We start from the raw sequence: 56,601 nt of genomic DNA on the forward strand, positions 1-56,601 counted from the left end.
GCCGCGCCGGTGCCCGCCGTGCGGGCCCTGTATGACGCGGCGCCATGGAAAGGTGTGGACGAGGTGCGCTGGTCCGGCCCCAAGGGACCGGTGATCGATCTGCACTGGGCCGTGCTGCCCGCCACGCCCGCCTGCCTGAGGGGCGACTAGGAGGCGGCCAGGGCGGAGCGCCCGCCTGGCCGCAAGTCCGTGCCGTTGGCCAGCAGCGGCTCGAAATCGATGGGCGCCAGCGGCCGGGCGAACAGGTAGCCCTGGCCATAGTCGCAGCCTGCGGCGGCCAGCAGTTCATACTGCTCGCGCGATTCGATGCCCTCGGCCACCACGCGCAAGCCCAGTTTGTGGGCCAGCAGGATCACCGCCTCGCAAAGGGCCAGGTCGGGACCGTCCGGGCTGAGATTGGCCACGAAGGACTGGTCGATCTTCAGGAAATCGATGTTGAACTTGCGCAGATAGGACAGCGAGGAATAGCCGGTCCCGAAGTCGTCGAGCGCGACCTGCATCCCGACATCGCGGAACGCGTCCAGCTGGCGTTGAACGCGTTCGTCTCCGGAGTCGATCAGCAGTCCCTCGGTGATCTCGACGATGACCTGGCGCGGCGACAGCCCCAGCGTATTGAGGTGGCTGCGCCAGAATACGTGATCCAGCCCCTCGTGGCGCAACTGGGCCGGGGAGATGTTGACGCTGACCTGCATGTCCAGCCCGTACTGCCGGCGCCATTCCGCGACCTGACGGGTGGCCTCGCAGAAGACCCAGTCGCCGATGGAGCGGATGATGCCGGTCTCCTCGGCCAGGGGAATGAATTCGTTGGGCGACACCAGCCCCCGCACCGGATGGTGCCAGCGCAGGAGGGTTTCGGCCTTGGCGATGCGGCCGCTGGCCAGATCGACGATGGGCTGGAAATCCAGCGAGAACTGGCTCTGGTCCAGTGCCAGGTGCAGATCGTTGACCAGCCGCATGCGGGTCTGGGCCTGTTCCTGCATCGACAGCGTGAAATAGCAACTGCGGTTGCGGCCTTCGGCCTTGGCCGCGTACATGGCCTGGTCGGCGTTGTTCAGCAGGGATTCCGCGTCGGCGGCGTCATCCGGGTAGAAAGTGATGCCGATGCTGGTGGAGATGAAGACGGTCTCGACGCCCAGGCGGAAAGGCTCGGCCAGCCGGCGCAGGATGTTGCGGGTCAGGCGCTCGACGTCCCGCGGCTCGCGGATGTCGTCCAGCAGGACCGTGAACTCGTCGCCACCCAGCCGGGCCACGGTGTCGCTCTGGCGCACGCAGCCGCTCAGGCGCCGGGCGGCTTCCTTGAGCAGTTCGTCGCCCATGGCGTGGCCCAGGGTGTCGTTGATTTCCTTGAAGCGGTCCAGGTCCAGGAACAGCAGACCGGTGCGGCCGCCGGTGCGCCGGGACTTGCGGATGCTCTGTTCCAGGCGGTCGTGGAACATCTGCCGGTTGGGCAAGTCGGTCAGGCGGTCAAAGTTCGCCTGCTTCCAGATGATGGCCTCGGCCTGCTTGATCTCGGCGATGTTGGAGAAGATCATCACCCGGCGATGGACTTCGCCGTCCATGCCATAGGATGTGTTGATGCTGAGCCATTCGGGATAGAGCTCGCCGTTGGCGTGCTGCCCCCAGTGCTCGCCCTGCCAACTGCCGGTCTCCATCACCGTGCGCCACATGGTCCGGTAGAACTCGCGGTCGTGGCAGGGGGAATTCAGGCAGCGGACGTGCCGGCCGATGACTTCGGATTCGGGGCGCCCCCGCAATTTCACGAACGCCGGGTTGACGTCCAGGATGAAGCCCTTGGGATCGAGCACCAGCATGCCCTCGCTGGTGCTGCGGTAAACCAGGGAAGCCAGTTCGGCCTGTCGGTCCGAATCCGGCAGGTCCGACCGGCGCGGGCGCATGACATACAGGTGGCTGTGACCGGTGGGCGCCGGAATGTGCGTGACGGCCCCCGTCAATATCAAGGGCTGGCGCTGGCGGTCCAGGCCCTGGCCGCGCCATGGCAGGGTGTTGCGTGTGCCGGGCTGGCGCAGCCGCTGATTGATTGCGCCGACTTCGGGCAGCAAGGTCCCGATGTCCAGGCCGATGGCCGTGCCCTTGCGGTAGCCGAACAGACGCTCGGCGCTACGGTTCATGTAGACGATGACGCCATACGTGTCGGTCGCCAGGAAGGCGTCCTGGGAATAGTCTCCCAGCCTGATCAGTGCCAGGATATGAGAGCGGTCGGCGTGTTCGGACGGTAGCAATGCGGCAGCGTCAGGACCGGGTTCCTGGACATAAAAGGGGATTCTGGATTTGAGCAGGGTGAACATCACACGGGCGTGAGTGGATGTAGGTCAGTCGTCACGATGGGATCCGCTGAAAAAACCTGCAACTTGTCAACTTTTAACACGTCGGTATGGCTGGTCACCATGCGTATTATCCATGAGACCGGCCGCGTGCGCGCCCCGCACCTTCCATGCGGCAGGGTCTTTCAGGACCGCGCCGCCCACCCGGCGCGCGGGCCGTGCGTCTCCGGACAAGGCCCGGCCGCAGTCGATCAGGGGGCCTCGCCGAAATACTCTTTGAACCGGTGACCCAGTTTGCGCGCCTTGGTACGCAAGTACTGTTCGTTGTAGGGATTGCGATTGACCTGCAGCGGGATGCGCTCGGCGACCGTGATGCCCAGGTCCGCCAGCACCCGCTCCTTGCGCGGATTGTTGGTCATCAGGCGCACGCTGCGGATGCCGAAATGCGCCAGCATGGGCCGGCACAGATCGTAGCGGCGCATGTCGGCGGGAAAGCCCAGGCGTTCATTGGCCTCGACCGTGTCGGCGCCTTCGTCCTGCAACTGGTAGGCGCGGATCTTGTTCAGCAGCCCGATGCCGCGACCTTCCTGGCGCAGATACAGGACGATGCCCCTGCCTTCTTCGGCGATGCGTTGCAGGGCGGCTTCCAGTTGGGCGCCGCAATCACAGCGCTGACTGAACAGCGCATCGCCCGTCAGGCATTCGGAATGGATGCGCGCCAGCACGGGCGCGTCCCCGAAAGGCTCGCCCAGCGTCAATGCCACATGTTCCTTGCCCGTGGCGGGTTCGGCGAAGGCGTGAATCCGGAAGACGGCCCAGGGTGTGGGCAACTGGCTGGAAGCGATATACCGCAGGATGTCGCCATCCGCGTCGGGCGCGGAACCGGAAGGGGTGGACATGGGGAATGCGTCGTGGAGGGAATGGAACGGACTATAGAGTAACACCACGCGAAAACTGCCCGTCGCCCGGGCCGCAAGAAAAAAGCCGGGCCCGCGCGAACGCGGAGCCCGGTAATCGCCCGGCGGACCGGACACGGGAACGGTCAGGCCTTGACGCCGAGATAGCGTTCGATGATCTCACCGTTCTCGTGCAGGTCCTTGGGCGTACCCTCGTACACCACATGACCATTGTTGACAATATAGGCGCGGTCGGCCAGCGACAGCGCGGCGCGCACGTTCTGCTCCACGATCACGATGGTCTGGCCGGCGTCCGCCAACTGGCGGCACACGGACATCAGGTCGCGCACGATCAGCGGGGCCAGACCCTCGAAGGGTTCGTCCAGCAGGATGATGTCGGCGTTGCGGATCATGGCCCGCGCGATCGCCAGCATCTGCTGCTCGCCCCCGGACAACTGCTTGCCCCGGTTGCGCTTGCGCTCGGACAGGCGCGGGAACGTCGCATAGATCTCGTCCAGGGAACGCGGCTTGGGCGCCGTCATGGCCGCCAGTTGCAGGTTTTCCTGAACCGAGATCGAGCCGAACACACGACGCTCTTCGGGCACCAGCTGGATGCCCAGCGCCGCGCGACCATAGGGCGGCAGATGCTGGATTTCCACGCCCCGGTGGCGGATCGCCCCGGACTTGACATCGACCATGCCCATCAGGGACTTCAGCGTGGTGCTCTTGCCGGCTCCATTGCGCCCCAGCAGGGCCACGACCTCGTGTTCCTCGATCCGCATCGAGACATCGAAGAGAATATGCGAATCACCGTAATAGCTGTTGATCTTGTCGACTTCAAGCAGACTCATCGTCCATCCCTCCAAGGTAGGCGGCCTGGACCGACGGATCCCTGCGGATCTCGTCCGGCGTGCCTTCGGTCAGTTTGCGGCCTTCGTACAGGACCGTGATGCGCTCGGCCAGCTCGAACATGGCGTCCATGTCGTGCTCCACGATCACCATGCTGCGGCCCTGGCGGATCGATTTGAGCAGGGACACCACCAGGACGCGCTCCTCGGGGCCGAGGCCGGCCAGGGGTTCGTCGAACAGCAGCACGTTGGCTCCCGTGGCCAGCGCCAGGCCGATTTCCAGGCGCCGCTTCTCGCCATAGGACATCTCGGAGACCTGCGTGTCGGCATGGTGGCTGAGATCCACCAGCGCGATGGCCGCATTGACCTGGGAGTCCAGGTGGTCGGAATGCAGGTTGCTCAGCAGATCGGCCCGATAGCGCCCGCGCAGCCGCGCCAGGACCGGGATCATGACGTTCTGGCGGACGGTCAGATGTTCGAAGAGCTGGTTGATCTGGTAGCTCTTGCTCATGCCCAGCTGGCAGACCGAGGTCACGCCGATGCCGGTGATTTCCTGGCCGCGGAAAAAGACCTTGCCCGTCGTCGTCGGCAGTTCGCCCGCCAGCATGGCGAAGAAGGTCGACTTGCCGGCGCCGTTGGGGCCGATCACGCCGTGCAGCTCGCCTTCGCGCAAGGTGAAGTCGATGTCCGAGTTGGCCTTCAGGCCGCCGTAGTGCTTGCTGACGCCACGCGCTTCAAGCACCGGCGCGCCGGGACGTGTCGTGGCCAGCGGCGGCACGATGTCGAGGGCCCCGGCCACACGCGTGCCGGCCCCGTCGTCCACGTTGGCGGGCAAGCGCTGGCGGCGGCGGAACAGACTGATCAGCGCGCCCGCCACCCCGTGGCGGAACAGCGTCACCAGCACGACGAATACGATGCCCAGGATCAGTTTCCAGTACGGCCCCAGGCTGCCGACCTGTTGCAGGCCTTCGTAGAGGTAGAGCCAGATGGTCGCCCCCAGCAGCGGGCCCAGCAGCGTGCCGGCCCCGCCCATCACGGTCTGGATGACCAGTTGCGCGGAGGTGTCCAGCGCGAAGGCGTCGGGCGGCATATAAGACTGGAACAGGCCCAGCAGACCGCCGGCCAGACCGCCATAGGCGGCGGCGACCACGAAAACGATCAGCTTGTAGGATTGGATCGAGTGGCCCAGCGCCATGGCGCGCTTGGGGTTGCCCTGGATGGCCTTGAGCACGGCGCCGAACGGCGAGCGCACGATCCGCCGGGCGATCAGGTAGCCCAGGAAGAAAAGCGCCGCCACGAACCAGTACATCGGCCAGCCGCTGGAAATGTGGATGTCGATGAACCCCAGGGAAAGTTGCGGGGGCGGCACGCCGGCGATGCCGTTCTCGCCGCCGGTGTAGTCCTTGAAGACCGAGTTCTCCAGAAAGTAGAACATCTCGCCGAAAGCCAGCGTGCTCATGGCGAAATAGATGCCGGTGCGTCGCAGGGTGAGATAGCCGATGATCAATCCCATGACGGCGGCCGCCACCGTGCCGATGGCAAGCGCCAGCAGCATGTTGGGCACCACCCCGTCGGTCAGCAGGTACGCCGTGACGAAACCGCCCGTGCCGTAGAAGGCCGCCTGGCCGAAAGACAGCAGGCCGGTGTAGCCGAACAGCAGATCGAAGCCCAGCCCGAACAGGCCCCAGATCAGGATGCGGGTGAGCAGGTCCGGGCTCATGCCCAGGGCCGGCAAGATGAAAGGTGCCACCAGCAGGCCCGCCCCCACCAGCATTTCCGGAAGCTGTCTGCGCATGGCGCCTCCCGTGTTGTGCGCGGTGGCCGGTTGCCGCGTCGCGGTCCCGGCCGTCGCCGTTGTCGATTGAGCCGAGTTCATTCCCGTCCCTCCTGTCCCATGAGGCCCTGCGGGCGGAAGATCAGCACCAGCGCCATGGCGATGAAAAGCATGACGTCGGAGTACTGCGGATTGATCATGGCGGTCAGGCTGAGGATTTCACCAGCGATGATGCCGCCGATGATCGCCCCCGGGAACGACCCCACCCCGCCGATCACCACCACCACGAAGGACTCGACCAGATAGCGGAATCCCATGTCCGGCGTCAATGCGACGATGGGCGAATTGATCACCCCGGCAAACCCGGCGGCCATGGCACCGATGCCGAAGACGATCAGGAAGGTGCGTTTGACGTTGATGCCCAGTGCGTTGACCATCTGGGCGTCTTCGATGCCGGCGCGCACGATGAGGCCCAGACTGGTGCGGTAAAGCACGAAATACAGCAACAGCAGCGTGACCGCCGCGATGCCCAGGGTTTCCAGGCGGTACAGCGGGTAGATCAGGGTGCCCAGGCGGGCGATCCCCTGCCCCCACTCGGGCGGCGTGACCGACAGGCTGACACCGCCGTACAGGCCGCGCACGATTTCCACCAGAATGATGCTGATGCCGAAAGTGACCAGGATCTGGTCCTCCGGCGGCCGGCTGTAGTATTTGCGCATCAGGCCGCGTTCCATGATCAGCCCGCACGCCAGCGCGACGGCCGATCCCCCGGCGACCGCCAGCACGAAAGAATCCGTCAGTCCATAGACCGTATATCCCGCATAACCCCCGACGACGAACAGGGCGCCGTGAGCGAAATTGATGACACCGAGCGTGCCGTAGATGATCGTCAGGCCGGTACTGATGAGCGCCAGCAACAGGCCGGTGGCCAGCCCGTTGAATAGCTGCGAAAGAAACAAAGACATGCTCGGCATCGAGTTGCCTCCTGTGAGAGTCCCGGAACACGTTTCCGGCCATCCCCCGACAGCGGGGAAATGGCCGGAAACCCGTGTTTAGACGTAATCGCCCATCTTGCAGCCCAGCAGGCCGACCGGCGGCAGCACAGCCTTGCCGCTGACGACCTGGACGACCTCGAAGAAGTCTTCCGGGTTCTTCATGTCGGCGGGTTTCTTGCCGCGCAGGATCGGGAAGTCGACGATGCCCTGATGGTCCTCGGCGCGGAACGTGACCTTGCCCACCGGGCTGTCGCGCATTTCACCGGCTTCCAGGGCCTTGACGACGTCGACCGGGTAGAAACTCTTGGCGCGTTCCACCGCGTCGGCCCACAAGACCAGGGCCAGGTAGGCGTACATGGCCGAATCCCGCGGTTTGCTGCCGAATTTCTTTTCGTAAGCCGCGACGAAGTCCTTGGCGACGGGGTTCTTGTCCTCCATGGTCCACCAGAAGCCCTGGGCGGCGTAGACGCCTTGCATGATCTCGGCGCCCACTTCCTTTTCCAGGTAGGCGGACATGTAGGGGATCACGATCTTCATCTTGTCGAGCAGGCCGAACTGCTTGGCCTGCTTGATGGCGTTTGCGGCGTCCGCGCCATAGGCCACGACGACCAGCACGTCGGCGTCGGTGTTGGCGATGTTGATCAGGTAGGAGCTGTAGTCCTTGGCGCCCAGCGGGTGAACCTGATTGGTGATCGTCTTCCAGCCCTCTTTCTCGGTGAACTCCTTCATCGACTGGGTGGTGGTGTGACCGTAGGTATAGTCGGGCGTCAGATAGGCGGCCTTGCGGTTCTTGCCGAGTTCCTTGGCGACCACCGGGGCGATGGCCTTGCAGGCCATGTAGGCGAAATAGCACAGGCGGAAGCCGTAGCGCTGGCAGTCCACGCCGGTCGTCTCGTTGGAACCCGAAATGGCCGTGAAGTACGGAGTGTGCTCGCGGTTGCAGACCTTCTGCAGGGCGATGGCCACCGCGCTGCTGGTGCTGCCGGCGATCATCATGGCCTTGTCGTCATGGATGAAGCGGGTCGCCGCCTGCACGCCGGTATTGGGCTTGGTTTCGGCGTCGGCGGAGCCAAGCACCAGTTTCTTGCCCAGGATGCCCTTCTTGATGAGCGGGGAGATCTTCTGGACCTGCGGCGCCCCGGCGTTGATCTGCTCGGCGGCAAGCTCATAGCCGTTCTTCTGCTCGGCGCCCTGGGCCGAGTACGGACCGGTCAGGTCGACGGTCAGGCCGACGAACACGGAGTCGCCTTCGGCGCCGGCGGGCCAGGCCCCCAGGGGCTTCTTGTCCGCAGCCAGCGCGACCCGTGCGGTGCCGGGCATCAACATGCCGCCGGCCACGCCCGCCGCGCCGGCCTTCAGCACGGAACGGCGCTTGACCTGCGTCTGCATGGCTTGACCCAAAGTCTTTTTGTCCTTCATTGGTTTGTCTCCTGTCGAGTGGCCCCGGGCACCGGATGCGCCCGGCTGAAACACGATAATTCCAGCAAAAACCCCGCGATTTCTTTTTATGCGGAACAGCTTTGTTTTTATCCTTGCAGTCGATTCCGGACCGGATCTTGAGTGGGCCGGATTTCTGCGTGATGCTATTAGTAAGATTCGAAGCTTACGCAAAACTTACGCTGCCGGAAGTGGCATGGACACAGCCCGGTAAAGGCGGGAACGCCCCCCGCACCCCATGAATGCAAGGACACCGCATCCCATTGATTCCTTGCGAAAATCTTCTTTAGGATTGAATGATGCAATGCAATATGATCAGGGTTATTGCTTAAGGGAAAACCGCAGTTATGGCTTACCCTTAATATTGCGCCGCACCATGAAAAACGGGACTCGAAAGTCCCGTTCATTCAAATCGAAAATATCGGATCCGAAGAAATTCTCAGTCCAGCCGGATACGCGCGGCATAGGCCCGCAGCACCTCGATGCCCGGGTCCTTGCGTGGCCAGATCAGGCCCACGCCATCATCCTCGTGCCGCGGCAGCACATGGATGTGGGCATGCGGCACGGTTTGCCAGCCAGCCGGACGGTTGGCCTGCAGCAGCGTCAGGCCTGCGGGCTGGAATGCGGCCTGGACGGCGCGCGCCACGCGGTGAGCCAGTCGCATCAGTTCGGCCGCCAGATCCTCGTCCATGTCGAGCAGGGTGGCATAGGGCTCGCAGGTCGCCACCAGCACGTGACCGGGATTCAGTTGGCCGGCGTCCATGAAGGCGAACACGCGGGCGTCGCGGTGGACGATAGCGGCCGGGATCTCGCCGGCCAGAATGCGGGTGAAGACGGTTTCCATAGGAATGCGCGCTCCGGAAAGACCCGTGGATGAGGTCGGACATGAAAGAGTCCCTGCGGACTATTTTATGCCCGATGAACCGGAGCGGCGTGAGGCTTACTGGCCGAGGCCGGTCGAATCGCCGAACCGCGCCATGAACTCGGCCGGCGACAGCGTCCGGCCATTGGCCGTGACCTGGCCGTCGGCGTAGCGGTAGTCGGCCGTGACGACGTCCCCCTGGCGTTGCGCCAGGCCCTTTCGTTCCAGCCGCCCGGCATATTGGTCGAACAGCATGCTGACCAGCGCCACGGCCATGTCGGGGCCGCCTTCGCCGCGCTGCGTCTGGCGCACGATCTGCAGCAGCATGGGCTTGGACAGGCTCAGTTGCGCGGACAGTTGCCGGATGGCGCTTTCGATGAGTCCGCCCAGGTCCTGGGACGCGTCCTCGGCCGCCGGCCGGAATTCAGCCAGTGCCTTGAGTTCGCTCGTGCCCTGGGGAGTTTCCCAGCGCAAGGCGTCGAGCGACAGGCGCGGCCCGGCCGCCAGCACGGGCACCGTCAGGGCGCGCAGGCGCCGCTGATCCTCATCCGACAGGCCCTCGTCCGGACCGGCGCCCTCGTCCATCCGCTCCAGCGCGCCGGCCAGCGCCTGCAAGGCCGGCACGTCCAGGTGCTCGACCGACAGCGTCAGCGCGATCCGCCCCAGGTCCTGGCGCTCGACCTGCAGTTGGCCCAGGTCGTAGGCCAGCCGGCTGTCCAGCAGGCTGCCCGTGCGTGCCGTGTCCGAATTCAGGGACGGACCGATGAACGCGATGGGAGGCGCGTCGGGCACATCGATCCGGACCTGTCCGAACCGTGCCTGCTGCCGCGACTGCAGATCGGACTCGCCGCTGCGGGTGGTGGCGCCTTCGAAATCCAGGCCTTCGAACCGCACCCGGACGCCGGAGTCCGCGTCGAACGCGGCCAGCCGGTCGGCATGTCCCGAAACGGCCGTCCGGCCCGCCTCGGGGTCATAATCGATTTTCACCAAGGCGCCGCCGAAATCCAGCCGGTCATCGGCCAGCCGGACCGGCTCCAGGCGCCACCGGGCGGCGACCCCGCCGTCGAATCCGATCCTGGACCGCAAGGTCCAGGGCGCCATGCCGGCCGGCAGCGCATCGAACCAGGGTTGCCACGGGCCGCCCGGCAAGGGCTCGATCAGACTCCAGGCTGCCGCGGGACGCCATTCACCTTGTCGCACGGCCGCCCAGGGCCAGGGACCATGGGCCAGGGCGTCGTGCAGACCGAGGGTCTGGTCCCGGCCTGCGTCGTCGCGAAACTGGAAACCGTAGCGGATATCCGAGGAAAACACGCCGCGCCGGTAATCCTGGATGGTCAGGACGGGATGCGGACCGGCGGACGTCCACTGGGCGGCGATTTCCTGGTTGGCCTGCGCCACCCAGGCCTCGACACGGTCCTGGGCCAGGCGCCCGGCGTACCAAGAGGCCCCCGTGTAAGCGAGGGCCAGGGCGGCCGCCAGGCCGGCGGCTGTCTTCAGGGAGCGTGCGTTCATCGGGAGTCTTCTCCATCGGTGCGTCCGGAGACGCGATCGTACAGCCGGATCAATTGAGAGGCGTCTTCCGCCCCCAGGCCCTGGCGGCTGGCCAGGCGGTAGCTTTGGCCGGCGGCGGCGGCCACGGGCATGACGGTGCCTTGAGCGCGCGCCAGCGCCGCCACGGTATCCAGGTCTTTCAGCATGGTGTCCAGGGTGGCCTGGGCGGGTCCGGGCGCCTGGGTCATGCGCGGCACGAAAATCCGCAGCAGGGTGGAATCGGCCCAGCCGCCGGCCAGGGCCTCGTCCAGGCGGGCGGCATCGACGCCGGCGTCCCGCGCCAGCGCCACCGATTCGGCAATGGCGGCGATCGTGGCGGTCACGATGGTCTGATTGCAGAGCTTGGCCACCTGACCGCAGCCCGTCGGCCCCATGTGGGTGACCCGGCTGGCGTAGGCCATCAGCAGCGGCGCGGCCCGGGCGCAGGCATCGGCCGGGCCGCCCGCCATGATGGCCAGGGTGCCGGCCGCGGCCCCGCCGGTGCCACCGGACACCGGCGCATCCAGCCAGACGGCGCCGTTGGCCCGGGCCAGCCGCTCGGAGAATTCGCGCGTTTCAGCGGGCGGGATGGAAGAATGGTCGATCAGCAGCGCCAGCGAGCCGGCCTGCGCCAACCCGTCCGCGCCGAACACCACGTCGCGCACCGCCACCGCATCGAACAGGCACAGGGCGACCCAGGCGCACCGCTCGCCCAGTTCGCGCGGGCTCGCGCAGACCCGGGCGCCGGCCGCCTGGACATCCCGCAGCGGACCAGGAGAACGATTCCAGACGTGAACCTCGTGCCCGGCGCTCAGCAGACGACTCACCATGGGCACGCCCATGCGGCCCAGTCCGCAGAATCCGATCCGCATGATCAGTCCGCCCGCTTGCGGGACAGTTCGCGCGGCAGAGGAAAGGCGATCTGCTCGCGCACGCCGTCCAGGGGGCGCACGGAACGCGCGCCCAGTTCCTTGAGCCGGTCGATCACCTGTCGCACCAGGATCTCGGGCGCGGACGCCCCGGCCGTGACCCCGATGCGCCGGGCGTCGCGCAACCATTCGGGATCGATCATGTCGGGATGGTCCAGCAGATAAGCGGTCACGCCCTTGCGTTCGGCGACCTCGCGCAGGCGGTTGGAATTGGAGCTGTTCGGGCTGCCGACCACCAGCACCAGATCGCACTGCGGCGCCATGACGCGCACCGCGTCCTGGCGGTTCTGCGTGGCATAGCAGATATCGCTCTTCCTGGGCTCGGAAATACCGGGAAAGCGCGAGCGCAGGGCATCGGCCACCTGGGCGGCGTCGTCGATGGACAGCGTGGTCTGGGTCACGAAGGCGAGGTGATCCGGTTGCCGCACCTGGAGCGCCAGGACATCTTCGACCGATTCGACCAGATACATGCCGTCGTCGGCCTGCCCCAAAGTGCCCTCGACCTCCGGATGGCCTTTGTGGCCGATCATGATGACCTCGCGACCCTCCTTGCGCATGCGGGCGACCTCGACGTGGACCTTGGTCACCAGCGGGCAGGTGGCGTCGAAAATGCGCTGGCCGCGCCGCTGCGCCTCGTCGCGCACGGCGCGTGAAACACCGTGCGCGGAGAAGATCACGATTGCGCCCGAGGGAGCGTCCTCCAGTTCGTCGATGAAGATGGCCCCCTTGGCGCGCAGGTCATCGACCACGTAGCGGTTGTGCACGATCTCGTGACGCACGTAGATCGGCGCCCCGTGGATTTCCAGAGCGCGCTCGACGATTTCGATGGCCCGGTCCACACCGGCGCAGAAGCCGCGCGGCTGCGCCAGGACGATCTCGGCGCCCGTGTCGCCGGCTGGTGTGCGCGCGTCGATCACAGCACCCCCAAGATCTTGATCTCGACCTGCAGGTCGATGCCCGCCAGGGGGTGGTTGAAATCGAACAGGGCGGCGTCCTCCCGCAGGGTCTTGAGCACACCGGAATAGCGGCCGCCGTTGGGGGCCACGAATTCGACCATGTCGCCCGCCTCGAACTCGGTGTCCGGCGGTGCGTTGCGTGCCATCTCATCGCGTCCGACCCAGCGCAGCAGGTCCGGATTGCGTTCGCCATAGGCCTGCGCGGCCGGCAGGTCCGCCGTGAAGTGCTCGCCCTCGGGGCGGTCGAGCAACAGCGCCTCGATGCCCGGCGCCCACTGGCCGATGCCCATCTGCAGCGTGGCGGGCCGGTCCAGGAAGGTGTCGACGAAGACGGTGCCGGCTCCGGGACCGGTCAGAAGCTCGATGCGATAGTGCAGCGTGACATAAGAGTCAGGTCGGACGTGCTGCGCGGCTTGGGTTGAAGTCAAAATGCCACCGTGAAGGAATCAATGCGAATCTGATCATTTTAGGGCCTATCATGCCACACGACACCCGATCTCCCTGTTCCGAGCGCCCCCGGGAACGCTTGCTGCGTCATGGCGCCCAGGCGTTGACGTCCGCCGAACTGCTGGCGGTCCTGTTGCGCACCGGCACCCGCGGCCGCAGCGCGGTGGACATGGGGCGCCGGATGATCGAGCATTTCGGCGGACTGCGCCGCCTGCTGGCGGCGGAATCCTCGGCCTTGCTGGCCTTTCCGGGCATGGGCGCCGCCAAGACCTGCGAACTGCTGGCGGTCCAGGAACTCAGCCGCCGCGCGATCGAGGAGCCACTGCGCAACGGCCGCGCCCTGAGCCAGCCCGACCGGGTCAAGCGGTTCTGCGCCCTGCGCCTGGCGCACCTGCGGGTGGAACACTGCATCGCCCTGTTCCTGGACAGTCAGTTGCAACTGATCGAATGCATCGAAGTTGCGCGCGGCACGCTGTCGCACGCCTCGATCTACCCGCGCGAAGTCGTCAAGGCCGCGCTGGAACACCACGCCGCAGCCCTGATCCTGGCCCACAATCACCCCTCGGGCCTGGCCGAACCCAGCCCGGCCGACGTCACCCTGACGCGCCAGTTGAAGCAGGCGCTGGCCCTGGTCGATGTCCGTCTGCTGGACCACCTGATCGTCGGCGCCACCGAGGTCACATCGCTGGCGGAGAGGGGGCAGGTATGACTGGACCACCCGGACACACCGTAGTAGAATGGTGGGCTTACTTGGATACGTTGCCAGGATTTTGATGCGGATCGCCTCTTTTTTTGAGGAATCGCCGCGTCCGCCCGGCTGGCGGTCCCCCATCATCCACACACGGATTTCACCATGAAAGAAGGCATTCATCCCGAATACCGCGAGGTCGTGTTCCTCGACCTGCAGACCGGCAACAAGTTCATCTCGCGCTCCTCGCTGAATTCGCGCGAAACGACCGAGATCGACGGCAAGTCCTACCCGCTCTTCAAGTGCGACGTGACTTCGGAATCGCATCCCTTCTACACCGGCGCCCAGACCCGCATCGTCGAAACCGGCCGCGTGGAAAAATTCCGCGCCCGCTTCGCCCGCACCAGCGGCACGGTCAAGAAGTAATCGCCCCCACGCTGTTTTTCGCAGCGGGCCATCGCGCCAAAAGGCAGCCGACAGGCTGCCTTTTTCATTTAACATGGGCGCATCCATCCGCCCCCTTTTTCCTGGTGCTTCCCCGGTGCTGTCCCAAGACCTGCGATCGACGCCCGCCCGCCTGACGGCCACGGCCGCCGCCAAACTGCCCAGACCGTTCCTGCTGTGCGTGGGTCTGGTCTACATCCTGGCCGGCCTGTTCTATCGCGACCCCTGGAAAACCGACGACGTAACCGGCCTGGCGACCATGCTCACAGCCCTCTCGGGCCAGGATCACGCGTGGCTGCTGCCCCAGGTCGGCCATCTGGCCCAGGCCCAGGACGGCCCCCTCACCACTTGGGTCGGCGCCGCCTCCATCTGGGCGTTGCGTCCCTTGTTCGAACTTTTCTTCAGCCCCCTGGACGCGGCCATCATCGCCTCGCGCATGCCCAATTTGCTGTGGTTCGCCCTGCTCACGGGTTCGATCTGGTACGGCACCTATCTGCTGGGCCGGCGCACGGAAGCCCAGCCGCTGGCCCTGCCCTTCGGCGGCGAGCCCAACCCCCTCGATTACGGCCGCATGCTGGCCGACGCCGCCCTGCTGCTGATCGTGGCCACGGTCGGTATCGTCTGGCGCATGCACGAGACCTCGGAAGTCCCTGCCCTGATCGCCTGCCAGGCACTGGCTTTCTATGCCGTAGCCCGCATGCTGGACCACCCGGTGTCGGGCGCGGTCACCTTGGGCATCGCCATCGGACTGGCTTTTCTGGCACGCGGCTGGCTCGGCGGACTGCCGCTGATCCTGGCCGCGCCCATCGCCTTCCTGCCCGGCGCCGCCTTGGCGGCCGAGCGCAAATGGCTGGCCATCAGCGCCTTGATCGCCGCCGCGCTGATCCTGCTCTGGTGGATTCCCGCCCGGACTTTCGGCCCGTACTGGGCCGAAAGCTGGCTGCTCTGGTCGCGCAACGCCTTCGCCTGGCCCGGCGCGCGCGCCTGGGGCAGCATCCTGCGCGACCTGCCGTGGTTCCTCTGGCCGACCTGGCCGCTGGCCCTGCTGGCGCTGTGGCGCTGGCGCGGCTGGTTCGGCGCGCCGCACATCGGCATCCCACTGGGCTTCGCCGTCGGCGCGCTGCTGACGCTGCTGGCCAGCGCCGACCCCTTCGAGCCCGAATACGCCTCCCTGGCCGTGCCTTGCGCCGTCCTGGCGGCCTTCGCCCTGCCGACCCTGCGCCGCGGCGTGGTCAATACACTGGACTGGTTCGCGGTGATGTGCTTTTCACTGACGACCGCCACCGTTTGGCTGGGGTGGGTGGCCCTGCAGGCAGGCTGGCCCGCCCAGATCGCCGCCAACATCACCCGCCAGACCAGCGGCTTCGATCCCCACATCGCCTGGCCCGCCACGGCCTTCGCCGTCCTGGGCACCCTGGCATGGATCGCTCTGGTGCGCTGGCGCCTGCGCAGCCATCCGGCAGGACTCTGGCGCGGCACGGCGCTGTCGGCCGGCGGCCTGATCACCACTTGGCTGCTGCTGGCCACACTGTGGATGCCCGCGCTGGACTATGTGCGCAGCTACCGCGACGTCTCGGCCTCGCTGGCGGCCGCCCTGGCGCGCGATCGCCGCCCCGGCGAATGCATCCGCACCCAGGGGCTGGGCAGCGGACAGCGGGCTTCGTTCCTGGTGTTCAACGGGATCGAGTTCAGCTTCGACGGCAACTGCCCCCTGCTGCTGCAGCAGCTCAGCCCAAGCAGCCTGGAGTCGGGCGCGGCCAGGCTGGCCGACCATCCCGCGCTCTGGGAAGGCCGCCGCGAACCGGACCGCCATGAAATGTTCCGCCTGTTGCGCCTGAATCCCTAGCGCCTCCCCTCGACCAGCCCCCGCACCCCATGACCGACGCTCCGCGCGCCGCACCCTGGCGCACCATCCTGCGACAGGCCTGGCCGATCCTGGTCGGTTCCTGGGCCGGAATCGTCTTCGCCGTGCTGGACACCGCCATGGTGGGTCACGCCAGCGCCGCCGATCTCCAGGCGATGTCGCTGGGCGCATCGGTCTACATCACGGTCTTCGTCGGCCTGATGGGCGTGGTGCACGCCCTGATCCCGATCATCGCCCAGCACTTCGGCGCCGGACGCCTGCGCGAGGCCGGACGGGCCTGGGGACAGGGCATCTGGCTGGCCCTGATCCTGTCGTTCCTGGGTGGCGCCTGCCTGCTGTTCCCCGACGCCTGGCTCAGCCTGTCCGGCGACGTCGAACCTGAAGTCCGTCAACGGGTGGCGGGCTACCTGATCGCCCTGGCCCTGGCCCTGCCGTCCGCCCTGTTGTTCCGCACGATCTACGCCACTGCGACGGCTATCTCGCAAACCCGCGAAGTCATGGCGATCAACGTCGGCAGCATCGCCTTCAAGCTGCTGTTCAACGTCTGGTTCATCTTCGGCGGCCTGGGCCTGCCCGCGATGGGCGCCGTCGGCGCGGGCATCGCCACACTGGTGGTCGACTGGATGATGCTTGCGGCCGGGCTGTGGATGATCCGTCACCGGCGGGCCTTTCGCGCCCTGGCCCCGCGGCTGGAGCGCCCACGCTGGGCCGACCAGAAGGAACTGCTGCGCCTGGGGCTGCCCATGGGCGGATCCTACCTGATCGAGGTCTGCGCCTTCAGCTTCATGGCGCTGCTGATCGCCCGCGACGGCCTGTACGTCAGCGGCGCCCAGCAGATCCTGGCCAACCTGATCGCCCTGGCCTACATGCTGCCGATGTCCCTCAGCCTGGCCACCGCTTCGCTCACGGCCCAGGCCGTGGGCGCGCGCGATCCCGCGCTGGCCCGGCGCACGGGCCTGAACGGGATCGGACTGGCTGCCCTGGGCGCGCTGCTCACCGGCGTGATCCTGGTCACGGGCCGTGACGCCATCGTGCGCACCTACACGGACGAGATCCAGGTGGCCGTGATCGCCCTGGCGCTGCTGCAGATCGCGCCCTGGTTCCATTTCTGCGACGCCATGCATTGCATCGGCGCGTACATCCTGCGCGCCTACAAGATCGCCCTGGTTCCGTTGATTCTGCAGATCACCGCGCTGACCGGGCTGGGCCTGGTGGGCGGCTGGTGGCTGGGCTACGGCCCGGCGGCCGGGGCGCTCGCCCCGGTGGCGCGCCGGCTGATGCCGGGCGCCCCCGTCGGGGCCGCCACCATGTGGATCATGGCGATGTTCGGGCTGCTGTTGTCGGCCCTGCTGCTGTTCGCCTGGTATGGCCGCGTCCTGCGGCAACAGGCGCGCGACGCCTGACGATCAGACCAGCTGGCCGGATTCGGCCGCCTCTCCAGCCGCCGGCTCCGGCTCCGGCTCGTTCGACCCGGTGGTGGCGGTGGTCACCAGTTCCACCACCTTGCTGCGCGACAACACGCCGATGAACTCGCCCTGCTCGCCCGTCACCGCCAGCGGCTCGGGCGTACGCAGCAGCCGCGCCAGCACTTCGTCCAGTCCGGCCGAGGCCGGTACGGACGCCATGTCGCTGAGATGCCTGGAAATGTCGCGCGCGCCCGCCTGCGCGGCGTTCTGGGCGTCGGCCCGCATCAGCACCCCTGCCAGGCGCTTGCCGTCCAGGACCGCCGCGTAGTCATAGTCCCGTGCCGCCAGACGTTCCAGCGCGCGCGCCGGATTCGTGCGCATGGTCAGCGTCAACGGGCGCTCGTTGCAGGCATGGGACGCATTCAGGACCTTGCCCCGGTTGACGTCCTGCAGGAAGGATTCGATGTAGTCGTTGGCAGGCGACAGCAGAATATCCTCGGGCGTACCTTCCTGGATCAGTTCGCCGTCCTTCAGGATGGCGATCCGGTTGCCCAGGCGCAGCGCCTCGTCCAGGTCGTGGGTGATGAAGACGATGGTCTTGTTCAGCTTTGCCTGCAGGGCCAGCAACTGGTCCTGCATCTCATGGCGGATGAGCGGATCCAAAGCGGAAAACGCCTCGTCCATCAGCAGGATCTCGGCATCCGTGGCCAGCGCCCGGGCCAGTCCCACGCGCTGCTGCATGCCGCCGGACAGCTGATGCGGGTACTGGGCCTCGAAGCCGGACAGGCCGACCTGCTCCAGCCAGTGGCGCGCACGCTCGTCGCGTTCGGCGCGGCGCACGCCCTGGACCGCAAGCCCGTAGGCGGCGTTGTCCAGCACCGTACGGTGCGGCAACAGGCCGAAGCGCTGGAACACCATGCTCATCTTGCTCTGGCGGAAGCGCTCCAGTTCGCGCGGCTTCAGGCTGACCACATCCACCCCGTCGACCAGGATCTGTCCGGCGCTGGGCTCGATCAGCCGGTTGAAGTGCCGGATCAGCGTCGACTTGCCGGACCCCGACAGCCCCATGATCACATGGATGTGACCCTCCTCGATGGACAGGCTGATGTCGCGCAGGCCCAGGGTGTGGCCGCTGCGTTCCAGCAGGGCTTCCTTGGACAGGCCCTCGCGGGCGGCGGCCAGCCAGCGGTCCGGATGCGGGCCGAAGATCTTGTAAATGTTGCGGACTTCGATTTTGCTCATTTCAGTGCCTCCTGACCTGCCAGCGGCGACCGAAGCGCTGGGTGATGCGGTCGAAGATGATGGCGAGCACCACGATGCCCAGGCCGGCCAGCAGGCCGCGCCCGACCTGCAGCCGATTGATGCCCTGCAGGACCTCGTAGCCCAGTCCGCGCACACCGATCATGGAGGCGATCACCACCATGGCCAGCGCCATCATGGTGGTCTGGTTGATGCCCGCCATGATGTTGGGCAGCGCCAGCGGCAGTTGGACGCCGAAGAGCTGGCGGACGCGGCTGGCGCCAAAGGCGCGCGAGGCCTCCAGCACCTCGGCGTCCACCAGGCGGATGCCCAGATCGGTCAGCCGGATGACGGGCGGCACGGCGTAGATCACCGTGGCGAACAGCGCCGCCAGCTTGCCCAGATTGAACAGCATGACCACCGGGATCAGGTAGACGAAACTGGGCATGGTCTGCATGATGTCCAGGATCGGCAGCATGACGGTGCGCACCCAGCGGAAACTGGCCATGGCGATCCCCACGGGGATGCCGATGATCACCGAAAATGCCACCGCCACGATCATCAGCGACAGCGTCTGCATGGCGGCCTCCCAGAGGCCGATGGCCCCCACCAGGCACAGCAGCGCCCCCATGGCCAGGCTGAAGCGCCAGGCGCGGCTGCCCAGCCAGGCCAGCCCCATGATGACCGCCACGATCGCCCACCAGGGCGAATGCCGCAGCAGGTTGTCGGACCAGATCAGCAGATCCAGGAGCGGCTGTGTCAACGCCCGCAGCACGTCGGAATACTGCATCACCAGCCCATTGACGAAATCGTCGATGGGCCGCTGCAGGTCCCGGGCCGCAATCAGTTCAGGAAACATAGTGGCCTCCTTACAGGGCGGCCTTCACGCGCTCCGTGACGTCGGCGGGCAGCCAGGCGGTCCAGACATCCTGCTTGTTCTTCAGAAACCACATCGCCGTCGGCTGGGGCTCGGCCTCGTTCTTTTCCATGTAGGCCATGGTCTGGTTCATGACATCCAGAGGCACCTTGACCTTGGACAGGAACTGGGTCAGTTTCGGGGCGTCCTGGGTGAACTTGGTGGTGACCGCCGTGAACACCGGATTCTCGGGATAGTCGGAGGCCTGGGGCTTTTCACAATTCGGATTGGTCAGGCATTTCTGCTTGGCGGCGTCGTACGGCGGCAGTTCCAGTTTGACCAGATCCATGGAGCCCACCAGCGGGGTCGGATACCAATAATAGAAGACGATGTTTTCCTTTCGCTGGTAGGCCGCCGTCAGAGCCGCCTTCTGGGTCGCGCCGGTGCCGGGGGAGAACAGGGTGAAGGTATCGCCCAGGCCCAGCGCCTTGAACAGATTGGTGCTGACAACCTCGCAGCCCCAGCCTGCGGGACAACCGTAGAAGCGGCCCTTGGACGGCTCTTCAGGATCCTTGAAGGCATCCTTGAATTTCGGCAGGTCGGCGGCTTTCTTCAGTTCGGGCAGGCGCTCGGCCGTGTATTTGGGGATGAACCAGGCCTCGCCGCCCATGTAGATGTCGCCGATGCGCTTGACCTTGCCGGTGGCTTCGGCCTTGGTCCAGGGTTCCAGGGTGCTGTTCAGCCAGATCTCGCTGTTGATGTCCAGGTCGCCGCGCTGGAGCGCCGCCAGGGCCGGCAGGGTTTCCGTCGGCAGGACTTCGGAATTGCAGCCATAGCCGTGCTTGGCGATGAACCGTTCGATTTCGACCAGGACCAGATTGGATTCCCAGTTCATGCCGCCGAAGCGCACGGACCGGTCGAGCTCGCATTGCGGCGCGCCGGCCGCCATGGAGACGGACGGAACCAGGGACAGGCCCGCCAGCGTCGCCGTCAGGGCAAGACCCAGGGCGGTACGGGACAGACGATTGGAACGGGTCGCGACACGCGACGAGGAAGAAGAAATAGACATAGATGCCTCCTTTGGGTTACGGAGACGCCGGGTACGCAATGCGTGGCCGACGCCATAGCTTAGGGGAGGGTGTGCGGAAGACGACCGCGGGCCGCCAATACATACCAGCACTGCAGGCGCGAAGCGCCCTGGACGAACAGGGCCGTCAAACCAGTGACGGACGCTGCCAGAATTGACAAAAACAAACTACAGAAGAAGATCTATTTTACACGCAAGATACAAGAAAATAAACCCGATTAATGAAAACAGCCCCGGAAGGGTGCGATGAACACACGGATCGCCGGGCCGTTTGTGCCCAATTCCCGACCGATGGCCGGGGGCGGAAACGGTGTCTCAGCGAACCCGGTAAATGTAGTCGCGCCGCCAGGGATAAGCCTGTCCCTCGGGATGATCCAGCTCGTCGGAACGCCCCGTCGGCTGGGGCTGGGCGATGATCTGGTGCAAGGCGATCCAGCCGTGCTCGAAACCCATCGCGCAGCCCGCCAGGTACATGCGGTAGGCCCGCAGGGAACGCTCGCCCTGGGGCGTGTTCAGGACGGCGCGGGCCTCTTCCAGGCGGGCTTCCAGGGCGTCGCTCCAGGCCCAGAGCGTGCGCGCATAGTGAGGACGCAGGTTTTCGACGTCCAGGTCTTCCAGGCCGGCCTCGGCCAGCGTCTGCTGCACATAATGGATGTGGGACAGTTCACCGCCCGGGAAGATGAATTTCTCGATGAAATCGCCCATCCCGGCGCCCAGTTCGCTATTGTCCAGCCCGCCCGCCGTGATGCCGTGGTTCAGGATCAGGCCACCGGGGCGCACCAGCCGGCGCAGCTTGGAAAAATAACCGGTCAATTGGGCCCGCCCCACGTGCTCGAACATGCCGACCGAGGCGATCTTGTCGTAGGGCCGGGACTCGTCGAGCTTGCGGTAGTCCAGCAGTTCCATGCGCACGCGCCCGGACAAGCCCTTTTCCTGGATCAGACGGTTGACGTAGGCATGCTGGTTGTTCGACAGCGTGATGCCGGTGACGTCGACGTCGTAGTTTTCCGCCGCCCACAGCATCAGGCCGCCCCAGCCGCCGCCGACGTCCAGGAAGCGCTCGCCCGGCTTCAGGGCCAGCTTGCGGCAGATGTGGTCGAGCTTGGCCTCCTGGGCCTGGGCCAGGGTGAAGTCTGGCTCGCGGTAATAAGCGCAGGAATACACCCGGCGCGGATCCAGCCACAAGGCGTAGAAATCGTCCGACAGGTCGTAATGGAATTCGATCTGGCGCGCGTCGCGCTCGATCGAGTGGCGCCAGACGGACACCAGCCGCTTGACCAGGCTGGTGAGCCATCCGGAACGGGCCAGATCCACGGGCGACCCCGGCAGGATGCCCGCCGCCAGCCGCATCAGATCCTGCATGGAGCCGTCGAATTCGAACTTGCCTTCGACGTAGTCCTCGCCCAGGACGCCGACCTCGCCCGCCGCGAAGTGCGCCAGGACGGCCGCGTCCCGCACGCGCAGGCGGATCGAGGCGTCGGCCGCGCCCACCATGCTCCCGTCCGGCAACTCCATGGAAACCGGCATGGGCAATGAGCCAAGTTTGTTCTCGATGATGGATGCGATCGCAGTCAACTAGAGCCTCCCTCAGTCATATACAGGACCTTGCTATAGTAGAGCGCCCATCCCCGCCGCTTCAAGCATTCCCATCCGGCACCCGCCGCCGACTTTTTCTCCGCACCCCATGGCCTCCCGATTTTCCTCGCCGCCGATGCCTCCCTGGCTGATCCTGATGGGCGCCCTGGCCGCGCTCGGACCCCTGGCCATCGACATGTATCTGCCCGCCTTCGGCGCCATGGCGCTCGACCTGCGCGTCCATCCGGGCCTGATCGAACGCACGTTGGCCAGCTATCTGCTGGGCCTGGCCCTGGCCCAGCTGGCCTACGGCCCGCTGGCCGACCGCTACGGCCGCAAACCGCCGCTGCTGGCGGGCCTGACGCTGTTCTCGATCGCCTCCATCGCCTGCGCGCTGAGCCGCGACATCGACCATCTGACCCTGTGGCGCGTGATCCAGGCCTTCGGCGGCGCCGCCGGCATGGTGATCCCCCGCGCCGTGATCCGCGACCACCTCGACACCCGCGAGGCCGCGCAGGCCCTGTCCCTGCTGATGCTGGTGATGGGCGTCATGCCCATCCTGGCCCCCCTGCTGGGCGGCCAGGCCGTGACACTGGGGTCCTGGCGGACCGTGTTCTACCTGATGAGCCTGGCCGGCCTCGGCCTGTGGCTGGCCGTGGCGCTGCGCATGCGCGAGTCCCTGGACCCCGCGCGACGCTCGCCGCTGGCCGTCGGCGCCATCGCCGCCAATTTCCGCCTGCTGCTGACCCACAGGCGCTTCATGGGTTACACCTTGGCGGGAGGCTTCGGCTCGGGCGGCCTGTTCGCCTACATTTCCGGCTCGCCCCAGGTCTTCATCGCGATCTACGGCATCGATCCGCGCTGGTTCGGCCTGCTGTTCGGCCTGAACGCGGCCGCGCTGATCCTGGCCGCCCAGTTCAGCGCCCGGTTGCTGGAACGCCACCCGCCGCTGCGCCTGCTCAGACGCGCCCAGGGCATGCTGGCGCTGATGACGCTGTGCGCCCTGGCGCTGACACTGATGGACTGGATCACCTTGCCCCTGCTGATGTTGTGCCTGATGGGCTTCATGGCCAGCCAGGGCTTCGTCGGCCCGAACGCCGCCGCCCTGGCCCTGTCCGAGCAGGGGCCGCGCCTGGGCGTGGCCTCGGCCTTGATGGGCGCGCTGCAGATGTTCTGCGGCGCACTGGCCGGCTTCGCCGTCAGCGTCTGGCATACCGGCACCCCCCTGCCCCTGACGGCCGTGCTGGCGGCCTGCGCGGGCCTGTCGTGGTTTTTCAGCCGCACCGCCATGCGGTCGACTCGGCAACCTGCTTGATTTATCTAAGCATTTCAGTATAGAATCCAAGGCTTTCCCGATAGACACAAAGAGGTGAGACCATGGCACGCGTATGCCAAGTAACCGGCAAAGGCCCGATGGTGGGCAACAACGTCTCGCACGCGAACAACAAAACCAAGCGTCGTTTCCTGCCCAACCTGCAATCGCGCCGGTTCTGGGTCGAGTCCGAAAATCGCTGGGTGCGCCTGCGCGTATCCACCAAGGCCCTGCGCACCATCGACAAGAACGGCATCGACGCCGTCCTCGCCGACCTGCGTGCCCGTGGCGAACTGGCCTGATCGGCCGCGCATAGGAGCACATCATGGCTAAAGGCATCCGCGAGAAAATCAAGCTCGAGTCGACCGCCGGCACGGGTCATTTCTACACGACCACCAAGAACAAGCGCAACATGCCGGAAAAAATGCTGATCAAGAAATTTGATCCGGTCGCGCGCAAGCACGTCGACTACAAGGAAACCAAGCTGAAATAATCCGGGGCCGCCTCTCCCGGACCGTCTCACCGGTTTCCAGAAAATCCCCGCCTTCGTGCGGGGATTTTTCTTTGGACGGATCCGGGCGGCACGCGGGCCGCGAGGGAGACGCAAGCCCCGCTCCGTGGGCGCATGATCCACGACCCTCTATAATGTCGGGCTGGCCCTTTTCACACCCATTTTCCAGACAGATCCATGCAGGAACGCTATCTCCCGAACCAGGTCGAAACCGAAGCCCAAGCCCATTGGCGCGCGGGCGACGTCTACCGCGTCACCGAACACGCCAGCCTCCCGGACGGCTCGCCCAAGCCCAAGTTCTACGCCTGCTCGATGCTGCCCTACCCCAGCGGCAAGCTTCACATGGGTCACGTGCGCAACTACACCATCAATGACATGATGACCCGCCAGTTGCGCATGCGCGGATACAACGTCCTCATGCCCATGGGCTGGGACGCCTTCGGCATGCCGGCCGAGAACGCCGCCATGAAATCCGGCGTGCCGCCCGCCAAATGGACCTACGACAACATCGCCTACATGAAAAAGCAGATGCAGGCGATGGGGCTGGCGATCGACTGGTCGCGCGAAATGTGCGCCTGCGATCCGTCCTACTACAAGTGGAACCAATGGCTGTTCCTGAAGATGCTCGAAAAAGGCATCGCCTACCGCAAGACCCAGACCGTCAACTGGGATCCGGTCGACCAGACCGTGCTGGCCAACGAGCAGGTCATCGACGGCCGCGGCTGGCGTTCGGGCGCGCCGGTGGAAAAGCGCGAGATCCCCGGCTACTACCTGCGCATCACCGACTATGCGGACGAACTGCTCGACACGCTGGCGGACGGACTGCCCGGCTGGCCGGAACGCGTGCGGCTCATGCAGGAAAACTGGATCGGCAAGAGCGAAGGCGTGCGCTTCGCATTCCGCCATGACATCCACGACGCGGAGGGCGCCCTGATCCAGGACGGCCTGATGCACGTCTTCACGACGCGCGCCGACACCATCATGGGCGTCACCTTCTGCGCCGTGGCGCCGGAACACCCGCTGGCCACCCATGCGGCGCGCGGCAACGCCGAGCTGGCCGCCTTCATCGAATCCTGCCGTCAGGGCGGTACGACCGAGGCCGAACTGGCCACGCGCGAAAAGGAAGGCATGCCCACCGGCCTGTCCGTCACCCATCCCCTCACCGGCGAGCCCGTCCCCGTCTGGGTCGGCAACTACGTCCTCATGAGCTATGGCGACGGCGCCGTCATGGGCGTGCCCGCCCACGACGAGCGCGACTTCGCTTTCGCACGCAAATACGGCCTGCCCATCCGCCAGGTCATCGCCGCCGCGGACAAGACCTATTCCACGGAAGCCTGGCAAGACTGGTACGGCGACAAGCAGATCGGCCGCACGGTCCAGTCCGGCAAATACGACGGCCTGACCACGGCCGACGCCATCCAGGCCGTGGCCGCCGACCTGAAGGCCCAGGGCCTGGGTGAACTGCGCACCACCTGGCGTCTGCGCGACTGGGGCATTTCCCGCCAGCGTTATTGGGGCACGCCGATTCCCATCATCCACTGCGCCGACTGCGGTCCGGTGCCGGTCCCCGAAAAGGACCTGCCCGTGGTGCTGCCCGAAGACCTGGTGCCCGACGGCACCGGCAACCCGCTGGCCAAACACGAAGGCTTCCTGTCATGCCGGTGTCCGTCCTGCGGCAAGCCGGCACGGCGCGAGACCGACACCATGGACACCTTCATCGACTCGTCCTGGTATTTCATGCGCTACACCTCGCCGGGCAACGACCAGGCGATGGTGGACGAGCGCAACGATTACTGGATGCCGATGGACCAGTACATCGGCGGCATCGAACACGCCGTGCTGCACCTGCTGTACGCGCGCTTCTGGACACGGGTGATGCGCGACCTGGGCATGGTGAAGTTCTCCGAGCCCTTCACGAAACTGCTGTGCCAGGGCATGGTGCTCAATCACATCTATTCGCGCAAGAACGAACGGGGCGGCATCGAATACTTCTGGCCCGACCAGGTGGAAAATATCACCGATGACAAAGGCGGCATCGTCGGCGCGCGCCTGAAGTCCGACGGCTCGCCCGTGGACTATGGCGGCATCGGCACCATGTCCAAGTCCAAGAACAACGGGGTCGATCCGCAATCGCTGATCGACGGCCTGGGCGCCGACACCGCGCGCCTGTTCGTCATGTTCGCCAGCCCTCCGGAACAGACCCTGGAATGGTCGGACTCTGGCGTCGAGGGCGCACACCGCTTCCTGCGCCGCCTGTGGGCTTTCTGCCATGGTCATCACGAGGGCATCCGCAACCACGCCGCAACGCCCGTCGACGGAGACACGCTGGACGAGGCCGCCGCCGGGCTGCGCCGCCAGATCCACGGCCTGCTGCGCCAGGCGGACTACGACTACCAGCGCATCCAGTACAACACCGTGGTCTCCACGGCCATGAAAATGCTCAACACGCTGGAATCGGCCGCCCAGTCGGGAGTTTCCGGACCGGCGCTGGCCGAGTCCGCTTCCATCCTGCTGCGTGTCCTGTACCCCGTAGTGCCGCACGTCACCTGGCAATTGTGGCGCGAACTGGGCCTGGCCGACGCTCTGGGCGACCTGCTGGACGCCCCCTGGCCCCAGGTGGACGAATCCGCCCTGCGCGCCGACACGGTCGAACTGGTGCTGCAGATCAACGGCAAGGTCCGCGGTCATCTCACCGTGCCCGAAGCAGCCGACAAGCCGGCCATCGAGGCACTGGCCCGCGCGCACGAGTCCGTCGGCCGTTTCCTCGAAGGCCGTGAACCCAAGCGGGTCGTGGTCGTACCGGGCCGGCTCGTCAACGTCGTCGGGTGATGTTCATGACCCCCTGCACCTTGTTCATACCGCGCCGTCTGCGCCTCGCCCTGGCCGGCCTTGCGCTGTTGGCGCTGGGCGCCTGCGGCTTCCATCTGAAAGGGGCGACGCCCCTGCCCTTCCGGGCGATCTACACCAACATCAATCTGGACTCCGAGTTCGGCGCCCGGCTGCGCCGCACCATCACCGCCAATTCGCCGGGCACCCGTTTCACCGACCGCCGCCGCGAGGCCGACGTCTATCTGCACCAGATTTCCGAGTCCCAGGACCTGCGCCAGCTTGCCCTGGACGCCGATGGCCGGGTCGAGGAATACGAACTGAACCTGGAGTTCCGGTTCGAACTGCTGGACCGCGAGGGGCATGTGCTGCTGCCCCCCACGACCCTGCTCAGCGTGCGTGAACTGCCTTACAACGACCGCATCGTCCAGGCCAAGGAAGGCGAGATCAACCGTACCTTCAAGGACATGCGCAACGGCCTGATCGACCAGATCCTGCGCCGCATGAGTTCACCGGAAGTCCGGGCCGCGTATGCCAACGCCAGCGACCGCCCCGTCGTGCCGATGCCGGACGACAAGCTGCTCGACACCTCGCCCCCGGCCGGTCCGGCCGCGATCCGGCCCTAGCGCGTGGGCAGGCCCTGACATGGCGCGCGCGTCGGCCGCGGACCGCCTGACCGAGCACTACGCCGGCGCGCAGGAACTGCCGGCCTGCACGGTCCTGTGCGGCGACGAGATCCTGCTGCTGACCGAGGCGGCCGACGCCTATCGCGCCGCCGCGGTCCGCCTGGGTTGCGTCGAACGCACCCACCTGGTGATGGACGCCCGCAGCGACTGGAGCGCGGCGCTGGCGGCTTCGCAGAATTCGTCCCTGTTCGGCGACCTGCGCCTGCTGGAAATCAGCCTGCCCACCGGCAAGCCGGGCAAACCGGGCGCAGAGACCCTGCAGAAACTGGCGACGATGGCCGGCGAAGGCCATCTGCCCGACGTGCGGCTCCTGATCCGCCTGCCGCAACTGGACCGGACCACCCAACAGGCCAAATGGGTCCAGGCCCTGAAGACCCGCGCCACCTGGACCGAGATCCCGTCCATCCCGCGCACGTCGCTGGCGGACTGGATCGCCGCCCGCCTGGAACGCCAGGGCCACACGGCGGATGCCGAGACACTGGCCTGGCTGGCCGACAAGGTCGAGGGCAACCTGCTGGCCGCCCACCAGGAACTGCAGAAGCTCGCCCTGTTGCATCCCGCCGGAGCGCTCGGTCTGGAACAGGTGCAGGCCGCCGTGCTGAACGTGGCCCGCTACAATCTCTATGATCTGCGCGATGCCATGCTGCTGGGCCAGGCCGACCGGGCGCTGACCGTACTGCGGGGCTTGCGGGCCGAGGGCGAGGCCCTGTTGCTGGTGCTCTGGGCCGTCGGCGAGGAAATCCGCATCCTGACCCGCCTGGCGCCCCATGCCCACGGCGGCCTGGACGCCGCGCTACGATCCCAACGCCTGTTCGGGGCGCGTGAAAAGCTTGCGCGCCAGGCCCTGGCCCGCGTGCCTCCGGCGGCCTGGCCGCCGGCCCTGCGCCATGCCCACGAGATCGACCGCATCATCAAGGGGATCCCGGTGGACGGCCTGCTCCAGGATCCCTGGGACGAGCTGGAGCGGCTGGTGATGCGCATCGCCACCGCGGGATCCCCCCGACGGTAAACAAAACACAGCACAATACAGGTTCGACTTGAATGCAAATCGCAGTGTGGGGACTTTGACATGAGCGACTCCGCCATCGGCTTTTCCATGCAGGCCCTGGGCCGACAGGCCCGCCAGGCGGCGCGCATCCTGCGTTCGGCCTCCGGGGCCGCCAAGGCCGCGGCCCTGCGGGCCATGGCCGACGGCCTGCGCGACCGCCGCGCGTGGCTGCAGGCGGAAAACGCACGCGATCTGCGCGCCGCCGCCGAACGCGGGCTGGACGCCCCCATGATGGACAGGCTGCGTCTGTCCGACCGGGCGCTGGACCTGATGATCGAAGGCCTGCTCCAGATCGCCGCCATGCCCGACCCCATCGGCAGTCTCAGCGAAACCACCACCCGGCCCAACGGCATGCGCGTGGCCCGCATGCGCGTGCCGCTGGGCGTGATCGGCATCATCTACGAATCCCGGCCGAACGTGACCATCGACGCCGCCGCCCTGTGCCTGAAGTCCGGCAACGCCACCATCCTGCGCGGCGGCAGCGAAGCATTCCATTCCAACCGCGCCCTGGGCGCGATCATCCAGGCAGGCCTGGAAACAGCCGGCCTGCCCCCGCACGCGGTGCAGGTCGTGGACACCACCGACCGTGCCGCCGTGGGCGAGATGATCACCCACCCGGAATGGATCGACGTCATCATTCCGCGCGGCGGCAAGAGCCTGATCGCCCGTCTGGCCGAAGAATCGCGCGTACCCCTGATCAAGCACCTGGAAGGCAACTGCCACGTCTTCGTCGACAAGGCGGCCGACCCGGACCGCGCCCTGGACATCGCCATCAATGCCAAGACCTACCGGACAGGCATCTGCGGCGCCATGGAGACCCTGCTGGTGCACGCGGACGTGGCGGACGCCTGGCTGCCGCGCGCGGGCGCCCGCTTCGCCGAACTGGGCGTCGAACTGCGCGCCTGCCCGCGCGCAGCCGCGCTGCTGCCCGGCTCGGTGCCGGCCACGGAAGCGGACTGGGCCACGGAATTCCACGCCCCCATCCTGGCCGTGCGGGTGGTGGATTCCCTGGACGCAGCCATGGATCACATCGCCCGCTACAGCTCCGAGCACACCGAATCCATCGTCACCGAGGATCTCTCCGCCGCCCAGCGCTTCCAGCGCGAAGTCGATTCCAGCTCGGTCTACGTCAACCTGCCCACCTGCTTCGCCGACGGGTACGAATACGGCCTGGGCGCGGAAATCGGCATTTCCACCAACCGCCTGCACGCCCGCGGCCCGGTCGGCCTCGAAGGCCTGACCATCCAGAAATGGGTGTTGACCGGCGAAGGGCAACTGCGAGGCTGACCCCGCCAACATAAAAAGGACCGCCATCATGCTGTGGGTCAAGGCCTTCCATATCCTGTTCGTCACGTCCTGGTTCGCCGGGCTGTTCTACCTGCCGCGCATCTACGTCAACCTGGCCCAGGCCGGGGATCCGGCCGTGCGCGCCACGCTGCTGGGCATGGCGCGGCGCCTGTACCGGTTCATGACCCCCTTGGGGGTTCTGGCGCTGGCGCTGGGGCTGTGGCTGTGGCTGGGCTACGGCATCGGCCAGGGCCAGGGATGGATGCACGCCAAGCTGTTGGCCGTGGCCGGCCTGCTGGCCTTCCACCTTGCCTGCCGGCACCACTTGCGTGCACTGACCGCCGGCACCAGCCGGCATTCCCACCGCTACTTCCGCTGGTTCAATGAAATCCCGGTCCTGCTGCTGCTGCTGGTCCTGATCCTGGTGGTCGTCAAACCCTTCTGATCGCCGATGAACGATTCCACGACACGCAAGACCCTCAGCCTGAAAAAAAAGGCCGCGCCCGTCCGCACCGGGACGGACGAAGAACCCCGCAAGCGATCGGGCGCCCGGGCGCGACAGGCCGCACTGCGGGAACACGCGCGCCAGACGCGCCCGGAAACCGAGACCGGCACAGAAACCAGGGCTGAAACCCCTCGTCCGGCTCGCGCGGACAAGCCCGGCCGGGCCACGGACACCGGCCGGACCGCCCGCCCGAAATCCGGCGCGCCGGCGCGGGATCGCGCGGACAGGCCCGGCGCCACCCGCGCTCTTCCGGACGGCCCGCGCAAACCGCGCCCCGACCGCCCGGATGCCCGGCCCGCGCGGCGACCGGCACAGGACGCGCCGGCCTTCCCGCCTCGCGCAGCGGACGCCGACGGCCCGCGCATCCAGCGCCTGCCCCGAACCCCGCGCCAACCACGCGGGTCAGAGACGTTCGAGGTCTTCGCCCCATGCCCGCACGGTCTCGAGGAAGCCCTGTCACTGGAACTGCAGGCCCTGGGCTACGAAGCCGTCCGCGCCGGCCGGGCCGGTTGCCATTTCCAGGCCGACTGGACTGGCGTGCTGCGCGCCAACCTGTATTCCCGCCTGGCGACCCGGATCCTGGTCCAGGTCGCCCAGACCGACGTTCACGACGAAGACGACATCCTGGCTCTGGCGCGCGACACGGAATGGGAGCGCTGGTTCGGACCGGAACAATCCCTGCGCGTGGACACTTCGGCCATCCGCAGTCCCATGCGCAGCCTGCAATACTGCAATCTGCGGGCCAAGGACGGCATCTGCGACCGCCTGCGCGAACGTGAGGGCGCCCGGCCCGACATCGACACGGTCCGCCCGGACGCGCGCGTCCATCTGTTTCTGGACGAGCGGCGCGCCACCCTGTACCTGGACGTCTCCGGAGAATCCCTGTTCAAGCGCGGCTGGCGGCTGGACAAAGGCGAAGCGCCGCTGCGGGAGAACCTGGCCGCCGGCCTGCTGGCGCTGTCCGACTGGCCGCCCGACGCCCCCCTGCTGGACCCTTTTTGCGGCAGCGGCACCCTGCTGATCGAGGCCGCCTGGATCGCCCTGGGCGTGCCGCCCGGCATCTGGCGCCCGTTCGGCTTCGAGCGGCTGCGCGCCCACGACGCCCGCTTGTGGCGCGACCTGAAAGAAGACGCGCGCGCGCGGATCGCCCCGCGCCTGGAGCAACCCCTGGTGGGCTGCGACATCGACGCCGGCGCCATCGCGGCGGCGCGCGCCAACGCCGAGCGCGCTCACCTGAGCCCGGACACCATCCGCTTCGAGGTCCGCGACGCGCGCGAAATGCCGCCCCCCGCCGAGGCCGGCTGGATCGTCACCAACCCCCCCTACGGGGAACGGCTGGCGGACGAAGACGCGGACCTTTGGCCGGAATGGGCGAGCTGGCTGAAGCGCCACTACGGCGGCTGGCAGCTCAACATCATCACCAGCGACCTCGACCTGCCGGGCAGAATGCGGCTGAAGGCCCGGCGGCGCCACCCCCTGCACAACGGCGCCCTCGACTGCCGCCTGTTCCAATTCGAGCTGGTGGCCGCCGGTTACCGGGACAGGGCGTAGGATTTCCGCCACGAAAACACCGGGGGCAGGCACCTGCCCCGCTCAGGGGCTTGCATAGCATCTAGGGTTTTCCCTATAATAGGGTTAACCCGAGCGAAACGCTCTTTCTCAAGCAAAGAGGCTTGCTATGAAGACCCCGCAGAACATCGACATCCGCCTGACCGACGCCCTGGAGCGCCAATTGCTGCAAGAAGCCATCGAGGCCCAGCAGGAATACGCCCTGGACCGCGCCATCAAGCGCCTGTTCCAGAAGGTCGCCGGCTTCTTCAAGACCTCCGAAGGCCGCGTGAGCCACACGGTCAGCGCCGCCCACTGACCTCCGTCAGCCGGACCCCGGGCCGCCCATCGGGCGGCCTTTGTTTTGCCGCCGGGCAGCCCCAAGGCAAAAGGCGCCCCCTTGGGGGGCAGCAAGCCGAAGGCGCAGCATGGGGGCATTTTTTGCCGCCGGGCAGCCCCAAGGCAAATTCAGCGATAATGGATGGTTTTCACATCATCCGCCGCGTCATGTCCGTTTCCGCACCGGCCGTTCCCTCCGCCCCACCCCGCCTGCGACGTTTCGCCTGCATGATGTACGAGGGTGTGCTGCTCTTTGGCGTCGTATTCCTGGCGGGCTACCTGTTCGACACGCTGACCCAGAGCCGCAGCGGCCTGATGCTGCGCCATGCCCGGCAGGCCTTCCTGTTCCTGGCCATCGGGATCTATTTCCTGGCCAGTTGGCGGCGCGGAGGCCAGACCTTGCCGATGAAGACCTGGAACATCCGCGTCACCGATCGGGGCGGACTGCCCCTGCGGGGTTCGCGCATGCTGCTGCGCTATCTACTGCTGTGGCCGCTGCCGCTGCTCGCGGCCCTGGTCATCGCCGGTCTGTCGCGCGCCACCGGCTGGGCCTCGCTGGATCTGCTGATCGTCTGCGCCCCGTTCTCGCTCTTTCTCTGGACCTGGATCGATCCCCAGGGCCAGTTCCTGCACGACCGGCTGCTGGGCACAGAACTGCGCGATCTGCGCTCCGCCCCAGCCGCCTGAACCTCCGCACCCGGCCGCACCCCCGGAATCCAGCATGAGCGACACCCTGAAGAAATACCTGACCGCCGACCGCGGCACCCGCATCCAGACCCTGCGCCTGACCCAGGCCTGGCGGACTGGCCTGGCCCACCAGAACCTGCCCCCCGTTCTCGTCGGCCTGCTCGGCGAACTGGCCGCCGCCAGCGCGCTGCTGGCGGGGAACATCAAATTCGACGGTTCGATCGTCCTGCAGTTGCAAGGCAACGGCCCGGTACGGCTCATCATGGTCGAATGCACCTCGACGCTGGACCTGCGGGCCACGGCACACCTGCGCGAGGACGCCACTCCGGCGTCGGACGCCACGCTGCAGGATCTGCTCAACGCGGACGGGCAAGGTCGCTTCATGGTGATGCTCGACCCCTCGGGACGTCAGGCCGGCGCCACCGCCTATCAGGGCATCGTGCCGCTGGAAGGCGACACGGTCGCCGCCGTCCTGGAACACTACATGAAGCACTCGGAACAACTGGACACCCGGCTCTGGCTCGCCGCGGACGCCCAGGCCTGCGCCGGGCTGCTGCTGCAGCGCATGCCGGGAGAATCGGCTCATTCCGGCGCAACTGAACAGTCCGAGGCCGCCGACGCGGCCTGGACCCATTGCGCGACCCTGGCCGATACACTGGGCACGGATGAACTGCGCACGACCGACTCCGACACGCTGATCCGCCGGCTGTTCTGGGAAGACGACCTGCTGGTCTTTCCCGAACAGGCGGTGCGCTGGCACTGTCCCTGCAGCCGCGAGCGGGTCGCCGGCATGCTGCGTACGCTGGGCCGCGAGGAGGTCGAGGACATCCTGGCCGAGCAAGGCCTCGTGCACATCGCCTGCAACTTCTGCGGCCAGCCCTACGATTTCGACGCGGTGGACTGCGCCGCCCTGTTCACCGGCGATTCCGACGCGTTGCAGGCGCCCGGCTCCGACACGCTGCACTGACAGCGCCGGCGGGCTGACATCCGGATCACGGCGTAATCGCCACACTACCCGGACCGGGGCGCGGGCCGCATACTGGCCCGCATGCCAACCCCTCGTCACGCCACGCCGGGATTGCCGCGCGCACCGGCCTCCCGCCCGCTCTTCATCGCCCGCCCCGTTGGCGCGCTCCGTCGCCAGCGGGGCGCCGGCATGGCGGGTTTCCTGCTGGCGTCCCTTCCGGTCCTGACATTGGGGCTGGGCGGCATCGAGGCGGCGCACTGGGCGGGCCTGCGCCAGACGCTCAGTCTGGCGCTGATGGAGGCCGCCCGCGCGGGCGCCACGCGCCAGGCCCGTCCGCAGGCCATCGCCCGGGCCTTCGAGCATGGGTTGCGCATGGTCTACCCCGATCCCCTCGCCACCGCCCGGGCGCTGCGCGAACGCCGGACGACCCTGGGCACGCCCTGGCGCATCCGGGTCGCGCGGCCGCTCCCCGAGGCGTTTCTGGATCATGCGGATCCCGATCTCCGGGGGCCACGCGACCACCCCGGCCAGGCACTGATCCGCAACGATTACCAGGCGCGGCAGCAGGCCCTCCGTCTGGCTCAGGGCTGGCCGGCGGGTCGAGGCCCCCGGTCCGGCCTCACCATCCACGAAGCCAACACGCTGGTCCTGGAACTCTGGTGGCCGCACCGTCCCCTGCTGCCCGGCATGGCGGCGATCGCGCGCGCCCTGGCGCCCCTGGCCGGGGACCCCGCCCAGTCGCGCCTGATGGCGGCGGGCTATTTGCCATTCCGCCGCCGCGCGGCGGTCGCCATGCAATCGCATCCGGCCGCCTGGCCCGATATGGCGGACGGGCGGGTCACGCATGGCACGGCCCCTCCACCGGCATGGAACACCAGCCAGCCTGGGCCCGGAGGCACGCCGGACATGAGCGGCCGGCCGTCGCCGGGCGCGGGAGGAACGGTTGAATGGGCGGCGCCGCCCGAGGCCCCGGACACGGCGGAAGACCCTGGCACCGCCACGGAAGCGGACCGGGAATCGGGCGCGACGGCGGATACCGGGACGGAAGCCGGATCCTGCGGGCCGGCCCCCTGAGCCACCCGGTATGGCCGGACTGCTACTGCCGGGGCAGGATCTGGACGAAGTACTCGCCTTCGCGGATCATGTTCAATTCGCTGCGGGCGCGCTCCTCGACCGCCGATATGCCGGTCTTGAGATCCTGGACTTCGGCCTGCAGGGCATTGTTGCGCGCGGTCAGGGCTTCGTTGTTCTCGGTTTCCGACTGGACCTGGGCCTGCAGGCCGCGCAGGCTGAGCCAGCCGCCCTTGCCCCACCACAGCGGATACTGTGTCGCCAAGGTCAGGGCCAACAGGACGAGACTCAGCAGGCGCATGGGCGGCGGGCGCGGATCAGCGCAGGTTGTAGAAAGCCGACACGCCGGGATAGGAAGCGACTTCGGCCAGCTCTTCCTCGATGCGCAGCAACTGGTTGTACTTCGCCATGCGGTCGGAACGCGACAGGGAACCGGTCTTGATCTGCATGGCGTTGGTGGCCACGGCGATGTCGGCGATGGTGGAGTCCTCCGTTTCGCCGGAGCGGTGGGAAATCACGGCCGTGTAGCCCGCGCGCTTGGCCATTTCGATGGCGGCGAAAGTTTCCGTCAGGGTGCCGATCTGGTTGATCTTGATGAGGATCGAATTGGCGATGCCCTGCTGGATGCCCTTGCTCAGGATGTTCGTGTTGGTGACGAACAGGTCGTCTCCCACCAGCTGGACCTTGCGGCCCAGTTGTTCGGTCAGCAGTTTCCAGCCTTCCCAGTCGTCCTCGGCCATGCCGTCCTCGATGCTGACGATGGGATACTTGTCGCACCAGGACGCCAGCAGGTTGGCGAAATCCTGGGAACTCAGGGCGATGCCGCCCTCGCCGGCCAGATGGTATTTGCCGTCGCGGTAGAACTCGGAACTGGCGCAATCCAGGCCCAGCACCACCTGGGAACCGGCCTCGTAGCCGGCCTCGCCGATGGCCTTCAGGATGAGTTCGATCGCAGCCTCGTGGTTGGCCACGTTGGGGGCGAAGCCGCCTTCGTCGCCGACCGCCGTCGACATGCCGGCCGCGCCGATGATCTTTTTCAGGGCGTGGAAGACTTCGGCACCCATGCGCAGGGCCTCGCGGAAGCTGGAGGCGCCCACCGGCAGGATCATGAATTCCTGCAGGTCCAGGGTGTTGTTGGCGTGCGCGCCGCCGTTGATGACGTTCATCATCGGCACCGGCATCTGCATCGGGCCGCTGCCGCCGAAATAGCGGTATAGCGACAGGCCGGCGTCGTCGGCGGCCGCGCGGGCCACCGCCATGCTGGCCGCCAGGATCGCATTGGCGCCCAGCCGGCTCTTGTCCTCGGTGCCGTCCAGGTCGATCAGGGTACGGTCGATGAAGGTCTGCTCCTGGGCGTCCAGGCCCATCAGGGCCTCGGAAATTTCCGTGTTGATGTGCTCGACGGCACGCAGCACGCCCTTGCCCAGGTAGCGGGACTTGTCGCCGTCGCGCAGCTCGATCGCCTCGCGCGCGCCGGTGGACGCGCCCGAAGGCACCGCCGCCCGCCCCATGGCGCCCGATTCGAGCAGCACGTCGCATTCCACGGTGGGGTTGCCGCGCGAATCAAGGATTTCGCGTCCGATGATGTCTACGATTGCACTCATGGTCTGACAGTCCTGCCTGTGTTGGGGTGGGTAAAAAGAAGGAAGGGAATCCCGCCATTTTAACGGGATGCCCGTGGGGCCAGTCTACCCCGGGACTCCGGCCGGCCGCACGCGGCGGTCTTTATAGTGACTATTCGCCGGCCTCAGAGGCCGCCGTCGCGCAGCGCGCCGGACTCTTTGACGCAGCGGTCCAGTTCGGCCAGGCATTCCAGCAGGCCGCGCATCCGGTCCAACGGCACCGCATTGGGGCCGTCGGACAGGGCGCGCGCGGGATCCGGGTGGGTTTCCATGAACACACCCGCCACGCCCGCCGCCACGGCCGCGCGTGCCAGCACCGGCACGAATTCGCGCTGGCCGCCGGAATGGGTGCCCTGCCCGCCGGGCAACTGGACCGAATGGGTGGCGTCGAACACCACCGGGCAACCGGTGCCGCGCATGATCGCCAGCGAGCGCATGTCCGACACCAGGTTGTGATAGCCGAAGGACGCGCCGCGCTCGCAGACCAGGATGTTGCCGCCGTCCCCGCCGGCCTCGATGGCCGCCGCGCGCGCCTTGGCCACCACCTGGGTCATGTCTTCCGGCGCCAGGAACTGGCCTTTCTTGATGTTGACGGGCTTGAGCGTCGCTGCGCAGGTCTGGATGAAATCCGTCTGGCGACACAGGAAAGCCGGCGTCTGCAGCACGTCCACCACGGCCGCGACCTCGCGAACCTGGGCGGTCTCGTGCACGTCGGTCAGCACCGGCACGCCCAGCTGACGGCGCACGTCGTCCAGGATCTTCAAGCCCTCGTCCATGCCCGGACCGCGGAACGAAGCGCCGGAACTGCGGTTGGCCTTGTCGAAGGAGCTTTTGTAGATGAAGGGAATCCCCAGCGTCCGGGTCATTTCCTGCAGGATGCCGGCCGTCTCGAAGGCCAGTTCGCGCGACTCGATGACGCAAGGGCCGGCGATCAGGAACAGGGGATGTTCGATACCGGCCTGGAAATGACACAGCTGCATGGGGTCTCCTTGGTCGACGCGGGCGGCCTCAGGCCTGTTGCGCCAGGGGCTTGTCCGACTGGCGCCGCTGGTAGGCCAGCGCGGCCTGGATGTAGCTGGTGAACAGCGGGTGTCCGTCGCGCGGCGTGGAGGTGAATTCCGGGTGGAACTGCACGCCCATGAACCAGGGGTGCGAGGGGATTTCCATGATTTCCGGGAGGTTTTCCGTGGGTGTGCGGGCGCTGATCACCAGGCCGGCTTCTTCGAGGCGGTGGACGTAGACGTTGTTGACCTCGTAGCGATGGCGATGGCGCTCGTTGACCTCAGGACCATAGATTTCATAGGCCCGGGTGCCCGGCTTGACGGGGCAGCGCTGGGCGCCCTTGCGCATCGTGCCGCCCAGGTCGGACGAGGCGTCGCGTTTTTCGAGCTTGCCTTCGCGGTCCTGCCATTCGGTGATCAGCGCCACCACCGGGTGGGCTGCGGAAGGATCGAATTCGGTGCTGTTGGCGCCGCCCAGGCCGGCGACGTGGCGGGCGAATTCCACCACGGCCAGTTGCATGCCCAGGCAGATGCCCAGATAGGGGATGCCATGTTCCCGCGCGTAGCGGATCGCCTTGATCTTGCCTTCGGTGCCGCGCTTGCCGAAACCGCCCGGCACCAGGATGGCGTCGAGCCCGGCCAGGCAGGCCGTGCCCTGGGTCTCGATTTCCTCGGAATCCAGGTATTCGATGTGCACCCGCGAATGCGTGTGGATGCCCGCATGGACCAGGGCCTCGGACAGGGACTTGTAGGATTCGGTCAGGTCGACGTATTTGCCCACCATGCCGATGGTGACGGATTCCCGTGGGTTTTCCAGATCGTGCACCAGGCGGTCCCAGACCGTCAGGTCGGCCGGCGGCGGGGTCAGGGCCAGCGCATCGCAGACCAGGCTGTCCAGGCCCTGCTGGTGCAGCATGGCGGGGATCTTGTAGATGGAGTCCGCGTCCCAGACCGAGATCACGGCGTCCAGCGGCACGTTGGAGAACAGGGAGATCTTGGCGCGCTCGTCGTCGGGCACGGGCCGGTCGGCGCGGCACAGCAACGCGTTCGGGTAGATGCCGATTTCCCGCAGCTTCTGCACCGAATGCTGGGTCGGCTTGGTCTTGAGTTCGCCCGCCGAGGCGATGAAGGGGACCAGCGTCAGGTGCACGAAGGCGCACTGGTTGCGCCCCAGGCGCAGGCTCATCTGGCGCGCGGCTTCCAGGAAGGGCAGCGATTCGATGTCGCCCACCGTCCCGCCGATTTCGACGATGGCCACATCGGCCTGGCCGTCGAAGGCCGCCTTGGCGCCCCGGGCGATGAAGTCCTGGATTTCATTGGTGATGTGCGGGATGACCTGCACGGTCTTGCCCAGGTAGTCGCCCCGGCGTTCCTTGCGCAGCACCGATTCGTAGATCTGGCCGGTGGTGAAGTTGTTGACCTTGCGCATCCGGGCGGACACGAAACGCTCGTAGTGACCCAGATCCAGGTCGGTTTCCGCGCCGTCCTCGGTGACGAATACCTCGCCATGCTGGAAGGGGCTCATGGTGCCCGGATCGACATTGATGTAGGGATCCAGCTTCAGCATCGTGACCCGCAGCCCGCGGGATTCGAGGATCGCGGCAAGCGACGCCGCGGCAATGCCTTTGCCCAGGGATGAGACGACGCCCCCCGTGACGAATACGTATTTGGTCATTTCAGATAGGAGCCCGGTGTGGACGGGCGCAGCGGGAAATGGGAATTATAGCCGCTCGCGCAACCGCCCGGCGCAGCGCCCCGCCGCGCATTTCAGCGCTTTACCGCGCCGCCCGTCTCGCCTACCATGATTTCCACCCCCATCCATGCTGGATAGCCACCGGAGGATGCCATGACCCGGCTGACCGCCAAGGACTTCGCGCCCGAACTCCTGGAACTCTACGATTTCTACGCGCACGGGCTCATCGACCGGCGCGAATTCCTGAGCCGTGCATCCCGCTACGCCGTCGGCACGCTGGGCGCGGCCTCGATCCTGGCCGCGTTGTCCCCCGACTACGCGCTGGCCGAGCAGGTTTCATTCACCGATCCGGACATCCACGCCGAATATGTGACCTACCCATCGCCCCGGGGCAACGGACCGGTACGCGCCTATCTGGTCCGGCCGGCCAAGGCGGCCGGGCCGGTGCCCGGCGTCGTGGTCGTCCATGAAAACCGCGGCCTGAATCCCTACATCGAAGACGTGGCCCGACGCCTGGCCAAGGCGGGCTTCATGGCGCTGGCCCCGGACGGGCTCAGCGCCAAGGGCGGCTACCCCGGCAACGACGACCAGGGCCGCGCATTGCAGCAGCAGGTCGATCCGGAAAAACTGATGAACGATTTCTTCGCCGCCATCGAGTTCCTGCCGACCGTGGCCGGTTCGACCGGCAAGATCGGCATCATCGGCTTCTGCTATGGAGGCGGCGTCGCCAACGCGGCCGCCGTCGCCTACCCCGAACTGGCGGCGGCCGTGCCGTTCTACGGCATGCAGCCGCGCCCCGAAGACGTGCCCCGCATCCGGGCGCCCCTGCTGCTTCACTACGCGGGGCTGGACACCCGGGTCAATGCCGGCTGGCCGGCCTATAAGGCCGCCCTGAAGGCAAACGGCAAAACCTACGAGGCCCACGTCTACCCGGGCATGAACCACGGTTTCCACAACGATTCGACCCCGCGCTACGATCGGGACGCCGCCGAACTGGCCTGGGGCCGCAGCATCGCCTGGTTCAAGCGCTGGCTGGCCTGATGCCGGGACGCGTCCCGGATGCGTCCAGCGGCCGGAAACAGGGCTACAGCGGCTCGGTCCGCGCCAACAGCCAGTCGCGCGCCGCGCCGTCCACCAGGGGCAGCAGGCATTCGCGCACACGCGCATGATAGGCGTCCAGCCACGCGATTTCGTCGGCGGACAATTGCGCCCGCACGACGCAGCGCGTATCGATGGGACACAGGGTGACGGTCTCGAATTCCAGGAACGCGCCGAATTCCGTCTGTCCGGCCGGCACGGCCAGCACCAGGTTTTCAATGCGGATGCCCCATTGCCCGTCGCGGTAAAGACCGGGTTCGTTGGAAGTCAGCATGCCGGCCTTCATGCCCTGGTGAGGCCGCGCGTGGCCGCGCACGGAGATCGACTGCGGGCCTTCGTGGACGTTCAGGAAATAGCCCACGCCATGACCCGTGCCATGGCCGTAGTCCAGGCCCCGTCGCCACAGCGGCATGCGCGCCAGGGTATCCAGTGCGGAAGACGGCGTATCCACCGGAAAGCGTGCGCGCGCCAGGGCGATGTGGGCCTGCAGCACGGTGGTGTAGTCGGCGCGCTGCGCGTCCGAAGGTGTGCCGACAGGCACGACCCGGGTGATGTCGGTGGTGCCGCCCAGGTATTGCCCACCGGAATCGATCAGCAACAGGCCGTCTCCCTGGATGCGCGCGTGGGATGACTCGGTGGCGCGGTAGTGCGGCATGGCGCCGTTGGCGTTGAAGCCGGCGATGGTGGCGAAGCTGAGACTGACGAAGCCCGGCCGCCGGGCGCGCGCCGCCGACAAACGGGTATCGACGTCGATTTCCGTGATGCGGTCACCCGTCGCCAGGGCGGCCTCGAACCAGGCGAAGAACTCGCACAGCGCGGCGCCGTCCTGGGCCATCGCGGCCCGGATGTTGTCGGCCTCGGCCGTGTTCTTGATGGATTTGAGCAGTTGGGATGGATTGATGGCCTCGATCCGTCGCGCCCGGGGCGCGTGCGACAGCGTGCCCGCCGTGACCCGCGCCGGATCCACCAGCAGTGTGGCGTCCGCCGGCAGGGCCGCCAGATCGGCGGAGAGCTCGGCATAGTCGCGCAGCACCACCCCATCGGCCGCCAGGCGGTCGGCAAGCACGGCATCGATCTTGCCGGGCGCCACATACAGGCGCGCGCCGTCCGCGCCCAGCAGCGCATGCGCCAGGAAGACCGGGTTGTAGTCCACATCGGCGCCGCGCAGGTTCAACAGCCAGGCGATGTCGTCCAGCGAGGACAGCAGGTGCCAGGCCGCGCCGTGGTCGCGCAGGGCGGTCCGCACGGCGGCCAGATTGTCCGCCCGGGCGCGGCAGGCATGCGGCGGCAGGTGCTCGAACACCCGGGCCTGCGGCAGGACCGGCCGGTCGGTCCAGATGGCGCCGGCCGGATCCTGGTCCAGCACCAGCGCCATGCCGGATCCTTCCAGCCCGGATCGCCAGCGCCGTTCGGACGCCAGATCCATCACCCGGCCATCGACCGCCACCCGGTCGCCGCGCGCCAGATGCGCCAGCGCCCAGTCCAGCGGATCCGGCACGTCCGGGGCGCCGGCCCGCATCAGTGCGATGCCCGAACCCCGCAGCTGGGATTCGGCCTGGACCCAGTAGCGGCTGTCGGTCCATAGACCGGCGAAATCCGCCGTGACCAGCAGGCTGCCCGCCGAACCGTCGAAACCCGACAGCCAGGCGCGCGCGGCCCAGTGTTCCGGCAGGTATTCCGAGAGGTGCGGATCGGCGGTGGGCACCAGGCAGGCGGCCAGGCCGGCGCCCGCCAGTTGCCCGCGCAGGGCGGCGATGCGATCGGCGGGCGCCGCCAGGGGATGTTGCAAGGTCACGGCGGATTCCTTGGGGGAAGCCCTGAATGAATCGGGCGGCATTCAGGCTTTTCCTAGGCGACGGCGGACACGTCCAGCCTGGCGGAGGTCTTGGCGCGGATCTCGTCGACCGTCACGCCGGGGGCGAGCTCGGTCAGCCGCAGACCGTCGTCGGTGACTTCCATCACGCCCAGATCGGTGATGATGAGGTTCACCACCCCCACCCCGGTCAGCGGCAACGTGCATTCGGGCAGCAGCTTCTGGGACTCGGTGCCGTCCTTGGCTTTCGCGACGTGTTCCATCAGCACCACGACCTTGCCCACGCCGGCGACCAGGTCCATGGCGCCGCCCATGCCCTTGATCATCTTGCCGGGAATCATCCAGTTGGCCAGGTCGCCCTTTTCGGACACCTGCATGGCCCCCAGGATGGCCAGGTTGATCTTGCCGCCCCGGATCATGGCGAACGAATCCGCCGAGGCGAAGATCGATGAGCCCGGCAGCGTCGTCACGGTTTGCTTGCCGGCGTTGATCAGATCGGCGTCGACTTCGTCCTCCGTGGGGAAGGGGCCGATGCCCAGCAGGCCGTTTTCCGATTGCAGCCAGACCTCCATGCCCTGCGGCACGTAGTTGGCGACTTTGGTGGGCAGGCCGATGCCCAGGTTGACGTAGAAGCCGTCCCGCAGTTCCTGCGCGGCGCGCGCCGCCATCTGTTCGCGATCCCAAGCCATGATCTGCCTCCTTATTGACGAATGGTGCGTTGTTCGATGCGCTTTTCGGGATGCGCGTTCAGGACGATGCGGTGCACGTAGATGCCCGGCAGGTGGACTTCATCGGGATCGAACGCGCCGGTGGGCACGATTTCCTCGACCTCGACGATGGTGATGCGGCCCGCCATGGCGACGTTGGGATTGAAGTTGCGCGCCGTGCGGCGGAACTTCAGATTGCCGCTGCGGTCGGCCTTCCAGGCCTTGACCAGGGACACGTCCGGCACCAGCGCGCGTTCCATGATGTAGGTGCGGCCATCGATCTCGCGGGTTTCCTTGCCTTCGGCGACCACGGTGCCCACACCGGTGGCGGTGAAGAACGCCGGGATGCCGGCGCCGCCGGCGCGCAGCTTTTCGGCCAGCGTGCCCTGCGGCGTGAATTCCAGTTCCAGTTCGCCCGCCAGGTACTGGCGTTCGAATTCCTTGTTCTCGCCCACGTAAGAGGCGATCATCTTCGTGATCTGGCGCGTGGACAGGAGTTGTCCCAGGCCGAAGCCGTCGACCCCCGCGTTGTTGCTGACGCAGGTCAGGTTGCGCACGCCCGAATCCCGCAGTGCGGCGATCAGGGCCTCGGGGATGCCGCACAGCCCGAAACCGCCGACGGCGATCATCTGGTTGTCGGTCACGACGCCGCGCAGGGCGGCCTCGGCACTTTCGTAGACTTTATCCATACAACGGTTCCTTCGTTAGATGAACGGAAATCGGTGGCGCGTCAGGCGGCAAAGCAACGGTCAAGCGCCTGCCGGTCTGCATCGGTCCAGGGCAAGGGCCGGCCGGTGGCGGCATCGGCGCACACCAGCACGTTGCGTCCTCGGGCATGCAATGCCTCGGGGTCCCCGGCATCCGCGATCCAGCAGTCCAGCTCCAGGCTGGTCCGGCCGACGCGCGCGAGCCTCATGCCGACGACGACACGGGCAGGATACATCAGCGGTTTGAGAAAATCACACGAGGCATGCGCCAGTACGCCGTAGCGGCCGGCGGCGGCGTCCAGACCCATCGCGGAGAACAAACGGACACGCGCTTCCTCAAAATAACGGAAGTAGGCGGTGTTGTTGACGTGGCGCAGCGCGTCCATTTCGCCCCAGCGGACATCGATCGAAATTTCAAACGTTCCGGAAGGTGTTTGAATATCAAGGGGTTCTGACGACATGCGAGGATTCCTCTCGTCCGCTCCGGACGGCTGGCGGCAAAGGTGCAGTATAACGATCTGCAATACAATGGCCCGCAACATGGCGGGGTCCGGCCTCGCCCAACGCTCATCAAGCAACGGGAACTTTGACCCATGACTGAACGTGAATCGATGGAATACGACGTCGTCGTCGTCGGCGGCGGGCCGGCCGGGCTTTCGGCGGCGATCCGCCTGAAGCAACTGGCCGCCGAGCGCGGCCAGGACGTCAGCGTCTGTGTGCTGGAAAAGGCCGCCGAGATCGGCGCCCACATCCTCTCGGGCGCCGTGATGGATCCCCAGGCCCTGAGCGAACTCATCCCCGACTGGAAGGAACGCGGCGCCCCGCTGGACGTGGCCGTCTCCGAAGACCGGTTCCTGTTCCTGACCGAATCGGGCGCGCGCGCCACGCCGGCCTGGCTGCTGCCCGACTGTTTCAAGAATCACGGCAACTACATCGTGCGCCTGGGCCATGTCACCCGCTGGCTGGGCGAACAGGCCGAGGCACTGGGCGTGGACGTGTTCCCCGGTTTCGCCGCCGCGCAGATCCTCTATACCGAATCCGGCGCCGTACGCGGCGTGCTGACCGGCGACATGGGCGTGGCGCGCGACGGCAGCCACACCGACGCCTACCAGCCCGGCATGGAACTGCTGGCGCGCTACACGATCTTCGCCGAAGGCTCGCGCGGCCATCTGGGCCGCCAGTTGATCGACAAGTACCGCCTCGACGCCGGCCGGGACCCTCAGAGCTACGCCATCGGCATCAAGGAACTCTGGGAAGTCGATCCCGCGCAATCCCGCCCCGGCATGGTCATGCACACGGCCGGCTGGCCGCTCGATTCGGACACTTACGGCGGCTCCTTCCTGTACCACTTGAACGACAACCTGGTGGCCGTGGGTCTGGTCGTGGGTCTGGACTATGCCAACCCGTGGCTCTCGCCCTTCGAGGAATTCCAGCGCTACAAGACCCATCCGGCGATCCGCGCCACCTTCGAAGGCGGCAAGCGCATCGCCTACGGCGCGCGCTCGCTGACCGCTGGCGGGCTGCTGTCCCTGCCCAAGCTCTGCTTCCCCGGCGGTGCGCTGGTCGGCTGCGAGGCCGGCATGCTGAACGCCTCCCGCATCAAGGGCAGCCACTCGGCGATCAAATCCGGCGCCCTGGCCGCCGAGGCCGCCTTCGACGCGCTGGCCGCCGGCCGCAGCCACGATGAACTGACCGCCTACCCGGCCGCCTTCGAGCGCTCCTGGCTGCACGCCGAACTGAACAAATCGCGCAACTTCAAGCAGTGGTTCAAGAAGGGCCGCACCGTCGGCACGCTGATGACCGGCATCGAGCAATGGCTGTTCAAAGGCAAGATGCCCTGGACCATCCACCGCACCAAACCCGATCACGCCTGTCTGCAGCCGGCCGCCGAATGCGCACGCATCGACTACCCGAAGCCCGACGGCAAATTGACCTTCGACCGCCTCAGCTCGGTGTTCATCTCCAACACCAACCACGACGAGAACGAACCCGTCCACCTCACGCTGAAGGACGAATCCGTGCCGGTCGCCGTCAACCTGGCGAAATTCGGCGGGCCGGAAACGCGTTTCTGTCCGGCCGGGGTCTACGAATTCGTCAAGACCGGGACCGGCGAGGACCGCCTGCAGATCAATGCCCAGAACTGCGTCCACTGCAAGACCTGCGACATCAAGGATCCGACGCAGAACATCGTCTGGGTCACGCCCCAGGGCGGCGAAGGGCCGGTCTACAACGGCATGTGATGGATATCACGTTCGCCACCCGGTTTCTGGGCGCCCTGTTCGCCATCATGAACCCGTTCATCACCCTGCCCCTGTTCCTGGCGGTGACGGCCAACAAGACCGTCGCCGAGCAGCGCAGCCAGGCGGCGGCGATCCTGGTCTACACCCTGGCGATGTGCGTGGTCATCTCGCTGGCCGGCAGCCACATCATCCGCTTCTTCGGCGTCAGCCTGGATGCCTTCCGCGTGGCCGGCGGCGTGGTGCTCGGCGGCATCGCGCTGACCATGCTCAATGGCCAGCCGATCACGTCGCACGAGCGCGCCACCCAGGAAAAGAACGTCGGCGGCCTGGACGCCCGCGCCGAGGTCGAGGACAACCCGGCGTTCTACCCCCTGACCTTTCCCATGATCGTCGGGCCGGGCACCATCGCCACACTGATCATCTATGGGGCCCAGGCTCACCAGTCGAAACAATACCTGGCCTTCGGCCTCGTGCTGGCGATCGTCCTGGCCGCCCTGTTCGCGGTCCTGTATTTCGCCGCCTCCATCGGCAAGCTGCTCTCGTCCAAGATGCGCGTCATCATGGCACGGGTCATGGGCATGATCCTGTCGGCCATCGCCGTGGAAATGACGTTCGCGGGCATCCGGGCGCTGCTGCCGGGACTGGCGTAGCGGCGGCGGCCGATCCGGCGCGGCAATGAAAAGGGCGGGGAGTCCCCCGCCCTTTGGCTGCATGCGGCGGGCCGCCTCATGAGCGGCCCGCCGATGACACTCGTTACCGCACCTGGGCCAGCTGTTCCAGGATGCCGGGATTTTCCAGCGTGGACACATCCTGGGTGATGGGTTCGCCCTTGGCGACCACGCGCAGCAGGCGGCGCATGATCTTGCCCGAACGCGTCTTGGGCAGATTTTCGCCGAAGCGGATCTCGCGCGGCTTGGCGATGGGGCCGATTTCCTTGGCCACCCAGTCGCGCAATTGCTTGGCCACGGCGGCGGCCTGGTCGCCCTGGGGCAAGGGCCCGTTGAGCACCACGAAAGCCACCACAGCCTCGCCGGTCGTATCGTCGGGACGGCCGACCACGGCGGCCTCGGCCACCATTTCATGCGCCACCAGTGCCGATTCGACTTCCATCGTGCCCAGGCGATGGCCCGAGACGTTCAGCACGTCGTCGATGCGGCCCATGATCCAGAAATAACCGTCCTTGTCGCGCTGGGCGCCGTCGCCCGCCAGATAGTAGCCCTTGAGTTCCTCGGGGAAGTAGGTTTTCTTGAAGCGTTCCGGGTCGCCCCAGATCGTGCGGATCATCGAGGGCCACGGACGACGGATCACCAGGAAACCGCCCTTGCCGCGCTCGACCTCCTCGCCCGTCTCGTCGACGATGGCGGCGTCGATGCCCGGCAGCGGCAGCGTGCAGGAACCGGGCTTGAGCGGCGTGACGCCCGGCAACGGCGTGATCATGTGCGCGCCGGTCTCCGTCTGCCACCAGGTGTCGATCACCGGGCAGCGCTGCCCGCCGACGTTGTTGTAATACCAGACCCAGGCTTCGGGGTTGATGGGCTCGCCCACCGAGCCGATGATGCGCAGCGTGCTCAGGTCGAAGGATTTCGGATGGACCTTGGGGTCGGCCTCGGACAGTTTGGTCAGCGACCGGATCGCCGTGGGCGCGGTGTAGAAGATCGTGACCTTGTGTTCCTGGATCATCTTCCAGAAACGCCCCGCGTCCGGATACGTGGGCACACCCTCGAAGACCACCTGGGTCACACCGGCCGCGAGCGGGCCATAGGCGACGTAGGAATGCCCCGTCACCCAACCCACGTCGGCCGTGCACCAGAACACATCCGTCGGCTTGGCGTCGAAGGTCCATTTCATGGTCATCAGCGACCACAGCAGGAAGCCGGCGCTGGAATGTTGCACACCCTTGGGTTTGCCGGTGGACCCGGAGGTGTAGAGGATGAACAGCGGATGGTCGGCGTCGACGGCCACCGGCGGGCAGTCGGTCGACTGGCCCTGGATGACGTCGTGCCACCACAGGTCGCGGTCGGCGTGCCACTGGACGTCGGAACCGGCTCGCTTGTAGGTGATGACCTTGCGCACGGCGTCGCAGCCGCCCATGGCGAGGGCCTCGTCCACCGCGTCCTTGAGCGGGATGGACTTGCCGCCGCGCATCTGCGCGTCGGCGGTGATCACCAGCGAGGCGCCGACGTCCACGGTGCGCTCGTGGATGCTCTTGGACGAGAAGCCGCCGAACACCACGGAATGGATGATGCCCAGGCGGGCGCAGGCTTGCATGGCGACCACGGCCTCGATGGACATGGGCAGGTAGATGATGGCGCGTTCGCCCGCCTGGTAGCCCAGGGACTTCAAGGCGTTGGCGAATTGCGAAACCCGCGCGTGCAGTTCCTTGTAGGTGACCTTGGTCACCTGGCCATCGTCGGCCTCGAAGAGGATGGCGGCGCGGTTCTCGGCCGGCGTCCCCAGGTGCTTGTCCAGGCAGTTGGCCGAGACGTTCATCCGGCCATCGGGATACCACTTGTAGAACGGCGCCCTGGATTCATCCAGCACCTGGGTGAACGGCTTGGTCCAGACCAGGTTTTCGTTGGCCAGCCGGGCCCAGAAAGCGTCGGGATCGCGCTTGGCTTCGTCGCACAGGGCCTGGTAGCCCTCCATCCCGGACACGTTGGCCTGTTTGACGAGGTCGGCGGGCGGCGGAAACACCCGGTTTTCCACCAATATGGATTCAATCTCCGTGGTCATGGCTCGCTCCTGAGTTTAGTGATGTGTTCACTTTATATTTGAATTTTGCAACCGTACCGCACGATACTTACTCGACACTGACAAATGCTACTCGCCTCTCTCCAGGCCGCAGGCGGGCGGGCCCGCCTCACCGCTTGCAAGCGGTCCGGATTCGTCGGGCGCGGATGCCGCGTTCGAAATCCAGGCGGCCCAGCAAAGCCAGCCCCGCCAGGAAGAACAGGCCGGTCGTCAGCAGGGCGGCGCGATGGTTGCCTCCGGTAGCCCAGACCAGCACACCGTAGGACAGCGGCCCGACGACGGCCGCCAGTTGCACGGCGAACGTCCAGAGCGCGAAGAACTCCGCCGGACGGTCGGCGGGTGCCAACACGCCGACCATGGCCCGGCCCGCGCTCTGGCTGGAGCCCATGCACAGACCCGCCAGCGCGGCGGCAGACCAGAACACCGGCAGGGACCGGGCCGAGACGGCCAGCAGCACCATGGCGATCCAGCCCAGCAGGGTCAGGGCCAGCGCCCTGCGATGGCCGATGCGGTCCTGCAGGTAGCCAAAGCCGAAGGCGCCGACGGCGGCGCCGATATTCACCAGAAACACCAGCATCATGGTCTGCCGCATGCCGAAGCCCATGACCTCGGTGGCGTAGACAGCCGACAGCGTGATCACCACCGCGATCCCCGCCTGGTAGCAGACGATGCACAACAGCAGGCGGCGAAAGTCGGGAAAGTCGTGGCGGGTCTCGCGCCACGCCATCCGCAACTGGGCCAGCATCGCGACCGGTTCCCTGTCCGCGCCGGAGGCGGGTTCGCGCAACCACAGGAAGGCCGGCAGCGCCGCCGCCGCGAACAGGACGGCGGTCAGGCCCATGATCCAGGGAACGTAGGCCTGGGCCGGCAGCCCGTCGGATTCCGCCGCGACCGCGACCCACAGCGCCAGCCCCAGGGCCAGCATGCCGCCGAAATAACCGAAGCTCCAGCCCCAGCCGGACACGCGCCCCATGGCCTCGGGCCGGGCCAGTCCCGGCAGGAAAGACGCCACAGCCGATTCGCCGATGCAGTAGCAGACATTGGACAGCGCCAGCCACAGCAGGCCCCAGACAATGTCGCCCGGCCCCACGCTGGCCAGCGCCGCCGTGGCCAGCACGCAACCGCCGGTGCTGGCGAACAGCAGCCGGCGGTGGCCGGCCCGTGCATCCGCGCGGGCGCCCAGGCCCGGCATCCACAGCATCACCGCCAGATAGGACAGCGAAAGGGCCGCCGTCAGCGCCAGCGTACCCCAGCTTTTCCCGGCCGCCACCACGCCGACGAAATACGCGTTGAACACCGTCGTCAGCACCACGGTGGTGTACCCGGAATTGGCGAAGTCGTACATCGCCCAGGACCAGACTTCGCGCCGTCCCACCCCCGGCATCAGGGGCGAACCGGCGCGCGCGCCGGGCCGCGGACCGGATGCGCCCCGGCAGCCGCTCACAGTGCGTCGCGAATCTGGTCGAGCGCGCCCGGATCCTCGATCGTCGTCAGGTCGCCCGGATCGCGGCCTTCGCACAGCGCCACGATGGCCCGGCGCAGCACCTTGCCCGAGCGCGTCTTGGGCAGGCTGTTGACGAACAGGATGCGCGCAGGGCGGGCCACGGCGCCGTTGCGCTGCTCGATCACGCGCTTGATCTCGGCTTCGAGGCGGTCGCGGGCGCCGGACTCGTCCAGCACGGCCGGGTTGCGCAGCACGGCGAAGGCCATGGCTTCCTGGCCCTTGAGTTGATCCGCCACCCCCACCACGGCCGACTCCGCCACGGCCGGGTGCGTGTTGACCGATTCCTCGATTTCGCGTGTGCCCAGACGATGGCCGGCGACGTTGATCACATCGTCGGTGCGGCCCAGGATGTACCAGTAGCCATCGTCGTCCACCAGCCCCCAGTCCGAGGTCGAATAGCAGAGGCGTCCGGGAAACGACTGGAAATAGGTGCGCACGAAGCGTTCGTCGTTGCCCCAGATCGTGCTCATCGCGCCCGGCGGCAACGGCGGCTCGATCGCCACCACGCCCTTCTGGTTCGGACCGCAATCCTGGCCGGTGGCCTCGTCGATCACCCGGGCGTCATAGCCGTAGACCGGAAAGGACGGACTGCCGAAGCGGGTCGGGACTTCCTCGACCCCGGGCTGGGCCGACAGGATGGGCCAGCCGGTCTCGGTCTGCCAGTAATTGTCGATCACCGGCTTGCCCAGGGCTTCGGACAGCCACTGGCCGGTCAGTTCGTCGAGCGGCTCGCCCGCCAGATAGATGCGGTCCAGGCTGGACAGATCGTGACGGTGCAGCAAGGCCGGATCGTGCTTCTTCAGGACGCGGATCGCCGTCGGCGCGGAGAACAGCGCATTGACGCGATAGGTCTCGATGATGCGCCAGAGAATGGCGGCGTCGGGGCGCACCGGTGTGCCTTCGTACATGACGGTGGCCTGACCGTTGAGCAGCGGCCCGTAGACCACGTAGGAATGCCCCACCACCCAGCCCACATCGCTGCTGGAAAAGTACACGTCGCCTGGCTTGCCGCCGTAAATGTATTCCATCGACGCGCACAGGGCCACCGCGTAGCCGCCGACGTCGCGCTGAACGCCCTTGGGGTTGCCGGTCGTCCCCGAGGTGTACAGGATATAGCTGGGCTCGTTGGATTCCAGCCAGACGACCGGCACCAGGGCGTCCAGGTGCCGCGCCCGCAGGGGCGCATAGTCCAGGTCGCGGCCCGCCGTCAGGTCCATGGGCGCCAGGCCGCGGTTCACCAGCACGACGCGTTCCGGCGCATGGGACGACTGGGCGATCGCCTGGTCCAGCAGCGGCTTGTAGGCGATCGGCCGGCCGCCGCGCGAGCCCGCGTCGGTGGATACGATCACCCGGGGCTGGGCGTCGTCGATGCGCTGCGCCAGATTGTGTGCGGCAAAGCCGCCGAACACCACGGAATGGATGGCCCCGAGCCGGGCGCACGCCAGCATGAAGAAGGCGGCCTGGGGAATCATGGGCAGATAGATCAGCACGCGGTCGCCCTGGACGACCCCGAGTTCCTGCAAAGTGGCGGCGGCTGCGTTGACCTCGCGCGAGAGGTCGGCGCGGGTATAGACGATTTCCTGATCGACCTCCGTGGACACCCAGATCAGTGCGGGCTGGTCTCCTTGCGTGTCGAGCCAGCGGTCGACGGCGTTGTAACAAAGATTGGTCTTCCCGCCGACGAACCAGCGCGCGAACGGCGGGCGGGAATAGTCCAGAACCTGCGTGAAGGGGGTCTCCCAGTGGATGCGCTGGGCTTCGTGCGCCCAGAAGGCCTCCCGGTCCTGGATCGACTGGCGATGGAACTCGCGGACTTTCTGCATGGGTTCGTCTCCGGTGCCACCCTGCGGCCCGGACCGGGCCGTGGGTGTTTCTAAGGAAGTGGAATGGGTGACATGCTACACCCTGGCCGACCATACAACGACAGTCTGACACGAGCCTGACGAGCCGGTCCGTGAGCCCCGCGCCTGCCGGCCGCGCGCAGGCTTGGCGGATTCGCCGGCATGGCCGCTTTACTGAATACGAACGATCCACTACACTCGAAGAGTTGTCCGCAGGGCGGGCAACTCACAAGATCAACCCGGCGTCCGGTATCCGGCCAGCCTGCGACCCGTGTTGCGCCCGAGCGCCGCGGCCACGCCAGGCGGTCGCGGACGACGACATCCGCCGCCATCCGCCCATGCCACCGCCTCATTCCCTCCCGGTACAGCCGAATCAGCCACGTCTTATGGCGGCCCGTTCCCTGAAACTGCTGTTGTGCGCGGGCCTCGTGGCGCTGGCCGGATGCGCAGCCCAGACCCGCAAGACGGCCGACGCCGAGCTCACCTCCAATCACCTGCTGCGCGACAGTTATCTGCTCAGCACCCAATCCGATCCGCTGGGCGCCTGGCTCGACAACAAACGCAGCCTGGCCATCGACTACCCTGGATCGGAAACGTACGGCGCCAGCCAGGCGCCCAAGACCCTGGTGTCCACCGCGATGAAATTCCTCGGGGTCAAGTATCGCTACGGGGGCGACGCCCCTGGCGAAGGCTTCGACTGCAGTGGCCTGGTCGCCTACGCGGCCGAAAAATCCCTGGGCTTGAAACTGCCCCGGCGAGCGCGAGAACAGGCTGAACTGGGCATTTCCGTGGATCGCGACGAACTGCGCCGGGGCGACCTGGTGTTCTTCAACACCCTGGGCCACCGGTTCTCGCACGTCGGCATCTACCTGGGCGACCACAAATTCGTGCACGCACCGCGCACCGGCGCCAACGTCCGGGTTGAAAGCATGGATGTGGCCTATTGGCGCAAACGCTACAATGGCGCCCGGCGCCTCCAGGCGCGCGTCGATACCGGTCAGCCCATGTCCGCCGGCCCCTCGGCCGGCCAGCATACGGACGCCAAGCCCTCGGCCGCCAAACCTGCGGCCACCGGGCGCACGACAGCCAAACACACCGGCGCCAAACACGCAACTGTCAAACACACGACCACCAAACGCGTGACCGTCAAACGCGTGACCGCCAAGCCTGTGTCGGCCAAACCCGCGACAACAAAACGCGCGACGACCAAACGCGTGGCAGCCCGACCCTGAGCCGGCCGCACTCGAAATGAAGCCCGGAACCGCAAAGTTCCGGGCTTTTTCGTCACTGAGCAGGCCTTGCTTTCCGGGATCGGCTATATCCCCAGGGTCAGCCCGCCCGGCGAGCCGCGCCGCTTGCACGACATGCGCGTCTCCGGGCGCGCGGCATCGTTCGCCCTCAGCGGGCATGCTTTACAGTAGCCGCACTGATCCAGCGCCTGCTGCATGCTGCACACCGACCGCCGGCATGCCAGCACGCGAATGCCGGCGCGCTGCGCCGCCAGGCGGAACGTCTTCATCACGTTGTGCCCCAGGAAATCCGTCAGCAGGATGACCAGGTCCGTGCCGGAAGGCAGTGCGGGCGTCTTCTTCTGATGTGCGGAATCGCGGCCGCTGATGTGGTGGCGGATGGCGATATTATGGTCGCGCAGCAGATCCGGGATGTTGCCCAGCCGGTCCGCGCCGACGATCAATGCACTGACTTGGGGTTGTGGTTGCGCCATCGATGGACTCCTGGAGATAGGTCGGTGGTGATCACCAATTTTAATACGATGGCTAATGATAATCATTACCATTAACAAGCGCAATCCAATCGGATGGATGGCGCGCCGCCACGCCTCCGTATTTACCCTGTCCCCTGCGTCGCGCGCCAGGCAGATTCAGCCGGTCGTCAATTTCCGTTCAGAATGTTGTTACCGGAGGCGGCGCACAATTTCCGCAGAACAATCTTTCCCAGCGGAGACACACCATGCATACCTTGTTGCGAGACGGGCTGCCCTGCGCGGCCCTGGCTCTGGCCCTGAGCCTGAACAGCCCCGCCAGCCACGCGGCCGGCAACGAGATCGTCCTGGGCGCGTCGGTCCAGCTGACCGGCCCCGTCGCCAACACCGGACGCTATTACAAGGACGCCTACCAGCTGGCGGTCGACCAGATCAACCGCAAGGGCGGGGTCGATGTCGGAGGCAAGAAATACACACTGGCGCTGAAGATCTACGACAACCAGTCGGATGTGAATCTGAGCGTGCGTCAATACACGCAACTGGTTTCCAGGGACAAGGTGAACTTCCTGCTCGGACCTTTCGCCAGCAACTTCGCCCTGGCCGACTCCGCTGTCTCGGAAAAATACCAGATCCCGATGGTCCAGGGCGGCGGCGCCTCGGACCAGATCTTCTCGCGCGGGTTCAAGTATGTCTTCGGCACCCTGGCGCCGGCCAGCAACTATTTCGGCAGCACGATCGCCATGCTGAAACAGCTCAAGCCGGTTCCCGCCCAGGTCGCCCTGCTCTATGCGGACGACGCCTTCGACGTGTCGGTGGCCAAGGGCACCCGTCCCCTGCTGGAAAAAAGCGGCTTGAAAACGACGATCGACGAACGTTACAGCAGCAACGCCAGCGACTTCAATACCCTGCTGTCGCAGATCAAGGCCAAGCAGGCCGACGCCGTGCTGGTCGCGGGACACGAAACCGAGATCCTGAACTTCATCCGCCAGGCCAAAAGCCTGGACGTCTCGCCCAAGTTCTATTCCTTCACCGTGGGCGTACCCAGCGAGGACTTCCGCAAGGCCCTGGGCGCGGACGCCGAATACGCCTTCGGCATGACCGCCTGGCTGCCCAGCGAAACGCTGAAGGACGCGTGGTTCGGCGACGCCGCCCAGTTCGCCAAAGCCTGGGGCGCCCAGTACCACTATGAGCCCGACTACCACGCCGCTTCGGGCGTGGCCGACGTCGAGGCGATCGTGAAAGCCATCGAGAAGGCCGGCACGCTCGATCCCAAGGCCGTGCGCGGCGCCCTGGCCGCCAGCGACTTCCAGAGCCTGTACGGGCATATCGCCTTCGCCGACAACGGCCAGATCAACCTCGACCAGACGGTGATCCAGGTGCAGAACGGCAAGCCGGCGGCCGTATTCGACGGCAGCAAGTTCCTGCGCGACGCGAAATACCCGATGCCCGACTGGTCCAAGCGCTGAGCCCCGTTCACGATCCAGGGAGAGCCCGTCTTGGACCTTCTGCTGCAAGTCCTCGTCAACGGCATCCTGCAGGGCGGGCTGTACGCCATCATGGCGCTCGGCCTGGCCCTGGTCTGGGGGGTGCTCAACATCGTCAATCTGGCCCACGGCGCCTTCATCATGCTGGGCGCCTACATTTCCTGGTACAGCTTCACCTGGCTGGGACTGGATCCATTCCTCGGCCTGCCCGTCACGGCCGCTCTGATGTTCGGCGTCGGCTACGCCGTGCAACGCGGCATCCTGAACCTGGTCGCGCGGGCGCCCATGTTCAACACGCTGCTGATCACCTTCGGCATGGAGGTCGTCCTGACCTATCTGGCGCAACTGGTGTTCTCGGCCGACTTCCGCACCATCAACCCATCCTATTCCGGCCGGAACATCGACGTCCTGGGCCTGACCATCCCGATGGTCCGCCTGGCCGCGTCGGGGCTGGCCATCCTGTTGACGCTGGCCATGTGGCGCTTCCTGCTCCACACCCGGCTGGGCAGGGCGATCCGCGCCACCGCCCAGAACCTGTCGGCGGCGCGTCTGCACGGCGTCGAGCCGCGCCACTTGTACGCCGTGACCTTCGGCCTGGGCCTGGCCCTGGCCGGTGCGGCCGGCGGCCTCTACGGCACCGTGTCCCAGATCAACCCCTATATCGGCGCGACCCTGACCGCCAAGTCCTTCGCCATCGCCATCATCGGCGGGCTGGACACGCCTCTGGGCGTCATCGCAGGCGGCCTGGTGCTGGGCCTGATCGAGGCGCTGACCGCCCTGTACGTCGGTCCCACCTTCGCCGACGTGGCCAGTTTCGGCGTCCTGGTCCTGGTGCTCATCGTGCGTCCCAGCGGCCTGCTCGGGAGAACCGCATGAACACCTCCCGGATCCTGCTGATCCTGGTCATTCTGGTCGCGCTCGCCCTGCTCCCGCTGTACGGCTCGGACACGATCATCCAGTTCGGCATCAGCACCCTGCTGCTGGCCGTGCTGGCCCAGGGCTGGAACATCATCGGCGGCTACGCGGGCTATCCGTCCTTCGGCAATTCCGCCTTCTACGGCCTGGGCGCCTACGGTGTGGGCATCGCCATGGTGCAATGGCAGATGCCTTTCGCCATGGGGCTGGTCTTCGGCGTGATCCTGGCGGTGGTCTTCGCCATCTGCCTGGGCATCCCGGTGCTGCGCCTGAAGGGGCATTATTTCGCCATCGCCACCCTGGCCCTGGCACAGGTCATGGCGGCCATCGTCTCCAACGTGGCGCTGGCCGGGCAGAACATCGGCCTGGTGCTGCCGCCGCTGAACAACGACCCCCTGTTCTACGAACTGTCCCTGGGCCTGCTGGTCGCGGCCACCCTGACCGTCTGGTGGCTGACCCGCAGCCGCTTCGGCTTCGGCCTGATCGCCATCCGCGAGAACGAGGAAGGCGCCGTCGTGATGGGCGTGGACACGACACGCTACAAGGTTCTGGCCTTCGCCCTGGCCGGGATATTCAGCGCGCTGGCAGGCGGCATCCACGCCT

52 protein-coding genes (2 of these 52 only partly in view) are annotated in these 56,601 nt (G+C 66.8%); 25 read left to right on the forward strand and 27 right to left on the reverse strand.

The features are described 5' to 3' along the window. A protein-coding gene (locus tag O4H32_RS04395) for a glycosyltransferase family 39 protein (protein ID WP_269357066.1) crosses the window boundary here: on the forward strand, positions 1-150 show its end. 1,431 nt of this gene lie to the left of the window's left edge; only the last 150 of its 1,581 coding nucleotides appear in the window; its start codon lies off the left edge, out of view; it ends in the stop codon at positions 148-150. Here O4H32_RS04395 and O4H32_RS04400 read toward each other — a convergent pair. From O4H32_RS04400 to O4H32_RS04450, 11 genes are all read right to left on the reverse strand, one after another. Further along, entirely contained in the window at positions 147-2,306 is a 2,160-nt protein-coding gene (locus tag O4H32_RS04400) for a sensor domain-containing protein (RefSeq protein WP_269357068.1), read from the reverse strand. The genes O4H32_RS04395 and O4H32_RS04400 overlap by 4 nt on opposite strands. 227 nt (positions 2,307-2,533) lie before the next feature. Then, positions 2,534-3,181, reverse strand: coding sequence for a GTP cyclohydrolase II (ribA, locus tag O4H32_RS04405; protein WP_269357070.1), 648 nt, complete (start codon positions 3,179-3,181; stop codon positions 2,534-2,536). 143 nt (positions 3,182-3,324) lie between these two features. After that, entirely contained in the window at positions 3,325-4,029 is a 705-nt protein-coding gene (locus tag O4H32_RS04410) for an ABC transporter ATP-binding protein (protein WP_269357071.1), read from the reverse strand. Beyond that, positions 4,016-5,821, reverse strand: coding sequence for a branched-chain amino acid ABC transporter ATP-binding protein/permease (locus O4H32_RS04415; RefSeq protein WP_269357073.1), 1,806 nt, complete (start codon positions 5,819-5,821; stop codon positions 4,016-4,018). The genes O4H32_RS04410 and O4H32_RS04415 overlap by 14 nt, the downstream gene beginning before the upstream one ends. A gap of 77 nt (positions 5,822-5,898) precedes the next feature. Continuing rightward, positions 5,899-6,765, reverse strand: a complete 867-nt coding sequence (locus tag O4H32_RS04420; protein WP_269357075.1) for a branched-chain amino acid ABC transporter permease — start codon at positions 6,763-6,765, stop codon at positions 5,899-5,901. Positions 6,766-6,852: 87 nt separating this feature from the next. Then, a complete protein-coding gene (locus O4H32_RS04425; RefSeq protein WP_269357077.1) occupies positions 6,853-8,214 on the reverse strand; it encodes a substrate-binding protein in 1,362 nt (453 codons plus the stop codon). Positions 8,215-8,671: 457 nt separating this feature from the next. Further along, positions 8,672-9,076, reverse strand: a complete 405-nt coding sequence (locus tag O4H32_RS04430) for an HIT family protein (protein ID WP_269357079.1) — start codon at positions 9,074-9,076, stop codon at positions 8,672-8,674. A gap of 96 nt (positions 9,077-9,172) precedes the next feature. Then, positions 9,173-10,606: a YdgA family protein gene (locus O4H32_RS04435; RefSeq protein ID WP_269357081.1), complete on the reverse strand. Its 1,434-nt coding sequence runs from the start codon at positions 10,604-10,606 to the stop codon at positions 9,173-9,175. Continuing rightward, positions 10,603-11,496, reverse strand: a complete 894-nt coding sequence (locus tag O4H32_RS04440; RefSeq protein WP_269357083.1) for an NAD(P)-dependent oxidoreductase — start codon at positions 11,494-11,496, stop codon at positions 10,603-10,605. The genes O4H32_RS04435 and O4H32_RS04440 overlap by 4 nt, the downstream gene beginning before the upstream one ends. Before the next feature lie 2 nt (positions 11,497-11,498). Continuing rightward, positions 11,499-12,467, reverse strand: a complete 969-nt coding sequence (ispH, locus tag O4H32_RS04445; RefSeq protein WP_269357541.1) for a 4-hydroxy-3-methylbut-2-enyl diphosphate reductase — start codon at positions 12,465-12,467, stop codon at positions 11,499-11,501. Then, positions 12,467-12,937 (reverse strand): FKBP-type peptidyl-prolyl cis-trans isomerase, encoded by a 471-nt coding sequence (locus tag O4H32_RS04450; protein ID WP_269357085.1) that lies wholly within the window; start codon positions 12,935-12,937, stop codon positions 12,467-12,469. Before O4H32_RS04450 ends, ispH begins: the two co-directional genes overlap by 1 nt. A gap of 50 nt (positions 12,938-12,987) precedes the next feature. Between O4H32_RS04450 and radC the strand changes: the two genes are divergently transcribed. The 4 genes from radC (at position 12,988) to O4H32_RS04470 (ending at position 17,355) form a co-directional block, all read left to right on the forward strand. Beyond that, entirely contained in the window at positions 12,988-13,665 is a 678-nt protein-coding gene (gene radC / locus O4H32_RS04455) for a RadC family protein (RefSeq protein ID WP_269357087.1), read from the forward strand. 144 nt (positions 13,666-13,809) lie between these two features. After that, on the forward strand, positions 13,810-14,070 hold the full coding sequence (locus O4H32_RS04460) for a type B 50S ribosomal protein L31 (protein ID WP_269357089.1): 261 nt from the start codon (positions 13,810-13,812) through the stop codon (positions 14,068-14,070). 118 nt (positions 14,071-14,188) lie between these two features. Beyond that, positions 14,189-15,934 (forward strand): ArnT family glycosyltransferase, encoded by a 1,746-nt coding sequence (locus O4H32_RS04465; RefSeq protein ID WP_269357543.1) that lies wholly within the window; start codon positions 14,189-14,191, stop codon positions 15,932-15,934. A 29-nt stretch (positions 15,935-15,963) separates the two neighbouring features. Then, a complete protein-coding gene (locus tag O4H32_RS04470) occupies positions 15,964-17,355 on the forward strand; it encodes an MATE family efflux transporter (RefSeq protein WP_269357091.1) in 1,392 nt (463 codons plus the stop codon). 3 nt (positions 17,356-17,358) lie between these two features. Here the strand turns inward: O4H32_RS04470 and O4H32_RS04475 are convergent, their stop codons facing one another. From O4H32_RS04475 to O4H32_RS04490, 4 genes are all read right to left on the reverse strand, one after another. Further along, positions 17,359-18,600, reverse strand: coding sequence for a quaternary amine ABC transporter ATP-binding protein (locus O4H32_RS04475; protein WP_269357093.1), 1,242 nt, complete (start codon positions 18,598-18,600; stop codon positions 17,359-17,361). Between the two features lies 1 nt (position 18,601). Then, the gene (locus tag O4H32_RS04480) at positions 18,602-19,456 is read right to left on the reverse strand and encodes an ABC transporter permease (RefSeq protein ID WP_269357095.1); all 855 of its coding nucleotides are present in this window, start codon (positions 19,454-19,456) and stop codon (positions 18,602-18,604) included. A gap of 10 nt (positions 19,457-19,466) precedes the next feature. After that, positions 19,467-20,402: an ABC transporter substrate-binding protein gene (locus tag O4H32_RS04485; protein ID WP_269357544.1), complete on the reverse strand. Its 936-nt coding sequence runs from the start codon at positions 20,400-20,402 to the stop codon at positions 19,467-19,469. A gap of 453 nt (positions 20,403-20,855) precedes the next feature. Beyond that, positions 20,856-22,067 (reverse strand): class I SAM-dependent methyltransferase, encoded by a 1,212-nt coding sequence (locus O4H32_RS04490; protein ID WP_407932619.1) that lies wholly within the window; start codon positions 22,065-22,067, stop codon positions 20,856-20,858. A gap of 184 nt (positions 22,068-22,251) precedes the next feature. Here O4H32_RS04490 and O4H32_RS04495 point away from each other — a divergent pair, with 184 nt between their 5' ends. The 13 genes from O4H32_RS04495 to O4H32_RS04555 all read left to right on the forward strand — a co-directional run bounded on the left by O4H32_RS04495 (position 22,252) and on the right by O4H32_RS04555 (position 34,905). Then, on the forward strand, positions 22,252-23,430 hold the full coding sequence (locus O4H32_RS04495; protein ID WP_269357546.1) for a multidrug effflux MFS transporter: 1,179 nt from the start codon (positions 22,252-22,254) through the stop codon (positions 23,428-23,430). A 62-nt stretch (positions 23,431-23,492) separates the two neighbouring features. Next, positions 23,493-23,729 carry a 50S ribosomal protein L28 gene (rpmB, locus tag O4H32_RS04500; RefSeq protein ID WP_043681023.1) on the forward strand — a complete coding sequence of 79 codons (237 nt, stop codon included), beginning with the start codon at positions 23,493-23,495 and terminating at the stop codon, positions 23,727-23,729. 23 nt (positions 23,730-23,752) lie between these two features. Beyond that, positions 23,753-23,920, forward strand: a complete 168-nt coding sequence (gene rpmG / locus O4H32_RS04505) for a 50S ribosomal protein L33 (protein ID WP_003810296.1) — start codon at positions 23,753-23,755, stop codon at positions 23,918-23,920. A gap of 195 nt (positions 23,921-24,115) precedes the next feature. Next, positions 24,116-26,767, forward strand: a complete 2,652-nt coding sequence (gene leuS, locus O4H32_RS04510; RefSeq protein WP_269357125.1) for a leucine--tRNA ligase — start codon at positions 24,116-24,118, stop codon at positions 26,765-26,767. 5 nt (positions 26,768-26,772) lie between these two features. Beyond that, positions 26,773-27,390, forward strand: a complete 618-nt coding sequence (locus O4H32_RS04515) for an LPS-assembly lipoprotein LptE (RefSeq protein WP_269357127.1) — start codon at positions 26,773-26,775, stop codon at positions 27,388-27,390. A gap of 19 nt (positions 27,391-27,409) precedes the next feature. Then, positions 27,410-28,459 carry a DNA polymerase III subunit delta gene (gene holA / locus O4H32_RS04520; RefSeq protein ID WP_269357129.1) on the forward strand — a complete coding sequence of 350 codons (1,050 nt, stop codon included), beginning with the start codon at positions 27,410-27,412 and terminating at the stop codon, positions 28,457-28,459. 60 nt (positions 28,460-28,519) lie between these two features. Then, entirely contained in the window at positions 28,520-29,785 is a 1,266-nt protein-coding gene (locus O4H32_RS04525; protein WP_269357131.1) for a glutamate-5-semialdehyde dehydrogenase, read from the forward strand. Positions 29,786-29,813: 28 nt separating this feature from the next. Further along, complete coding sequence (locus O4H32_RS04530; RefSeq protein WP_269357133.1) at positions 29,814-30,230, forward strand: CopD family protein; 417 nt, start codon at positions 29,814-29,816, stop codon at positions 30,228-30,230. A gap of 6 nt (positions 30,231-30,236) precedes the next feature. Continuing rightward, the gene (locus tag O4H32_RS04535; RefSeq protein WP_269357135.1) at positions 30,237-31,841 is read left to right on the forward strand and encodes a THUMP domain-containing protein; all 1,605 of its coding nucleotides are present in this window, start codon (positions 30,237-30,239) and stop codon (positions 31,839-31,841) included. A 127-nt stretch (positions 31,842-31,968) separates the two neighbouring features. After that, entirely contained in the window at positions 31,969-32,157 is a 189-nt protein-coding gene (locus tag O4H32_RS04540; protein ID WP_269357137.1) for a hypothetical protein, read from the forward strand. Positions 32,158-32,345: 188 nt separating this feature from the next. Beyond that, a complete protein-coding gene (locus O4H32_RS04545; protein WP_269357548.1) occupies positions 32,346-32,864 on the forward strand; it encodes an RDD family protein in 519 nt (172 codons plus the stop codon). 34 nt (positions 32,865-32,898) lie between these two features. Further along, the gene (gene hslO, locus O4H32_RS04550; protein ID WP_269357139.1) at positions 32,899-33,831 is read left to right on the forward strand and encodes an Hsp33 family molecular chaperone HslO; all 933 of its coding nucleotides are present in this window, start codon (positions 32,899-32,901) and stop codon (positions 33,829-33,831) included. A gap of 81 nt (positions 33,832-33,912) precedes the next feature. Then, positions 33,913-34,905: a TadE/TadG family type IV pilus assembly protein gene (locus O4H32_RS04555; protein ID WP_269357140.1), complete on the forward strand. Its 993-nt coding sequence runs from the start codon at positions 33,913-33,915 to the stop codon at positions 34,903-34,905. Positions 34,906-34,927: 22 nt separating this feature from the next. Here O4H32_RS04555 and ftsB read toward each other — a convergent pair whose 3' ends face one another. The 4 genes from ftsB to O4H32_RS04575 form a co-directional block, all read right to left on the reverse strand. Then, positions 34,928-35,203: a cell division protein FtsB gene (gene ftsB, locus O4H32_RS04560; protein WP_269357141.1), complete on the reverse strand. Its 276-nt coding sequence runs from the start codon at positions 35,201-35,203 to the stop codon at positions 34,928-34,930. Between the two features lie 16 nt (positions 35,204-35,219). Beyond that, positions 35,220-36,506, reverse strand: a complete 1,287-nt coding sequence (gene eno / locus O4H32_RS04565; protein ID WP_269357142.1) for a phosphopyruvate hydratase — start codon at positions 36,504-36,506, stop codon at positions 35,220-35,222. Positions 36,507-36,649: 143 nt separating this feature from the next. After that, positions 36,650-37,504 (reverse strand): 3-deoxy-8-phosphooctulonate synthase, encoded by an 855-nt coding sequence (gene kdsA / locus O4H32_RS04570; RefSeq protein WP_269357143.1) that lies wholly within the window; start codon positions 37,502-37,504, stop codon positions 36,650-36,652. Positions 37,505-37,532: 28 nt separating this feature from the next. Continuing rightward, a complete protein-coding gene (locus O4H32_RS04575) occupies positions 37,533-39,200 on the reverse strand; it encodes a CTP synthase (protein ID WP_269357145.1) in 1,668 nt (555 codons plus the stop codon). Between the two features lie 171 nt (positions 39,201-39,371). On the opposite strand from O4H32_RS04575, the gene yghX reads away from it, so the two are divergent. After that, complete coding sequence (gene yghX, locus O4H32_RS04580; RefSeq protein WP_269357146.1) at positions 39,372-40,259, forward strand: YghX family hydrolase; 888 nt, start codon at positions 39,372-39,374, stop codon at positions 40,257-40,259. A gap of 43 nt (positions 40,260-40,302) precedes the next feature. Here the strand turns inward: yghX and O4H32_RS04585 are convergent, their stop codons facing one another. The 4 genes from O4H32_RS04585 to O4H32_RS04600 all read right to left on the reverse strand — a co-directional run bounded on the left by O4H32_RS04585 (position 40,303) and on the right by O4H32_RS04600 (position 44,004). Next, positions 40,303-42,093 carry an aminopeptidase P family protein gene (locus O4H32_RS04585; protein WP_269357549.1) on the reverse strand — a complete coding sequence of 597 codons (1,791 nt, stop codon included), beginning with the start codon at positions 42,091-42,093 and terminating at the stop codon, positions 40,303-40,305. A 71-nt stretch (positions 42,094-42,164) separates the two neighbouring features. After that, positions 42,165-42,818 carry a CoA transferase subunit B gene (locus O4H32_RS04590; RefSeq protein ID WP_269357147.1) on the reverse strand — a complete coding sequence of 218 codons (654 nt, stop codon included), beginning with the start codon at positions 42,816-42,818 and terminating at the stop codon, positions 42,165-42,167. Between the two features lie 11 nt (positions 42,819-42,829). Then, entirely contained in the window at positions 42,830-43,525 is a 696-nt protein-coding gene (locus tag O4H32_RS04595) for a CoA transferase subunit A (protein ID WP_269357148.1), read from the reverse strand. A 41-nt stretch (positions 43,526-43,566) separates the two neighbouring features. Then, a complete protein-coding gene (locus O4H32_RS04600) occupies positions 43,567-44,004 on the reverse strand; it encodes an acyl-CoA thioesterase (protein ID WP_269357149.1) in 438 nt (145 codons plus the stop codon). A 132-nt stretch (positions 44,005-44,136) separates the two neighbouring features. On the opposite strand from O4H32_RS04600, the gene O4H32_RS04605 reads away from it, so the two are divergent. Beyond that, the gene (locus tag O4H32_RS04605) at positions 44,137-45,783 is read left to right on the forward strand and encodes an electron transfer flavoprotein-ubiquinone oxidoreductase (RefSeq protein WP_269357150.1); all 1,647 of its coding nucleotides are present in this window, start codon (positions 44,137-44,139) and stop codon (positions 45,781-45,783) included. Further along, positions 45,783-46,433: a MarC family protein gene (locus O4H32_RS04610; protein WP_269357151.1), complete on the forward strand. Its 651-nt coding sequence runs from the start codon at positions 45,783-45,785 to the stop codon at positions 46,431-46,433. The genes O4H32_RS04605 and O4H32_RS04610 overlap by 1 nt, the downstream gene beginning before the upstream one ends. Positions 46,434-46,536: 103 nt before the next feature. Here the strand turns inward: O4H32_RS04610 and acs are convergent, their stop codons facing one another. The 3 genes from acs to O4H32_RS04625 all read right to left on the reverse strand — a co-directional run bounded on the left by acs (position 46,537) and on the right by O4H32_RS04625 (position 51,861). Further along, the gene (acs, locus tag O4H32_RS04615) at positions 46,537-48,516 is read right to left on the reverse strand and encodes an acetate--CoA ligase (protein WP_269357152.1); all 1,980 of its coding nucleotides are present in this window, start codon (positions 48,514-48,516) and stop codon (positions 46,537-46,539) included. 127 nt (positions 48,517-48,643) lie between these two features. Next, the gene (locus tag O4H32_RS04620) at positions 48,644-49,918 is read right to left on the reverse strand and encodes an MFS transporter (RefSeq protein WP_269357153.1); all 1,275 of its coding nucleotides are present in this window, start codon (positions 49,916-49,918) and stop codon (positions 48,644-48,646) included. 56 nt (positions 49,919-49,974) lie between these two features. Continuing rightward, positions 49,975-51,861: a propionate--CoA ligase gene (locus tag O4H32_RS04625; protein WP_269357154.1), complete on the reverse strand. Its 1,887-nt coding sequence runs from the start codon at positions 51,859-51,861 to the stop codon at positions 49,975-49,977. Between the two features lie 404 nt (positions 51,862-52,265). Between O4H32_RS04625 and O4H32_RS04630 the strand changes: the two genes are divergently transcribed. Then, a complete protein-coding gene (locus O4H32_RS04630) occupies positions 52,266-53,111 on the forward strand; it encodes a C40 family peptidase (protein ID WP_407932611.1) in 846 nt (281 codons plus the stop codon). 83 nt (positions 53,112-53,194) lie between these two features. On the opposite strand, the gene O4H32_RS04635 is transcribed toward O4H32_RS04630, so the two are convergent. Next, positions 53,195-53,602, reverse strand: a complete 408-nt coding sequence (locus O4H32_RS04635; protein WP_269357155.1) for a DUF2325 domain-containing protein — start codon at positions 53,600-53,602, stop codon at positions 53,195-53,197. A 245-nt stretch (positions 53,603-53,847) separates the two neighbouring features. Here O4H32_RS04635 and O4H32_RS04640 point away from each other — a divergent pair, with 245 nt between their 5' ends. The 3 genes in view from O4H32_RS04640 to O4H32_RS04650 are tightly spaced (at most 30 nt apart) and all read left to right on the forward strand, a layout consistent with a single transcriptional unit that may run on beyond the window. Beyond that, positions 53,848-55,065, forward strand: a complete 1,218-nt coding sequence (locus tag O4H32_RS04640; protein WP_269357156.1) for an amino acid ABC transporter substrate-binding protein — start codon at positions 53,848-53,850, stop codon at positions 55,063-55,065. A 30-nt stretch (positions 55,066-55,095) separates the two neighbouring features. Beyond that, positions 55,096-55,959, forward strand: a complete 864-nt coding sequence (locus O4H32_RS04645) for a branched-chain amino acid ABC transporter permease (RefSeq protein ID WP_269357157.1) — start codon at positions 55,096-55,098, stop codon at positions 55,957-55,959. Then, positions 55,956-56,601, forward strand: the 5' portion of a protein-coding gene (locus O4H32_RS04650) for a branched-chain amino acid ABC transporter permease (protein WP_269357158.1). Its footprint extends 302 nt past the window's final position; 646 of the gene's 948 nt are visible here — the first part of the coding sequence; its start codon is at positions 55,956-55,958; the stop codon falls past the right edge of the window. Before O4H32_RS04645 ends, O4H32_RS04650 begins: the two co-directional genes overlap by 4 nt.

This window comes from Castellaniella denitrificans, from assembly GCF_027214045.1.
GTDB classification, from domain to species: domain Bacteria; phylum Pseudomonadota; class Gammaproteobacteria; order Burkholderiales; family Burkholderiaceae_B; genus Castellaniella; species Castellaniella denitrificans_A.

Bases quoted from the DNA above. Each gene is read 5' to 3' on its own strand.
- radC (WP_269357087.1), top strand. From the start codon at position 12,988: ATGCCACACGACACCCGATCTCCCTGTTCCGAGCGCCCCCGGGAACGC.
- ftsB (WP_269357141.1), bottom strand. From the start codon at position 35,203: ATGCGCCTGCTGAGTCTCGTCCTGTTGGCCCTGACCTTGGCGACACAG.
- O4H32_RS04435 (WP_269357081.1), bottom strand. From the start codon at position 10,606: ATGAACGCACGCTCCCTGAAGACAGCCGCCGGCCTGGCGGCCGCCCTG.
- O4H32_RS04535 (WP_269357135.1), top strand. From the start codon at position 30,237: ATGAACGATTCCACGACACGCAAGACCCTCAGCCTGAAAAAAAAGGCC.
- O4H32_RS04540 (WP_269357137.1), top strand. From the start codon at position 31,969: ATGAAGACCCCGCAGAACATCGACATCCGCCTGACCGACGCCCTGGAG.
- rpmG (WP_003810296.1), top strand. From the start codon at position 23,753: ATGGCTAAAGGCATCCGCGAGAAAATCAAGCTCGAGTCGACCGCCGGC.
- O4H32_RS04480 (WP_269357095.1), bottom strand. From the start codon at position 19,456: ATGTTTCCTGAACTGATTGCGGCCCGGGACCTGCAGCGGCCCATCGAC.
- O4H32_RS04610 (WP_269357151.1), top strand. From the start codon at position 45,783: ATGGATATCACGTTCGCCACCCGGTTTCTGGGCGCCCTGTTCGCCATC.
- yghX (WP_269357146.1), top strand. From the start codon at position 39,372: ATGACCCGGCTGACCGCCAAGGACTTCGCGCCCGAACTCCTGGAACTC.
- O4H32_RS04495 (WP_269357546.1), top strand. From the start codon at position 22,252: ATGCCTCCCTGGCTGATCCTGATGGGCGCCCTGGCCGCGCTCGGACCC.
- O4H32_RS04440 (WP_269357083.1), bottom strand. From the start codon at position 11,496: ATGCGGATCGGATTCTGCGGACTGGGCCGCATGGGCGTGCCCATGGTG.
- O4H32_RS04595 (WP_269357148.1), bottom strand. From the start codon at position 43,525: ATGGATAAAGTCTACGAAAGTGCCGAGGCCGCCCTGCGCGGCGTCGTG.
- holA (WP_269357129.1), top strand. From the start codon at position 27,410: ATGGCGCGCGCGTCGGCCGCGGACCGCCTGACCGAGCACTACGCCGGC.
- ribA (WP_269357070.1), bottom strand. From the start codon at position 3,181: ATGTCCACCCCTTCCGGTTCCGCGCCCGACGCGGATGGCGACATCCTG.
- O4H32_RS04420 (WP_269357075.1), bottom strand. From the start codon at position 6,765: ATGTCTTTGTTTCTTTCGCAGCTATTCAACGGGCTGGCCACCGGCCTG.
- O4H32_RS04525 (WP_269357131.1), top strand. From the start codon at position 28,520: ATGAGCGACTCCGCCATCGGCTTTTCCATGCAGGCCCTGGGCCGACAG.
- O4H32_RS04640 (WP_269357156.1), top strand. From the start codon at position 53,848: ATGCATACCTTGTTGCGAGACGGGCTGCCCTGCGCGGCCCTGGCTCTG.
- O4H32_RS04625 (WP_269357154.1), bottom strand. From the start codon at position 51,861: ATGCAGAAAGTCCGCGAGTTCCATCGCCAGTCGATCCAGGACCGGGAG.
- O4H32_RS04460 (WP_269357089.1), top strand. From the start codon at position 13,810: ATGAAAGAAGGCATTCATCCCGAATACCGCGAGGTCGTGTTCCTCGAC.
- O4H32_RS04620 (WP_269357153.1), bottom strand. From the start codon at position 49,918: ATGCCGGGGGTGGGACGGCGCGAAGTCTGGTCCTGGGCGATGTACGAC.
- O4H32_RS04410 (WP_269357071.1), bottom strand. From the start codon at position 4,029: ATGAGTCTGCTTGAAGTCGACAAGATCAACAGCTATTACGGTGATTCG.
- rpmB (WP_043681023.1), top strand. From the start codon at position 23,493: ATGGCACGCGTATGCCAAGTAACCGGCAAAGGCCCGATGGTGGGCAAC.
- eno (WP_269357142.1), bottom strand. From the start codon at position 36,506: ATGAGTGCAATCGTAGACATCATCGGACGCGAAATCCTTGATTCGCGC.
- O4H32_RS04475 (WP_269357093.1), bottom strand. From the start codon at position 18,600: ATGAGCAAAATCGAAGTCCGCAACATTTACAAGATCTTCGGCCCGCAT.
- O4H32_RS04530 (WP_269357133.1), top strand. From the start codon at position 29,814: ATGCTGTGGGTCAAGGCCTTCCATATCCTGTTCGTCACGTCCTGGTTC.
- O4H32_RS04545 (WP_269357548.1), top strand. From the start codon at position 32,346: ATGTCCGTTTCCGCACCGGCCGTTCCCTCCGCCCCACCCCGCCTGCGA.
- O4H32_RS04515 (WP_269357127.1), top strand. From the start codon at position 26,773: ATGACCCCCTGCACCTTGTTCATACCGCGCCGTCTGCGCCTCGCCCTG.
- O4H32_RS04555 (WP_269357140.1), top strand. From the start codon at position 33,913: ATGCCAACCCCTCGTCACGCCACGCCGGGATTGCCGCGCGCACCGGCC.
- O4H32_RS04600 (WP_269357149.1), bottom strand. From the start codon at position 44,004: ATGTCGTCAGAACCCCTTGATATTCAAACACCTTCCGGAACGTTTGAA.
- acs (WP_269357152.1), bottom strand. From the start codon at position 48,516: ATGACCACGGAGATTGAATCCATATTGGTGGAAAACCGGGTGTTTCCG.
- O4H32_RS04470 (WP_269357091.1), top strand. From the start codon at position 15,964: ATGACCGACGCTCCGCGCGCCGCACCCTGGCGCACCATCCTGCGACAG.
- O4H32_RS04485 (WP_269357544.1), bottom strand. From the start codon at position 20,402: ATGGCGGCCGGCGCGCCGCAATGCGAGCTCGACCGGTCCGTGCGCTTC.
- O4H32_RS04575 (WP_269357145.1), bottom strand. From the start codon at position 39,200: ATGACCAAATACGTATTCGTCACGGGGGGCGTCGTCTCATCCCTGGGC.
- O4H32_RS04635 (WP_269357155.1), bottom strand. From the start codon at position 53,602: ATGGCGCAACCACAACCCCAAGTCAGTGCATTGATCGTCGGCGCGGAC.
- O4H32_RS04400 (WP_269357068.1), bottom strand. From the start codon at position 2,306: ATGTTCACCCTGCTCAAATCCAGAATCCCCTTTTATGTCCAGGAACCC.
- O4H32_RS04630 (WP_407932611.1), top strand. From the start codon at position 52,266: ATGGCGGCCCGTTCCCTGAAACTGCTGTTGTGCGCGGGCCTCGTGGCG.
- kdsA (WP_269357143.1), bottom strand. From the start codon at position 37,504: ATGCAGCTGTGTCATTTCCAGGCCGGTATCGAACATCCCCTGTTCCTG.
- O4H32_RS04430 (WP_269357079.1), bottom strand. From the start codon at position 9,076: ATGGAAACCGTCTTCACCCGCATTCTGGCCGGCGAGATCCCGGCCGCT.
- O4H32_RS04590 (WP_269357147.1), bottom strand. From the start codon at position 42,818: ATGGCTTGGGATCGCGAACAGATGGCGGCGCGCGCCGCGCAGGAACTG.
- O4H32_RS04425 (WP_269357077.1), bottom strand. From the start codon at position 8,214: ATGAAGGACAAAAAGACTTTGGGTCAAGCCATGCAGACGCAGGTCAAG.
- O4H32_RS04415 (WP_269357073.1), bottom strand. From the start codon at position 5,821: ATGCGCAGACAGCTTCCGGAAATGCTGGTGGGGGCGGGCCTGCTGGTG.
- O4H32_RS04490 (WP_407932619.1), bottom strand. From the start codon at position 22,067: ATGCCGGTTTCCATGGAGTTGCCGGACGGGAGCATGGTGGGCGCGGCC.
- O4H32_RS04605 (WP_269357150.1), top strand. From the start codon at position 44,137: ATGACTGAACGTGAATCGATGGAATACGACGTCGTCGTCGTCGGCGGC.
- leuS (WP_269357125.1), top strand. From the start codon at position 24,116: ATGCAGGAACGCTATCTCCCGAACCAGGTCGAAACCGAAGCCCAAGCC.
- hslO (WP_269357139.1), top strand. From the start codon at position 32,899: ATGAGCGACACCCTGAAGAAATACCTGACCGCCGACCGCGGCACCCGC.